A 45,909-nucleotide genomic window follows, 5' to 3' on the forward strand; every position below is an offset into this window, starting at 1 on the left:
TAGAGGAAGCGGTCGACCACCAGCGTGCCCGCCTCCTTGTCCATCTCGTACTTGATCGGTTCGCCACCGACCGGCACCTCGACGAGGACGTTGACTTCCTTGGGGGGATTGTTGCCGATCGAAATCGCGTCGATGCGCATGGGGCTTCCTTGCAGTTGAGCTTTATGGCAGCTTCATTGCCATGAGAATTCCTCTCTGGCTATTGATCTTCTGTCTGTTGCCGGCTGCGGCCATGGCTGGGGGGAATTCGAGCGTCTACACGAAGTTCGACCTCGGCAAGACCTGCAAGGTCATCGAGGCGGGTGACGAATATGTCTTTGCCGGCACCTGGAAATGCCCAGGATTGAAGAGCCTTGACGTGGTGGTCGCGAGTTCCGACGACCGGGACTACGTCGGGTTTGGGCCTGAAGCCGCCCGGACCTGTGCCTTCAGGAAGACCTTCAACCGCTTCAACACGGCCCTCAGCCCCATCGAATGGCGTCTCCGGGATGGCAAGCCCTACGCTGCCATCGAGCGCTGGCGCGTGGTGACCGATGATGAAGGCGGTGCGGTGACATGGCTTGTTGTCACTGCATTGAAGGGCAAGGAGGCCTGTCCCGTGCACTACGTTGCGGGATCCTATCCGAACGCCAACGCGCAAGCGCGCCTTGCAGCCGACGATCTGGCGGAAGACTTCGATTGCGAGCGCGATGCACCGATGGTCGATTCCAGGATCGGAGAGCCGGGTATCAGCATGGTGCCGTGCAAGGAACTGGCGAGCGATTGATTTTTTCTCGCCTTCGGAAATTTGCCGTTAACTTTCCGGGCAGACCATGATCTCGTCTTAATGTGGCCGTGGCGGATTGTTACTCGCCGCCGCTTCACAACCTCTCTTGGCAGGACACCGGCATGGGCTTCGAACTGCAGGGCAGCTACGTCTGGGACTTCTGGATTGCCCGCGATGATCACGAATATCATTTGTACTGCCTGACAGCGCCCAAGACCGGCGATCACCCGGACCTCCGCCACCCGCGTGCCCGGATCGGTCATGCCACGTCGAAAGACCTGAAAAGCTGGGCCTATCATGGCGTGGTCATCAGCCCATCGGAGCAACCCGGCTGGGATGACGGCGTGACCTGGACCGGCTCCATCACGCGGCGGCTGGATGGAAAGTGGATGATGTTCTACACCGGCTGCAGCAAGGCCGAGAACTGCAAGGTCCAGCGAATCGGCGCCGCAGTCTCGGATGATCTCTACAACTGGCAGAAGCTCGAGGGTCCGCTTCTGGAACTTGATGCCGCGCATTACGAAAGCTTCGATCCGGCGCGCTGGCACGACCAGGCATTTCGCGATCCGTGGGTCTATCCGGCGCCCGATGGCGATGGATGGCGGATGCTGTTCACGGCGCGCGATCCAAATGGGCTGGCCAAGGGTGCAGGCGTCATTGGCCAGGCAAGCTCGCCCGATCTCGTCAGCTGGACCGTGAAAGAGCGGCTGTTCGGAATTGGTTATTACGGCGAGATGGAGGTGCCGCAACTCTTCGAACTTGATGGATGGTGGTACTGCCTGTTCAGCAATTCATCGCGCCACCGGGAACCGTCCTACATGACAAACGGCAAGGCGGGCCTGGCGACGGGTACGCATTACATCCGTTCGCGCTCATCCTCTGGTCCCTTCGAACTCGTCGAAGAGGAGTTTTTTGCCGGAGACGACACCGGTCATTTCTACGGTGGGCGCGTGGTGGAGATGGAAGACGGTGCCTTGGGCTTCATGGCCTTCCTCAACCACGATGCAGCCGGCGATTTCGTTGGAACGATTACCGATCCCATGCCGATCTGGACCACGGCTGAAGGCTATCTTCGTATCGACGGCGGGAAATATGGCCTGTTGCCGCGCCTGGAGGCAGTTGCCCATCCGGTTTCGATCGACCTCAGTCCGCTCATCGTTTCGGCCAGGGAAACGTTAGCGCCGGATGCACTGCCTGCTGGTCAGCTCAATGTGCCGGGGGAGGCTGAAGCGGGTGTGGAAATCAGGCCATGATGGCGCAAGCCATCGAGTATTCCCGCTGCTGACGGCCACACCGAGAAGTAGGTTGTCGGCTCCTCGCGAAGTGCTTCCAGTTCATCGCTGTGGTTGCCGACGACGATGCCCTTGACCATGCCGCGCAGCATGTCGAGATCGTTGCCGGAATCGCCCGCCGCATAGATATCCCCGAGGTCAAACTTCCACTGCGTTGCCAGAAAGCGGAGCGCATGCCCCTTGGATGCGCGGACGGGAAGGATATCGACGCAGTATCTTTTCGAAACAACGACGCGTGCCTGAAGAAGATTCTTCCGTAACAGAGACTTGATGGCCGCAACCGTAGCCTGATCCGCGTTCTTGCAATAGTAGCTGATCTTGTTGACGGTCTGCGCCGCATCTTCCTGCGGAAGGAGAAAATCGAGGCTGTGCATCAGATTGCGGATGCGCTCTGGCTGCCAGCGAAACTGGATGTGCCGCCGCCAGCGCTCATGCTCATGCAGTTGCCCGAAGTTGGTGTGAATTTCGGTGCCGACGGACGTGATCAGGAACTGCGGATCGACCACCGACCATGATCTCAAAGTCTCCATCGCATCGGCCACATTGCGGCCCGTGGCGATGCCGAAGATCAGATCCTGCCGCTCGGTGATGAAATCATTGAACTCACGGATCGTGTTCAGATTGCCGGTGAGCGTGTCGTCGATATCGCACACCAGCAAATGGCTCGCCGTGCCAAGCGGCTTAGGCCTGGCACGCAACACCGCTGGCGAACTTGAGTGGCTGACGATGTTCCGGATGGCGGGAATGTAGCGATTGATATGGCTTTTCCAGCTGAGGTTGGCCTTGCTCGCCGCCTTGCCGCTTTCCGACATCTGCTGCCATTGTTCACGGTCGAGAAGAAGTTTTCGGACCTTCTTGGCAGTTGACTTCGAATCGTCCGGATCGACAATCACGCCGTGCTTGCATATCTCGAGAATGTCGGACATGCCGCCAGCCCCAGAACTCGCGACGGGCAGCCCCGCAGCGGCGGCTTCAACAAGCGTCAGCCCGAAGTTTTCGTGACGCGACAGGGCCAGCAGTGCGCCGCCCGTGTCGCGCGCGTAGTGGAAGAGCGCTGCGGCCATCTCGGGCGGATTGGTTTTCGGATAGGCCACGCTGCCATAGAGATCATGACGGTCGACCAGATGGAACACGTCCTGAAGCAGCTGCCTTTGCGCTGGTTCCAGTTCCTTGATGTCATCGCGTGCGCCAAGGAACAGCACCAGATTGCACATCTTGCGCAGCTCGGGCTCGGCAAAGGCCTTGATTGCCGCCAGGATGTTTTTCTGGGGATCAGGCCTGGCGAGCATGATCAGCGCCGGTTTCGCTGGGTCTTTGAGAAAGCGGCCAAGTGTGCTGGACAGGTCCTGTGCCACCCGTTTTCCCGGCGGCTTTCCATATCGTGCTAGGTCGCAACCCGGCGGGTTCACCATGATCCGCTTGGGATCGTAATGGTCGTAGAGCTTGTATTGCTCGGTTTCCTCATTGCTGCTGCTGGCAACAAGCAGCGAGGAGTTCTCGATCGTTTCTTCTTCAGCTTCGATGCGCTCCGCGAAGGAGTATGTCTCGTAGAGGCGGCTGCGCTTCATGCCGCGCGCGAGTAGATTCTGCAGCTTGAAGCGGCCGAGCGAGTGGCCGGTGAAGATGATGGGGATACCTAATACCTTCGACAGCCGCGCGGCCACGAACCCCGCATCTGCATAATGCGCGTGCAGTACATCGGGCAATTCGCGCTGCGTCCTGATCAATGCCAGAGCGCCATCGACGAATTCCGAAAGATATGGCCAGAGCAATTCCTTGCGGATGTAGCGGCGCGGCCCGCATGCTATGCGGCGGATCGAGGCCTTCTCACTCAGGCGCTCATGCTCGACCGCATAGTCGGACGAAACACGGGGATCAATGATCTTGCGAGTGAAAAGCTCGACCTTGCGGACACGCTGGTCCTGGTCGAGCGCGTTCATCAGGTCGAGCACATAGCGCACCTGCCCGCCGGTATCGAGGTCACATCCGATCTCGGGGCTAGATCCCCTGATCAGGCCGTGCAGGCTGAGATGTAGTATATAAAGCTGATCTGAACTCAATGCGGAACTGCCCTCCCACGCTTTAACGCGCGGAAGGGCAAATGGTTCCGGCAGACGAGCAGTTTTCAGTCCGTGTCATGCAGCGCTTTCGGCTTCCTTCTGGCGGCTGACGCGCTTTCTCTCGTTCGGGTCGAGAATCGTCTTTCTCAACCGGATCGACTTCGGCGTCACCTCGACGAGTTCGTCCTCACCGACGTAGGCCAGAGCCTTTTCGAGCGACATGCGGATCGGCGGGATGAGCACCACCGCTTCGTCCTTGCCGGAGGCGCGGACGTTGGTCAGCTTCTTGCCCTTGATGACGTTGAGCTCGAGGTCATTGCCGCGCGTGTGCTCGCCGATGATCATGCCGGCATAGACCTTGGTGCCATGCTCGATGAACATGGGGCCACGGTCCTGCAGGTTGAAGATGGCGTATGCCACAGCCTCGCCGTCGCTGTTCGAGAGAAGCGCTCCGGTATGACGGCCGGGAATCTCGCCGAAATAGGGTGCGTAGGAGTGAAACAGGCGGTTCATGATCGCCGTGCCGCGCGTGTCCGACAGGAGTTCCGACTGGTAGCCGATGAGACCGCGGGTCGGCGCATGGAAGACGATGCGCTGACGGCCGACGCCGGAGGGCCGCATGTCGCGCATTTCGGCGCGGCGTTCGGAGAGCTTCTGGACGACGACGCCAGTGTGTTCCTCGTCGACGTCGACGATGACTTCCTCGACCGGCTCCAGCTTCTCGCCGGTTTCCTCGTCGATGCGGAACACGACGCGCGGACGGCCAACGGTGAGCTCGAAGCCTTCGCGGCGCATGGTTTCGATCAGGATGCCGAGCTGCAATTCGCCACGGCCCGCCACTTCGAAGGCGTCGGTTTCATTGACAGACGCCGTGACCTTGAGGGCCACGTTGCCTTCAGCCTCGCGCAGCAGGCGGTCGCGGATGACGCGGGACTGGACCTTGTCGCCTTCCTTGCCGGCCAGCGGGCCGTCGTTGATGCGGAAGGTCATGGTCAGCGTCGGCGGGTCGATCGGCTGGGCGTAGATCGGCTCGGTCACGGTCGTGTCGCAGATCGTGTCGGCGACGGTTGCGGTCGTGAGGCCCGAAATGGCGATGATGTCACCGGCTTCCGCCTCGTCCACCGGAACGCGCTCGAGGCCACGGAAGGCCAGCACCTTGGAGACGCGGCCCTGCTCGGCGATCTTGCCATCTCGCGACAGGGCCTTCACCGACTGGTTGGCCTTGATCGAACCCGAGCGGACGCGGCCCGTGAGCACGCGGCCCAGGAACGGGTTCGCCTCGATCGTCGTCACCAGCATGCGGAAGGGGCCTTCCTCGACCACTGGCGGATTGAAGTGCTTCACGATCAGGTCGAACAGCGGCGCCATGTTTTCCTGGCTGCCGGTGGGTGAGTCGGACATCCAGCCCTGCTTGGCGGAGCCGTAGATGATTGGGAAGTCGAGCTGTTCCTCGTTGGCATCGAGGTTGGCAAACAAGTCGAACACCTCGTTCACCACTTCGTTGTGGCGCTCGTCCGGACGGTCGATCTTGTTGATGCAGACGATGGGCTTGAGGCCGATCTTGAGGGCCTTTTGCAGCACGAACTTGGTCTGCGGCATCGGGCCTTCGGCGGCATCCACCAGGAGGACGGCGCCGTCCACCATGTTCAGGATGCGCTCCACCTCGCCGCCGAAATCGGCGTGGCCGGGAGTGTCGACGATATTGATGCGGGTTTCCTTCCAGTTGAGGGAGGTCACCTTGGCCAAAATGGTGATGCCGCGTTCGCGTTCGAGATCGTTCGAATCCATGGCGCGCTCGGCGACCTTCTGGTTCTCGCGGAAGGACCCCGACTGCGACAGGAGGCGGTCGATCAGCGTGGTTTTACCGTGGTCGACGTGGGCAATGATAGCAATATTGCGCAAATTCATGAGGCGCACAGACTTTCTCAACTGTGGGAATTGGAGGGCGCTTAGCACGCGCAGCATGCAAAGGCAATTTAACGGTTGATTGGCGGTTTCCGTGTCACGAACGGGGCGTCAGCCGGGGTACCTGAAATGTTCGAAAATTCATCAAAGGCCGGATATGCGAACCGCGCGCTGGTCGCGCTCACCCTTGACGATGGCAGCGTGCTCAACGTGTCCATCAAGATGTCGCTGACCAACAAGATCGCGGATGCCCTGAACAGCGCCGAGCCGTTTCTCGATGTTGTCTGCCCGGATGGCGAACAGATGTTCATCGCCAAGTCCAGCATCCGCCAGGCCAGGCTTCTGGACGTGCCCAAGGCCAACCAGCTCAATCATCAGCGCCGGGTGTCGGACCGAGCCGTTTTCGATCCCTATGCCGTGCTGAAACTCGCCAAGGGGGCGGACATCGAGGAGGTACGGCAGGCCTATCTCCGCCTGACCCGCATCTATCACCCTGACCGGATGGGCGGATTCGAATTGCCGGACGAAATGCTCGACTATGCCCGCACCATGCAGGTTCGCATCAATCTCGCCTATGAGCAGATCGGGCGCTAGGGCAACCGGCGGTCAATTGACCACCGGCAAGTTGCTTGAAAGCTTTGAATCTGGAGCATTTTTGGCTTCGCAAGTGATTCCACTTGCTCGCCCGACGCGCTAGACCAGCCCGTCACCACCTATGAAGCTGTCGAAGGCGGCCAGGAACTGGCGGCGGATGTCATCCCGCTCGGTCAGGATTTCGTGCTGCGATCCCGGAACGAAGGTCAGCGCGACGCCCGGAACACTACGGGCCAGGGTGCGGACGGCCGTGTTGCTCACCACCCGGTCTGCACCTGCCGCGATGATGAGCACAGGCGAGGTAGGCTTGCCCATGCGCCGGACAGATGAAAGCGAGCGCCGTGCCGCCCTCAGCCATGAGAATGTGGCGCCCCCCAGCCCCAAATGGGGCGCCGCTTCGAGTGTCCCGCTGTCGCGGTTCCAGCGGCGCTGGTCCGAGGTCAGCGGGTTGCCGCGGAAGTGCTCCCGGCCCATCGGCCGCTTCATCACCCCAGGAAGGAATGCGCCTCCGAGACCGAGCAGGCTGGCGCCATTGACCAGCAATGCTGCCACGGGCCGGGGCCACGGTCCATAGATGACGTCCACCAGTGGCGAAACGAGGATCACCTTGCGGAACCAGGCCTGCCGCCTGATCACCCGCAGCAGGACATGGCCGCCCGTTGAATGGCCAAGTGCGTAATAGGGCGGCGGGCAATGCGGCAGAACGGCTGTTTCCATCAGGGCCCGGATATCCTCGTCGAAACCGGAGAAGCTCGGCAGGTAGCCGCGATAGGGATGTTTCGAGAGACGTTGCGAACCGCCCTGGCCGCGCAGATCGACCGAGGCCACGGCGAAGCCGCGTGCCATGAGGTCGCGCATGGTTTCGAAGTAGCGTTCGGCGAAATCGCCACGTCCCCCGATGACAACGACCGTGCCTCGCGCCGGGACCGGAATGGCGCGCATCGCGCGGAGCCTGATGCCGTCACGGGCGACAAGTTCGATGCATTCCGCACCCGGTGGCAGCGGGTTTTCCGCGGTGGGATGGAGTTTCATGGCGCTGCCCTCAAGATACAGGATAGCGCTGCGGACTCATATGCCGCAACCCGAAGATGGTTCCGGCAAATGCGCTCAGGGAAGCTTCTTGACTTCCGTCAGTTCGCCGCTTGCCGGGTCGAGCTTGATGGCGAAGGCCTTGCCGCCACGGCTGGCGTTGAAGGCATAGATCTTGCCCTTGCAGCTCTCCGCCTTGACGCTGGAAAAACCATAGCCGCTGACGATCGAGCCTGCCTTCTCGCAGCTGAGGCTACCGGTCGAGGCACTGGCGGCCGCCGTGTTCACATCCTTTCCGCTTGTGATCGATCCCGTCTCCTCGCCAGTGGATGGCACCTGCGTCTGCTTTGCCGTTGCGGTGGGCTTCTTCCTCGGCTTGGCCGGCTGGACGGGTTCCGGTTCGTAGTAGCTCTCGTCGAAGGAATCGGCATTGCCATTGTCGCCATAGAGCGTGTCGTATTCATCTTCCGTAAGGGCGTAGTCGCCGAAGAACAGGCGCAGGCCCGGAACGCTCCGGACAAAGCCCGGTGCCGCGTAGTAGCGCTCGTTGGCTTCGGCCCGGCGCTGCTTCTTGCGCTGGTCGGCCTCGGCCGATCCGGCCGCGAGGCCGATCGCGAGAAGAGCTGCGAGAGAGACTGTCAGGCCGCGCGCAAGCATTCGATGGTTCCTCATTGCGATGAGCGGGGCCCGGCGCAGTCTGCCGGTCCCTGCGTCCCTGTCGTGTCGTTCGTTCGGTTCAGATGCGGCCCCGGCTCACGATGTTGCCATTGCGGGCATTCACCTTGACGATATAGCGGGCACCCTTGCGGCTGGCCGTGAAGGAATAGATATCACCACGGCATTCGTTCGCCCGCACATTGTTGTAGCCGTTGCGGTCCACGACATTACGGGCCGTCGCGCAGCTCATCCGGCCGTTCCCGTAGCCATAGCCGTTGTAGTAGAGAGGACGGACGGGCGCATAGCCGTAGCCGTAGCGCGGCACGGCGCGGCAGCGCCAGTTGCCCTTCCAGCAATTGCCACCGCCGTAATAGTAGCCGCCGCCGACATAGGGCGTTCCAATTCCGATCACGACCTTGGTCTTGGCTTCGGCCTGCGTGGCCGGCATGAACATCAGGGTGAGTGCGGCAAGACCTGCCGCGAACGTGGTCTTCAATGCCATGATGGCCTCCTCTCGAGTACGGCCCTCCGGCCGGCTGACGTGAACCATAGCCGTGCGGTCCTGAACGGTACTCGACTTCACCGTTCATCTGTCGTTCAGCTTCGCGGCGATTCTGGGGCAGGCTGGATGACGATATCAAAATGGAAAAGGGCGCCTGAAGGGCGCCCTTTCCGGACAGTGCCGTCCTGATCAAAAGACCTTGTTGACCTTGTAGATGTTGCCGTAGCGGTTGACGCTAACGACAAACTTGTGACCCTTCTTCCAGGCCGTGTACTTGTAGGTGGGCAGGCTGCAGTCGATGGCCTTCACGTTGTGGAAACCGGAGTAGTCGACGATGTTGCGGCCCTTCTTGCAGCTGATGTTGCCGGGCGAATAGACCGGGTAGCCGCCGCCGTAGTAGCCGCCGCCGACACCGAAGCCGATGTTGATGTCGATGTTGGTCTTGGCTTCGGCCTGGGTTGCGGGGAGGGCAATGGCCATGGTGGTGGCGACTGCGGCGGCGGCGATGAGGGATTTGCCAATCATTTGAGTTCTCCTGGGTTTGCGTTCCGATGACTTCCTTCGTCATCCATGAGACGGAAACTAACAGCGCCTGCTTGAACCCAACCCGAACTCGCCGTTCATTTCCGGTTCACGTGGGGAGGACTGGCGGGGGTCTTGAAATACCCTTGCCCGCACCTATCTCATTGCTGCGGACGCCACATCGGGTCCGTGACGATCCATCAGCCCGGCCAAACCGGCGGGCGCCACATGACATTGCTCAAGGAGAATGTGACCATGTTCGACCTTACCCCCCTCTATCGCTCCACCGTCGGCTTCGACCGCATGGCCCGCATGCTGGACGAGGCCTCGTCCTTCGAGACGCCAACCTATCCGCCCTACAACATCGAGCGCCTCTCCGAGGATGAATACCGCATCACCATGGCGGTTGCAGGCTTTGGCCCGGCTGACATCAACATCGAGGTGAAAGGCAGCGCGCTGACCGTATCGGGCAAGAAGCCCGAAGCGAAAACGGAAGCGAAAACCGAATTCCTGCATCAGGGCATCGCCGCCCGCGCCTTCGAGCGCCGCTTCCAGGTTGCCGACCATGTGCATGTACAGGGCGCTGACATGGAGAACGGCCTGCTTCACATTTCGCTGAAGCGCGAAATTCCCGAAGCCATGAAGCCGCGCACCATTCCGGTGAACGCCGCTTCCAGCAGCAAGGTGATCGAGGCCCGCAAGGCCGCCTGATCTATCTGACATCGAAACTATTCGAGAGGCGCTCCCCACCGGAGCGCCTCTTTTTGTTTCATCGCTTCCCGATCCTGCCGAGATGCGTGTCGTGGAATGCAGTTGGATACTTGAGACCGTAGCCAAGAGCACGATCAAAGCCGATATGACTCAGCCAGATCGCGGCGACCGCCATCGCGACGGGCGATGACACGAGAAACCCGGCAATGCCGAGAGTCAGCGGCAGAACAGTCGAGTGAAGCAGATTGTAGCCCATCGCGCCAACTCTGGGGCCGAAGAGATAGGCCGCGAAACTCAGGTCCGGCACGAGAAAGAGGATGGCGGAGAGCCACCATGATTGTCCGGTGGTGGAGAATGCGATGATGCCCGCCGCCAGCAGGGCCAGCCCTTCCAAGCGGAGGATCAGGCGGGGTATGCCGTCAACCATGTCAGCCTTTTGCGATGAGGGTGAGAAACTCGTCCACCTCTGCTTCCGGAGTGGCAAAGGAGAGAACGAAGCGGGCGAAGATCTCGTCTTCCGCAATGCCGTCGCCCAGGCTGTCCGGCATCCAGTCATAGAATTTGGCACCTGAGGCCAGCAACCGGTCGTAGAGCTCGCGCGGCATCACGGCGAAGACCTCGTTGGCCTGCACGGGATTGGGAATGCGGATGTGGTTGAACTGCCGCAGCCCGGTGCTGAGCCTGGTAGCGAGCGCATTGGCGCGGCGGGCGTTGTCCAGCCAAAGGCCGTCCTCGAGGTAGGCCATCATCTGTGCGCCGAGGTAGCGGCTCTTTGAAACGAGCTGGCCTGAGCGCATGCGGCGATACGCGAACTCCTCCGCCAGGGCCAGATCGAAGAAGACGACGGCCTCCAGCATCATGGCGCCGTTCTTGGTGGCACCGAAGGAAAGAACGTCGACACCGGATTTCCAGGTGAGTTCCGCCGGCGTCACGCCGAGGCCCGCCACAGCATTGGCGAAGCGGGCGCCATCCATGTGAAGCTTCATGCCGCGAGGGCGGATCATGTCCGAGAAGGCCTTCACTTCGGCAGGCGAATAGATGGTGCCGAGTTCCGTTGCGTTGGTGAGCGATACGCCCTTCGGCTTGGGGTCGTGCTCGCCGCGGATGAAGCCCTTCAGCGTCTTCTCGACCATGGCCGGCGTGATCTTTCCAGCAGGGCCATGGAGCCCGATGATCTTGGCACCGCCGGTGAAATGTTCCGGCGAGTTGCACTCATCGACCGCGATATGGGCTTCCGCATGGCAGATGATGGCGCCATAGCCCGGCGTGATGGCGGACAGCGAAAGCCCGTTGGCGGCTGTCCCGGTGGTCACCAGGAAGGCGCGGAGGTCGCAGCCGAAGACTTCCTTCAGCTTTTCCTCTGCCGTCCTCGTCCGGTCGTCGCCGCCATAGGAGGGTGCCGTCCCGCCATTGGCATCGGCAAGCGCCGTCATGATCCTGGGGTGGACACCGTAGACATTGTCGGAAGCGAAATTCATGAAGAGGAACCCTGTTTGCAGAAGTCCTCTTTGCCCTAAACCTCGCGCGAACGGAAGTCCGTCAGGGAAGACGCTTGCCGTCCTCGCCGAAGCGGTGGGTCATCTGCGCGACAGGGCTCATGTGGATGGCGTCGCCGGGTACAAAACCAGTCCGGCCTTCCTCGCGCACCGTGATCAGGCCATGAGGCGTTGTCACATAGAGGAACGAGTCGCTGCCCAGCACTTCGGTGTATTCGACGGTGCCGGAGATCGCGCCCGCAGTCTTTGAGACCTCGAAATGCTCGGGCCTCACACCCAGCGTGTGTGCCTTGTGGGCGGCGGCGGGAGCGCCGGTGATGAGGTTCATCTTCGGAGATCCGATGAAGCCTGCGACGAAGGTGTTGGCCGGGCTTTCGTAAAGCTCCATCGGCGTTCCCACCTGCTCGACACGGCCCGCTTGCAGCACCACGATGCGGTCGGCGAGCGTCATCGCCTCCACCTGGTCATGGGTCACGTAGATCATGGTGGTATTGGGCATGCCGCGCTTCAGCTTGGCGATTTCCATGCGGGTCTGCACGCGGAGTGCGGCATCGAGGTTCGACAGCGGCTCGTCGAACAGGAACACCTTGGCACCACGCACGATGGCGCGGCCGATGGCGACCCGCTGGCGCTGGCCGCCGGACAAGGCCTTGGGCAGGCGCGTGAGATAGGGGGTCAGTTGCAGCATGTCCGCCACCTTCTCCACCTTCTGCCTGATTTCGGCGCGGGGCAGGCCCTGGTTCTCGAGCGCGAATCCGATGTTCTCGTAGACGCTCATGTGCGGGTAGAGCGCGTAGGACTGGAACACCATGGCGATGCCGCGCTTCGAGGGCGGAACATCGTTGACGACGGCATTGTCGATTTCGAGAACACCGGACGTGATGTTCTCGAGGCCGCAGATGGTTCGCAGCAGCGTGGACTTTCCGCAGCCTGACGGCCCGACAAAGACGATGAACTCGCCCGACGTGATGTCGAGGTTCACGTCCTTCAGGATATGGACGGCGCCATAGGCCTTGTTGAGGTTGGTGAGCTTGATGTCGGCCATGGATCAGCCTCCCTTTACGGAGCCTGCGAGCAGGCCTCGGACAAAGTAGCGTTGCAGCGAGAAGAACACGAGGAGAGGAACGATGATGGTGATGAAGGCGGAGGCCGTGAGGATTTCCCAGTTGCCGCCGCGCGAGCCCAGAAGTGAATTGAGCTGGAAGGTCAGCACCACCTTGTCGGACTCGCTGCCGAGGAAAACCATGGCGACGAGCAGGTCGTTCCACACCCAGAGGAACTGGAAGATGGCGAACGAGGCCAGCGCGGGGAAAGACAATGGCAGGATGATGCGCCGGAAGATCTTGAAGTCATTGGCGCCGTCGACCTGCGCCGACTCGATCAGGTCCTTCGGAAGCCCCGCGATATAACTTCTCAGGAGATAGATGGCGAAGGGAAGGCCGAAGCCCGTGTGGGCGAGCCAAATGCCGAGATAGGTCTTCGAGAGAAATCCAGACGCATTGTAGATCTTGAGCAGCGGGATGAGCGACATCTGCAGCGGCACGACGAGGAGGCCGACGATGACTGCGATGATGAAACCGCGTCCTGGTATCTTCATCCAGGCCAAGGCATAGGCCGCAAACGCCGCGATGAGAATCGGAATGATGGTGGCCGGGATGGTGACGGTGAGCGAATTGACGAAGGCGCGGCCGATACCTTGTGAGAACAGGACGTTCTCGTAGTTCTCGGTGGTGAAGCGCGGCGGCACGCTCGACACATAGAAGATGCGGCGGCCGCGGTCGTCCTCGAAGGCATTGGCGTTGGTCCAGACATAGGAGCCATCGGCATTGACGGTGAGGGTCTGGCCTTCGCCGATTTCGACGGTAGCACCCGGCGCGTTGGCGTCTGGCTTGTTGACGATGGTGCCCCAGGCGCTGAGGCTCGTATGGCCGCCCGCGCCCTCGAAGAAATTGCCGGCGATGACGAATTTGCCGTCCGTCTCCACCTGGTCGGCCTTGCCTTTGGTGCGGGCCTGCGAGCGCTGCTCGGAGGTGGAGAGTGCCGTCCACCAGCCGGAGACGGCAATCTGGTCCTTGTCGCGGAGCGAACTCACGAGAAGGCCGGCTGTGGGCAGCGTCCACAGCGCCACGATGATGAAGACGGCGAGGTGGAGGACGAAGCGGGAGGGTTCGAGCCTGATGCGGTCGAGCATGTCAGTGCCCTCCCTTCTGCTCGGCGCTCGCCTGGCGGATGTTCCAGATCATGATGGGCATGACCGCGAGCATGATGACGATGGCGATCGCGGCGCCGCGGCCGAAGTCACCGCCGCCGGTGAACATCCAACTGTACATGAGGTTCGCCAGCACCTGCGTATCCCACTGGCCGTTGGTCATGGTGAGCACGATGTCGAACACTTTCAGCACCAGCACGGTGATGGTGGTCCACACCACGATGATGGTCGACATGATCTGCGGCACCATGATGCGCCAGAAGATCTTGAAGGGACCGGCGCCATCGATGGTCGCGGCTTCCAGCGTGTCTTCGGGTACGCCACGCAGTGCCGCGCCGAGGATGACGGTGGCAAAGCCGGTCTGGATCCAGATGAGGATCACCATAAGGAAGAAGTTGTTCCAGAAGGGCGTGGAAATCCACACCTGCGGGCTGCCGCCGAAATACTCGACGACGGCATTGAGGATGCCGATCTGCTCCTGGCCTTCGCCGCGATAGTCGTAGACGAATTTCCAGATCACGCTGGCGCCGACAAATGAAATGGCAAGCGGCAGGAAGATGAGGCTCTTCGCCAGCGGCCCCCACCAGATGCGGTCGGTCAGGACGGCGATGATGAGGCCGAAGAAGGTGCAGGCGGCGGGCACCACGAGGAGCCACAAGAAATTGTTGAAGATCGACTGGCGGAACTGCGCGTCGTTCATCGCCCAGGCGTAGTTGGCGCCGCCGACGAAACTGGTGCCCGCCTTGTCATGGAATGAAAGCCAGATGGTCTGGAAGACCGGGTAGATCAGGTAGACTGTCAACAGGATGAGCGCGGGGCCTAGGAAGAGCCATGGCCTGACGGAGGACTGGATCTTGAGGTTGCGCACCGCCGCGGCGTCATTGCTGGCGCTGGCGGGGAAGATCCTGTCGAGCAGAAGGTTCGACACGTAGAAATAGCCGAGGCAGCCGCCGACACCGAGAACGACAGTGACGAGGGCGTAAAGCAACTGTCCGAGCATTGCCGCCGCTCCTGATGGAATGTCTGGAAAGACCCCGGATGGCATGACGCCATCCGGGTGCCGTAAGTCAACGCCGGGAGGAAGCGGCGTTTACTTGATTTCGTCCCAGGCCTTCTGGATGGCAGCGCCCGTGTCCTGTGCCGACTTTCCGCCCACGTAGTCGACCATGCCGGTCCAGAAGGCGCCGGCGCCGATCTTGCCGGGCATCAGGTCGGACCCGTCGAAGCGGAAGGTGGTGGCAGACGACAGGATCTCGCCCTGCTTGCGGGCGGCATCGTTGATGTAGGCGGCCTGATTGACCGTCTTGAGAGGGGTGAGGAAGCCGCCATCGGCCATGAACACCTCATGCGAGAGCGGCATCTTCAGGTACTCGATGAAGGCGCGTGCGGCCTTCGAGTCCTTGGTGATGGTAGCAAGCGTGCCGGCGCCGAGCACCGGCTTGCCGAGGTCGGGCTTTGCGGCGAAGGGCGGGAAGTAGAAGAAGTCGGCATCGGCCCCGACCTTGGTTCCTTCCGGGAAGAAGGAGGGAATGAAGGACGCCTGACGGTGCATGTAGCACTTGGGCGGCGTCGAGAAGAGGCCCTTGGGGCTGTCGCGGAAGTCCGTCGAGGCAACACCGGCAGCGCCGCCGTCAACCCATGCGTCGTTCTTGGCGAACTTGCCGAATTCCTCGATGGCACTGACGACTTCAGGCGAATCGAACTTGATCTCGTTGGTCACCCACTTGTCGTAGACTTCAGGCGACTGCGTGCGGAGCATCAGGTCCTCCACCCAGTCGGTCGCGGGCCAGCCGGTGGCACCGCCCGAACCCAGCCCGATGCACCAGGGCTTGCCGCCGTCGGCCACGATCTTGTCGGAGAGTGCGACGAGTTCTTCCATGGTCTTGGGGATTTCATAACCCGCGTCGCTGAAGTTCTCCGGCACGTACCAGACGAGGCTCTTCAGGTCGGCCTTGTAGGGGAAGGCGTAGAAGGCCGACGCGCCGTCCTTGCCCTTGTAGGTACCGAGTGCCACCCAGCTCGCGCCGGCGCCGTAATTGTCGGTGATGAAGGCTGCATCGGTGTCAGCCAGCGGCACCAGACGGCCCTTGGCGGCGAGGTCTGCCAGAAGGCCCGGCTGCGGCAGGATGGCGATGTTGGGCGGAGAGCCCGCTTCCGTGTCGATCACGATCTGCTGCTCGTAATTCTCGGAGGATGAATATTTCACCTCGGCTCCGGTGGCCTCGCGGAAGTATTCGAGGACAACCTGGATGTGGGCTTCATCGTCGCCGCGCCAGGGACCGAAGATGGTGAGGGTTTCACCCTTGAGGTCGACCTTCTTCAGTTCCTCGAAATTGGCCCAGTTGAACGGGCCTTCGCCCGGCTTGTACTTGAGTTCGGCAAGCGCCGGTGTGGAGATTGCGAGGGCCAGTGCCGCTACGCCGAGTGCCAGACGGAATTTCATCGGTGTTCCTCCCATGATGAATGTGCCGGATCAAACCGCTCCTGATGGTTGTTCCATCACGTTGTTTTTCCAAAGCGCTTTGAATAACATTTGCATAGGATGGATTTTACCGCTGGTCAAGCAGAAATCCTGACAAACCCCAAGAATAGGCCCTTGTTTTGTTGCGTTGCAGCAATCCATGACGGAAGTGGCAGAGGGTACAGCGTCACATCCGGTTACATATAATTTGAAAGCGCTTTGAGAATATGCCAGTCTCCTCATCATGAATCTTCGCGAACTCTCGGCCCAGCTTGGCCTGTCGCAGACGACGGTCAGCCGCGCCCTTAATGGCTTCCCGGAAGTCTCCGAGGAAACACGCGCGCGCGTGAGAGCGGCGGCAGAGTTGCACGGTTACCGGCCGAGTGCCGCCGCGCGCCGGCTTGCCACCGGCCAGTCCGGCACGCTGGGGTTGGTGTTTCCAGGCGAGCGCAACATGCTGGGCGACCTGCTGTTCACCGAATTCCTCCGGGGCTGTGTCGAGAAGGCGTCCGAACTCAGCTATGACATTACGCTCGCCATGGCCCATGGATCGCAGTCGGAAGAGGCGGTCTACCGGCGGGCGGTGCGCAATGCCCGCGTCGACGCGATGATCCTGTCGAGCCCCCTCAGCGAAGACCCGCGCCCGGCGTTGCTGCGGCAACTGGGCATGCCCTTCATCGTCCATGGCCGCACGTCGGGCGTGGAGCCCATCGGCTTTCTCGACATCGATAATGAGGGCGCATTCTTTTCCGCCGCCAAGCTGATGGCGGACCTTGGCCACCGCCGCGTGGCGCTGCTGAATGGCGAACGCCACCTGAATTTCGCCGCCGACCGCGAGCGTGGTTTCCGCCAGGGGCTTTCGTCGCGAGGCGTGAAGGCGGCAGACGATCTCTTCGTCGTTGGTCCCATGGTGGAACAGGAAGGCCTTCGTGCCGCCTCTGGCCTTCTGGACTTGCCGCCCGCACAGCGTCCCACAGGTTTCGTCTGTTCCAGCATCGGTCTGGCGCTTGGTGTGAAACGCGCCTGTTCAAAGCGGGGCCTGGTCATTGGCCGCGACGTTGCCCTCATTGCACATGACGACAGGCTGCACGACATGGGCGCGGAAAATTTCGATCCGCCGCTCACCGCCACGCAGTCATCCATCGGCGAGGCTGGACGGCGCGTGGTGGAACTCTGTATCGGCATGCTGCGCGCACCCGGTGATCCCATGCCGGCTGAAATCTGGCCGGTCGATCTCGTGGTCAGGTCGTCCACAATGCCGGCGCTCTGAGGGCTTCAGCCCTTCAGCAACGCCTTCAGTGCGACAGATGGATCGGCAAGGGTTTGGGGCGAAGGGCTCGCCTTCTTCGCAATCAACATCTCGGCCATTTTCACGTCGCGCGCGATCGAATTGCCCGTGCCGATGCCGGACGCGCCGACAACACGGCCCGCGTCATCGAGATGAAATATGACGAAGGCCTGTTCCGCGATCTGGCGGCGGACGGTTGCCGTGCCATCTGACGGCATGCCTGCGATCTGCAGCGAAAGATCATACTGGTCGGACCAGAACCACGGCACGGCGACATAGGGCTTCGATCCGCCCAGCATGTTGCCCGTTGCCACGTTGGCCTGGTCGGTGGCATTGCGCCAGGCTTCGAGGCGGATGCGCTTGCCGCCAAAGAGGCCATGTGGAAACGAGCAGCAATCACCCGAGGCATAAATGTCCGGGTCAGATGTGCGCAGTGTTTCGTCGCAGGCGATGCCGTTCTCGATCGCCAGCCCGGCCTGCTGCGCAAGGGCTGTTTCAGGCGACGCGCCGATCCCCGCGACCACGATACCGGCTTTCACCTTGCGCCCGTCCGCCAGCAGAATGCCATCGGTGTCGACGGACTTCAGCGCCGTTCCCACCTCCATGGTCACGCCCGCCTCGAGGTGGCGCTGATGAACCACGCGGGCAATCTCCTCCGGCACGCCGCGCATCAGGATGCGGGGCTGGGCCTCGACGAGCGTCACCTCGCAGCCGAGCTTCCGCGCGCTTGCCGCCACTTCAAGGCCGATGAAGCCGCCGCCGACGATTGCTGCCGTGGCGCTGGAGCGGAGCCGGTTCCTAAGGTGGTCGCCGTCAGCGAAGTCGCGCAGCGTATAGGCGAGTTCGCCGCCTTCAATGGCGAGGCGCCGCGGCTTGGCGCCGGTGGCGATCAGCAGCTTGTCGTAGGAAATGGCGCGGCCGTCCTCGAGCACGACGGCCCTGGCATCGCGGTCAATCCGGGTCGCCCGGCTGCCGCGGATGAATGTTGCGCCCAGCGAGGCGATCATGCCGTCGTCGAGAAGATAGACGGGCGATGGCTCCTGTTCGTCGGTCAGCATCGCCTTCGAAAGCGGCGGCCTGTCATAGGGCAGCAGCGTTTCCTCGCCAATGAGGGTGATGGGTCCTTGCCATCCATTGGCCCGCAGGCTGACGATGGCACGGGCTCCCGCCATGCCGCCGCCTACGATCACCATCCCTGCTTCCGACATTCGTTCTGCTCCGCGCATTCACTTTGGCTGGGCGGGGGTTCATCCCCGCGATCACGAGATTACATGTGGCGCTGTTCAATGCGACGGCCTCAAGCGACGTCGATGAAGACTTTTCCGTCCTCGGCCTTCACGGCATAGGTCTTCAGATTGACGCAGACCGGCGCACCCTTCGCGGCACCGGTGCGGTAGTCGAAGCGGCCATTGTGCTTGGGGCATTCGATGATGTTATCCATCACCAGTCCATCGGCCAGGTGAACCTTCTCATGCGTGCACAATCCATCGGTCGCGAAGAATTCGCCCTCGGGAGAATGATAGACCGCGAAGGTTCGGCCACCGTGATCGAAGCGCATCACGTCCTCCCTGTCGATGTCGCCGGTGCCGCAAGCCTCGATCCATTGTGCCATTCGTCTTTATCTCCGTATCGCGTTTGTCTATTCGGCCGCCGGCTTGAAGGCCGGAGCATTGTCCGGCAACTCACGCCGGACATGCCAGTCAGGCTCACGGATCTGGCGTATGACGGCGGGAATGATTTCGGCATAGGCCGCCCAGACGCTGGGGTAGGGCTTCGGGCAAAAGGGCTTCATCTCTTCGTGGAGCCTGGGCAGCTGGTGATAGGGCACCATCGGGAACATGTGATGCTCCACATGATAGTTCATGTTCCAGTAGATGAAGCGCAGCACCGGATTCATGTAGACCGTGCGGCAGTTGAGGCGATGATCGAGCACGTCTTCCGGCATTCCGGCATGCTGGGTCAGCCCGGTGAGGACGTGCAGCCATGCTCCATACATCGAAGGGAGCGGCCCCACGAGCAGCATCGGGACGATCGAGCCGATCCAGATCGAGAAGGCGATGACCGAAAGGTGGATCGCAAGCCAGATCCGCGCCGTGCGATAGACCTTGGCGCGCTCGCTCTCGGGGATGAAGGTCGCCTCGTCGGCGGCAACTGAGCCTGCCGCATGGCGCAACATGCTCTTGATGGCGCCCCACACTTGCGGGATGCCGAAGAACATCGAAATCACCCGTAGCACGACAGTCGGGCGCATCACCGCGATTTCCGGATCGCGGCCCACGATGAGCGTGTCGGTATGGTGGCGCGTGTGGCTCCAGCGCCAGACGGTCGGCTCGCGCAGGATCATGAAGCATGCGATGTTGTAGATGACGTCGTTCATCCACGGCGTGCGGAATGCGGTGCCGTGGCCGCATTCGTGCCAGCGCGAGTCGCTGGAGGAACCGTAAAGAACGCCATAGGCGAGGAAGAAGGGAATGCACCACAGACTGGGATAGAGCCATGCACCGAGGCCGCCTGTGACGGCGAAGGCGAGGAACCAGATCACGGTGTCGCGGATGGCGGGGCCGTCGCTCCGCTGCATCAGTTCCTTCAGCCGCTTCCGGGGAATGGGCGCCTGATACCACTGGGCGGACGCGAGGTGATGTTCCTCGGCATATTTCGAATCCCGGCCCGTGAGACTGTAGTCGCGCGGAAAGGTCAGTTCGGTCATGGAATGAATTCTCGCTCTTGTGCCAGCATAGAAAGAATGTTCCACGTTGCCAATATGTCCGTGGCGAAGGGCTCCCCTCGCATACCGCACTTCAAGAGAGGCTGACGTTTATTTGCAAGTGGTCTAGCCTTGCCGTGACTCAACCGCTGCCGGATATCACATGATCACGCTTGCCGCCGATGTCGGCGGAACCTTCACCGACCTCGTCCTCGTCGATACCGAGAAGAAGATGGTGCTTGTCGACAAGGTGCCGACCGGGCGGCGCGGGAGCGCCGCAGGGATCGCGCCGGGCATCATCCGCATTGCGGAGCGGGCCGGCTGCAAGGTTTCCGACATCGGGCTCTTCGTCCATGGCTTCACTGTGGCGACCAACGCCTTCCTCATGCGGGCGGGCGCACGCGCCGCCTTGGTGACGACGGACGGATTTGCCGATGTCCTCGATATCGGCAGCCAGATGCGGCCCAAGACCTACGCTTTGCTGCAGCAGAAGCCGAAGCCGGTAATCTCCCGTGATCTCGTGGTCGAGGTGCGCGAGCGGGTCGATGCCTTCGGCGCAATCGTGGAGCGGCTCACCGAACAGGAGGCGGAGCGGGTGGCTTCCGCCGTTGCAGCGCTCAAGCCTGAGGCCGTCGCCATCTCGCTGGTGTTCTCCTTTCTGAATTCCTCGCACGAGGAAGTTTTGAAACGTGCGATCACGGCCGCCGTGCCGGTTGTGCCTGTCTATTGCTCGCATGAGGTGAACCCGCAGCTCGAGGAATGGCCGCGCGCCAGCACGACCGCTATGGCAGCCTATGTCGGCCCCGTAGTGACGGGTTATCTCGATGAGTTGGAGAGGGTTCTGAAAGGCATAGGCTTTGCAGGCTCGCTGCAGCTCATGCGGTCCGATGGCGGCGTTGCCACGCCACGTGCCACGCGAGACAACCCGGCGCATATGCTCACCTCCGGGCTGGCGGGCGGAGTTACGGCGGCGGTGGACCTCTGCCGCAGGCTCAATGTTGAGAATGCCATCACGCTCGACGTGGGCGGCACTTCGGCCGACCTCGCCGCGATCACGTCCGGCACATCCGCCACGCGCATGTCGCGGATGATCGACGGCCAGCCGGTGCGGCTTCCGACGATCGACGTCGAGACGATTTCCAATGGCGGTGGCTCGATCGCCTGGGTCGATCGCGGTGGCGCGCTCAAGGTGGGGCCGCTGTCGGCGGGTGCCATTCCGGGTCCCGCCTGTTACGCGCTGGGCGGGATTGAGCCCACGGTGACGGATGCCGCGGTGGTGCTCGGCTGGCTGGCGCCGGAGGATTACCTGGGCGGCGACGTGAAGATCATTCCCGGCCTTGCGCGCGAGGCGGTGGCGCGAGTGGCCGCGCGATTGGGACTGTCAGTCGAGGCGGCAGCCTTTGGCATCATCCGCGTTGCCAATGCCATGCTGGTGCAGTCGATCCGTTCGCTGGCGGTCGAGCGCGGCATCGACGTCAGGCCCTTTGCACTCATTGCCTTCGGAGGTGCCGGGCCGCTCTACGGCGCCATGATCGCGCGCGAACTTGGAATGCGCGAGGTGATCGTGCCGCGCCATCCCGGCGTCTTCGCGGCGGAAGGGCTGCTCGCCGCCGACATCCGCCACATGGCGCAGTCGCCGTTCCGCACGGGCGTTGCCGATCTTGCCAGCGATGCGATTGCCCCGGTGCTTCAGCGCATGCGCGGCCAGATGGACCATGAGCTTGCCGCCGATGGTGTTCCGCCTGACCGGAGGACGTTCCGCGTGCTGGCCGATCTCCGCTACATCGGACAGTTCCACGAGATCGTCTGCGACATTCCCGACTACTTGTCGGTGCGCTTCAATGCAGAGGAATTGTCCGCGCTGTTTCATCGCCAGCATGAGGCGCATTATGGCCATGCGGATCCGAAGGCTCCGGTCGAAATCGTCAATCTCCGCATCGAGGCGACGGGGAAGCTGGATACTCCGGACCTCTCGGGAACAATCCGCAAAGCGGGACCGAACGCCGCGCCGCTCGCCTACCGCAAGGCAGTGATGGCGCAGGGCGAGGCTCCGCGCGATGTGCCCGTCTATGATCGTGCGGCGCTGGCCGCAGGACAGGGTGTGGCAGGCCCCGCCATTCTGGTGCAGCGCGATTCGACGACCGTTGTGTTCGAGGGGCAAGTGGCCCAGGCCGACGACTCCGGCGTTCTTCGTATCAGTGAGGTGGCACGATGATCGACAGCGTCAGCCGCGACGTGTTCCAGCATGAGGTCGTGTCGGTCGCCGAGGAAATGTCGGCGGCACTCAGGCGCTCGGCCTTTTCCGCCATCATCTGGGACATGATCGACTATGCCTGCGGACTACTCGACCCCGACGGCAACGCAATAGCGCAGGCGCCCACCATCCCGGCGCAACTCGGCATCATGCCCACGGCCTTTCGCCACATGATCGAGCACATTCCGCTTGATCAATGGCGCGAGGGCGACGTCATCATCTGCAACGATCCGTATCTTGGCTGCACCCACACGCCGGACCTCGTGCTGTTCTCGCCCGTCATCTTCGAGGGCCAACTGATCGCCATCGCCTCGACGGTTGCCCATCACATCGATGTCGGCGGCCGCGTGCCGGGTTCGGAATCGGCGACGGCGCTCGAAATCTTCGAGGAGGGCTTGCGGATTCCGCCCCTGAAACTCTTCGACCGCGGCCAGCCCAACGATACGTTCTTCAAGATCTTCGCGCGGAACGTCCGCGACCCCAAGGCATCGACCGGGGACATCAACGCCCAGGTCGCGGCCTGCCGCACAGGCGAGCGGCGGCTGAAGGAACTTGCAGCGAAATATGGCCGCAAAGGTTTCGCGGAACATGTCGCGGCGGTGTTCGATTATTCGGAAGCATTCCTCCGAAGTTCGCTGAACGAGGTTGCGGCCCAGCGATCTCGCGCCGAGATCCTGACCGAGGACGACGCGTCCTCCGACGAGCCCATGCGGCTCGTGGCCACCGCAAGCGTGGAGGATGGCAGCCTCACCATCGACTTCACCGGCACGAGCGCACAGCGGCCCAATGGCCTCAACAACCCCTATGCCTCCACCATATCCATGGTGCATTACGCGGTGAAGGTGGTCTTCACGCCAGACCTGCCGCAGAATGAGGGCTGCAACAGGCCCGTCAAGGTGATCGCGCCGGAAGGCACGATCCTCAATCCGAAGGAACCCGCCGCAGTCTCGGTGCGGCACCTCACCCAGCAGGCGGTGGCGGATGTGGTGCTGAAGGCGCTTTCAGCCATCGCGCCCAAGGCCTCGTCTGCCGGGTGCCAGATCTCGTTTCCGACATTCGTCATCGGCGGTTTCGACCATCGGCCCGCGCAGGTGGCGCGCAATCACGGTGAAGCGCCTTACTTCGTCGTGACCGATATCATCGGCGGCGGCATGGGTGCCTCGGAACATCAGGACGGGATCAGCGGGGTCGATACGCATGGCGGCAACTGCGCCATTCTTTCAGCGGAAGTGCTGGAAACGACGGGCCCCGTTCGCGTCATTTCGACGAGCCTCGTGCCAGGTTCGGGCGGCGCAGGAATACATTCCGGAGGCCTCGCCATCGAGCGCGAGTATGAGATGCTGTCGTCGGGCCTCGTCATCTCGGGCTATACGCAGCAGACGAACCCGGAGACCGCGCCCTGGGGCCTGGAAGGGGGCGGGAACGGCGGGCTGGCCGCGGTCCATCTGGTTCGCCGCAACGGGCTTGAAGAAAAACTCAAGAGCAAGTTCGTGGCGGTGCCATTGCAGCAAGGCGAGCGGCTCCGCATGCGGGCGTCCGGCGGGGCCGGATGGGGGAAACCGGAGTGAACCGTCAGGCCTGAGAAGCCGGCTTTTCCGTTGTGATCTGGCTCGCATTCACGACGAGGCGAGGATCGATCGTGCCTGCGAGGAAATCGAGAATGTTCTGCACGGAAGCCACAGCCATTCGTGCTGCGCATTCATCCGTGAGGCCGGCAGAATGCGGGCTGATGGTGACACGTTCGTTGGCGAGCAGGGGATGTCCCGGCTTTGGCGGTTCTTCCGCCAGAACGTCGAGGCCTGCGGCCAGAAGGCGGCTAGACTTGAGAGCCTCGTCGAGTGCCGTCTCATCGATGAGACCGCCCCGCGCGGCATTGATGATGATCGCCGAGGTTTTCATCAGGGCGAGTTCGCTTGCGCCGATCAGGGCACCTGCTGGAGATGGCGGCATGTGAAGCGATACGAAATCCGCAGCGCCCAATGCACGCTTCATGTCGGTTGCTGGGCGCACGCCCGCCGCTGCGATCACGTCGGCGGAAAGATAAGGGTCATAGGCAGTCACTACCATGCCGAAGGCGCGCGCCAGTTCGGCGACCCGGCGCCCGATGCGGCCAAAGCCGAGGAGCAACAGGGTCTTGCCGTCGAGCTCAACCGTCTCGAAAGCGTTGCGGACATTCCAGTGCCCGGAGCGTGCGGCGCGGTCATGTGCGACCGTGTGACGGGCGGTGCTCAGCATCAGCATCAAGGTGTGCTCGGCCACCGCGCGCGAATTGACGTCACCCACGATGGTGAGGGCGATGCCGCGTGCATCGAGGGCCTTCACGTCCACCGCGTCATAGCCGACGCCATGGCGCGACACGACTTTCAGCTGGGGAGCGCCCGCGATGATGTCCGCCGTCATCGGTTGCGTGCGCAAGACCACCGCATCGGCGTCACCGATGAAGGGTACATAGGATTCGACGGAAATCTCATCGACCAGCTTGAAGGTCACGCCGGGTGCCGATTGGAGCCGCGCGATCCCTGCGGGATGGAGCCTGCCGGCGACGAGAATGTGATGCATGTCAGTAGCTGCTGTTGGTCGATTGGGGAGTGGCGGCCCGCTGTTCGCCAAGAAGCGTCCGCGTGGCCTGGATATTGGCAAGAGACGCCGAGGCCAGAAGGCGCGCGTCACTCAATAATGTGACCAGGTCGAAGCCCCAGCCGATGGCCTTGGCCGCATAGGCGGGCGAACCGCAATGCAGGCAGGCCCGGATGCCAGCGCCGTGGGCCCTCGCCAGAATGGTCCTGATGGCCTCGATCATCTCGGGTTCTTCCCGGTCGAAGCCCGTCGGGTACTTGCGGCCGGTGAGCCCAAGCGTGAGATCGGCAGGACCGATGTAGACGCCGTCGAGGCCGGGCGTGGAAACAATCTCGTCGAGGTTCTTCATGCCGTCCGCCGTCTCGATCATCGCCAGGCACAGAACTTCCGCATCGGCCTTCTGGCCGTAGTCGGAACCATGCGCGACCACGGCGCGCGTCGGACCGAAGCTGCGCTGCCCATGAGGCGGATAGCGCATGAAGGAGACGAGTTGTTCGGCTTCCGCGCGCGAGTTGATCATCGGGCAGATGATGCCCATGGCGCCGGCGTCAAGCGCTTTCATGATGTCGCCCGCCGATAGCCACGGCACGCGCACCATGGGCGTGGCGCTGGAACCTTTCATGGCCTGCAGCATCGTGGCCATCTGTTCGAAACCGAGGAAGCCGTGCTGCTGGTCCACGGTGACGGCATCATAGCCTTGTGCCGCGACGATCTCGGCGACGAAGGGATTGCCGATCGACAGCCAGCCGTTCAGGACGGGCTTTCCTTCAGCCCAGAGGCGGCGGATTGCATTGGGTGTCATCGGGCATCTCCTTGAAACGTGGCCGTCCAGTAAACGTCAGCGGGTGAGGCAGGTCGCCCGGCGGGAACGCGAGGTTCCCAATGGTGCAATTTCAATTGTGCAACAAGATTTGCGGCAACAAAAATTTCGTGTCAAGTATCTGGGTCCACGCTGTCGGTGGTTATGGATTCTGGCTATCCATCTGCCGTAACGTCCCGAAGTGTGAAGTCCAGATCCGGTGTTCATGGCCAAGAACCAACATTCCTCTTCCGTCAGCGTGCCGCAGAACTACGAGGGCATCGTCAACCTCATCACGCGCGATTATGCCGGGCTGTCGCCGGGCTACCAGCAGATTGCCCGCTTCTTCACGCAGAACCCCAATGTCATCGCGCTCGAGTCGATCAATGCCATCGCCGAGAAATGCGGGGTCCATCCCTCCAGCCTCGTTCGCTTCGCACAAAATCTCGGGTATTCGGGCTTCAAGCAGTTGCAGGGCGTGTTCCAGACGAGGCTTGCAACTGCGGCTCCCGGTTTCCGCGAGCGTATCAGTGCGCTGGAGTCCGAGCTTTCGCGAAATGTTAGCCACGGCAACAAGGGGTTCCTCAAGGATCTCGTGGTGCGCGACATGGCGGCGCTGCAGGGATTGCTTGAATCGGTGCCGGAAGAAGCGCTCTCGGCGGCGGCAAAGTTTCTCACCACGGCGCAGACGGTGTTCATTGCGGGCCAGCTCCGCTCCGAGCCGCTGGCCCTGCTGCTCCGCTACCTGCTCACCATGCTGCACCGGCGGGTGATCCTGCTCGACCCCGCAGGAGGCCTGGCGCCCGAGATGGCGCAAACCATGGGCGAACGCGACGTGCTGGTTTCGATAGCCTTCCGGCACTATGCGAAAGAGGTGGTCTCGATCACCGAGATCGCCGCCGCCAGCGGCACGCCCGTCATCGCCATCACCGACAGCCAGCTTTCGCCGCTTGCCAAGGAAGCCCGCGTGCTGTTCACGGTGCCAGAGGACGAATATTCGTTCTCGCGCTCCCTTGCCGCACCCATGTGCCTTGTCCAATGCCTTGCGACCGCCACGGCGGCCGTGCTTCAACCGAACAGGGAGGCAGCACCTCGCATCCCAAGCGTGACGGAGATCGCCCGCGACCAGAAGGCGAGGCTGCCGAAACCGCCGCGGGTGCCAGGCAAGCGGTCTTCGCAATAAAACTTGCTTGATATGATGTTATGCAATAAAAGTTTCTAACCATAAACGGAACGTCTGGGAGGATCACGCATGTCGACCGTTCGCTTGACGATGGGGCAGGCGCTCGTGCGCTACCTGTGCAACCAGTTCACCATGATCGAAGGCAAGCGCGAGCCGCTGTTCGCCGGGCTTTTCGGTATTTTCGGGCATGGCAACGTGACCTGCATTTCCGAGGCGCTGGAAGCCGTTCAGGACACGCTGCCCACATGGCGCGGCCAGAACGAGCAGTCCATGGCGCTTGCCGCCGTCGGCTATGCCAAGGCCATGCGGCGCCGGCAGATCATGATCTCCCTGTCCTCGATCGGTCCGGGCGCCCTCAACATGGTGACGGCGGCAGGCTGTGCCCATGCAAACCGGCTTCCGATCCTGATCCTCGCCGGCGATGTCTTTGCAAACCGCAGGCCCGATCCCGTGCTGCAGCAGGTGGAGCATTTCGGCAATCCCACCGTGTCGGTGAATGACGCCTTCAAGGCGGTCACCCGCTATTGGGACCGCATCACGCATCCCGAGCAGATCATCTCCTCGCTGCCGCAGGCCATAGCCACCATGCTCGATCCCGGCGATTGCGGGCCGGCCTTCATCGGCCTGTGCCAGGACACGCAGGAGATCGCCTTCGACTATCCGGAGGCCTTCTTCACGCCGACGGTTCATGCGATCCCGCGTCCGCGCCCCGACAAGGACCGTGTTGCGGCGGCCATCGAGATGATCAAGTCCGCCAGGCGCCCGCTGATCATTTCGGGTGGCGGCGTGCGCTATTCGGGGGCGGAAAAGGAAGTCTCCGACTTTGCCTTGAAGCACGGTATCCCGATGGCCGAGACGATTGCGGGCAAGGGGGCGGTGACACATGACCATCCCGCCCATGTCGGTCCCATCGGCGTCATCGGTTCGTCGTCCGCCAACGAGATGGCGGGTGCCGCCGACGTGATCATCGCCATCGGCACCAGGCTTCAGGATTTCACGACGGGCTCGTGGACCGTGTTCAGCCACGATGCGAAGTTCGTCTCGATCAATGCGGCGCGCTACGATGCCGTGAAGCACCGCGCGCTGTCGGTCGTCGGCGATGCGCGCGAGACGGTCACCGAGATCGCCGCCGCGATGAGCGGGTGGAAGGCGGACGCAACATGGACGAGCAAGGGCAAGACGGTGTTCAAGGCCTGGAATGACCTCCTTGACAAGCACCAGGCGCCGACCAATGCGGCGGTTCCCACTTACGCGTATGTGGTGGGCACGGTGAACAAGTGGGCGGGACCAAACGACACGATGGTGACGGCAGCGGGCGGCCTTCCGGGCGAGACGGCCAAGGGCTGGAAGATCAAGAACCCCAATACCTATGACCTCGAGTTCGGCTTCTCCGCGATGGGCTACGAGATCGCCGGCGGCTGGGGCCATGCCATGGCCAAGAAGGGCGATGGCGAAACCATCGTGATGGTGGGTGACGGATCCTACCTGATGATGAACTCCGACATCTATTCGACCGTGCTGACGGGCCACAAGCTGATCGTCATCGTCTGTGACAATGGCGGATACGCGATCATCAACCGCCTGCAGAACTTCAAGGGCACGCCCTCCTTCAACAACCTCATCAAGGACAGCCGCGTGAAACAGCCCTTCGCGGTGGACTTCGCCAAGCATGCCGAATCCATGGGAGCAGCCGTGCGGCATTGCCAAAGCCTTGCCGACCTTGAGGCAGCACTCGCCTGGGCGAAGACCACCGACCGCACGACTGTCATCTCCATTGTGACCGACGCTTTCGCATGGGTGCCTGGCGACGCGGACTGGGACGTCGGCGTGCCCGAGGTTTCTGATCGCCCCGAGGTGAATGCCGCGCGCGCGCACCATGATACAATCCGCAAGAAGCAACGCATCGGAGTCTGAGACCATGAAAGCCAAGCTCGGCATGTCACCCATCGCGTGGTGGAACGACGATCTTCCGCAACTCTCGGACGATGTCTCGCTTGAGGAATGCCTGCGCCAGTCGCGCTCGGCAGGCTTCACCGGCATGGAAAAAGGCCGTCGCTTTCCGGAGTCGGCGGCCGAGATGCTGCCGATATTGAAAAAGGCCGACGTCACGCTCTGCGGCGGCTGGTTCTCCGGCACCATCGTCAATGAATCGATCGAGGCAAACCAGCATCGCATCCAGCCGATGATCGACCTGTTCAAGGAGGTGAGCGCGCCGTGCATCGTCTATGGCGAAGTCGGCCGCTCGATCCAGGGCGACCAGTCGAAGCCGCTGGCGACGAAGCCGAAACTCGACGGCGACGAGATGAAGTCCTACGGGCGGCGGATGACCGAATTCGCGGAATGGGTGGAAGCCCAGGGCATGCCGCTGGTCTATCATCACCACATGGCCGCTGTGGTGGAGACCGAACCCGAACTCGACTCATTCATGAACCACTCCGGCATTTCGCTGTTGTTTGACGCGGGCCACATGGCGTTTGCGGGCGGCGACGTGCTCCGCTGCATCGACAAGCATCACGCGCGCATCAAGCACGTCCACACGAAGGACGTCCGCATGGATGTCATCAACGGGCTTGACCGCACGAAGGAGAGTTTCCTCGATGCCGTCATCAAGGGCGCCTTCACGGTTCCGGGCGATGGCTCGCTCGATTTCGGGGCAATCGTGAAGAAGCTCGCAGGCTATGGCTATGAGGGCTGGTTCGTGGTGGAGGCCGAGCAGGACCCGAGGAAGGCGCCGCCGCTGAAGATGGCGCAGATCGGCCACAAGGAACTGATGCGCGTGATGACGGCGGCCGGTTATGAGGTGGTGGCCTGACATGAAGGAACTCGGCATCGGCATCATCGGCACGGGCTTCATGGGGAAGGCTCATGCCTTTGCCTACCGGGCAGCGCTGGCCGCCTTTCCGGACATTCCGGTTCCGCGCCTCGAAATGATTGCCGACGTCGACGCGGCATCGGCCGCGAAGGCCGCGCATCAATATGGCTTCGCGCGCTCTTCCGGCAACTGGAAGGACATGATCGCCGATCCGAAGATCGACGTTATCTCGATCACCACGCCCAACACGCTCCACAAGGACATGGCGCTGGCCGCCATTGCCGCGGGCAAGCATGTGCATTGTGAGAAGCCGTTGTCTCCCTCCCTTGGCGAGTCCCTCGAGATGGTCGAGGCGGCGGAGAAGAGGGGCGTCAACACGCAAGTCGGCTTCAACTACATCAAGAACCCGCTGCTGAAGCTGGCGCGTGAGATGGTGGAGGCGGGCGAACTCGGCGAGATCACGGGCTTCCGTGGCATTCATGCCGAAGACTACATGCATGATCCCGAAGGCCCATGGACATGGCGCATCGATCCCTCGGGCGGGCCGGGCGTCATCGCCGACCTGGGCTCGCACATCATCGGAATGGCGCGCTTCCTTCTGGGCGAGATCGCGGAAGTTTCGGCGGATGTCCGCACCGTCGTGAAGTCACGTCCCGTCGCGCGTGGCGCGGCTGAACGGAAGGACGTGCTGGTCGATGACGTGGCGCGCATCCTGGTGAATTTCGGGCGCGGTTGCGGCGGCACCATCGAGGCCAACTGGATCGCCACCGGCCGCAAGATGCAGCTCGGTTTCGAATTGACGGGCGCGAAGGGCTCGTTGGTGTTCACGCAGGAACGCCTCAACGAATTGCTGTTCTACAAGGCGGGGCAGGACCCGCGCACCAGCGGCTACACCAAGATCGAGGCTGGACCGCAGCACTATCCATACGGCCAGTTCTGCGTGGCGGGCGGGCATGAGCTCGGCTTCAACGATCTCAAGACCATCGAAATGGGCGAGTTCCTCAGTGCTATCGGCAAGGGCCAGACATCCGGTCCCGGCTTCCGCGAAGCCTATGAGATCCAGAAAGTGGTGGAGGCGGCAATCGACTCGTCGAAGGCGCGGAACTGGGTGAAGGTGGCCTGAGCCCGCTTACGTCAGCCAGATTCGCCCTTGCGGAGGAAATGGCAGGGCTCCATCGTGAAGATCGACTGTCACATTGGCCAGCCGGTCTCGCCATTCCGTGACGCCTGCCGCTTTGAGTGTGGTACGCGGGATCGATTGCCAGCGTTCCGAGAAATTGAACACGCACACAAGCGCGCCGACAGGACTCCGCCGCGCGAAGGCAAAGACGCCAGCAATTCCGAAATCGACAATGGACACGGGATTGGCAGCGTGAATGTGCGGTGTTGCGCAGCGCCGTTCGATGATGGTGTGGAGACCTCGATAGATGCGGCCTTCGATTGTGGTGATGTCGTTCCGGCGTTCGGCTTGCGTCCAGTCCATCTTAGGCCGATGCATCCAGCGGCCATCGTGTTTCAGATGTTCGTCCGCTTCAAAGGCATGATCGTTGAGGACGCCCAGTTCGTCACCCATGTAGAGAAGCGGAATGCCGCCGAAGCTGGCAATCAGAGCATGGCCCATCAGGATGCGATGGATGGCAGCAGCGATGGTCGCTTCATCATTCGCCGCGAGCGCGGATTCCAGTCCGCAAAGCGAGGCGCAGGAGCCGTTGGTGCGCTTGTCGCCGGTGCCGGGATTTGACTGGAAATCGCCGCCCCGCGCATAGCTTCCCGGAAAGCGGCCCGCGAAGAAATCCGCTAGAAAACTCCGGTGTGCAAAGCCGTTGATCCCGACGGCGGCAGCGTCTTCGTCAGTCACGGCCCAGCCGATGTCGTCGTGGCAGCGCAGGTAGGTGCCCCAGGTGGCATTGACGAGGCTCTCGGGGAAATGCGAGCGCAGCACATGAGTCATCAGCTTCGTCTCGCGCGTGGCGAGTGCTGACCAGAACTGCACCATGAGCGAATTGTGATAGGCGAGGTTGCCTTCTTTGCCGGTGTGCTTGCCGGCACCAAGATAGGGAATGAGATCCTTCGGCGCGACGATCGCCTCTTCCTTGTGGAGGAGTGCCGGCGCCACGATGCGGCTGGCGGCACGCAAGGCCTGCAGGAGCTGATGCACTTCGGGCTGGTTCTGGCAATTGGTTCCCATGCGCTTCCACATGAAGGCGACCGCATCGAGACGCACGGCCTCCACGCCCTGGTTGGCGAGGAAGAGCATGATCTTCACGATTTCGAGGAAAACCCGCGGGTTCGACCAGTTGAGATCCCATTGGTGCTCGTTGAAGGTGGTCCATACCCACTTCTGCATGTCTTCGTACCAGGTGAAATTGCCTGGCGCGTGGGCGGGGAAGATTTCGAGCAGCGTCTCGTCATAGGCATCGGGCCGCGTGCGGTCGTCGAACATCCAGTAGTAATCCTGGTATGCCGTCTCGCCGCGCCGGGCACGCATTGCCCATTCATGCTCCTTGGCGGTGTGATTGAGCACGAGGTCGATGCAGACGCTCATGCCGCGCTCGCGCAGCGCCGTGGTGACGGCGGCGAGATCGTCCATGCTGCCCAGGGCCGGATTGACAGCGCGGTAATCCATGACGGAGTAGCCGCCGTCGCTGTCGCCGGGGCGCGGCTTCAGGCAGGGCATGAAGTGGACGTAGGTGACGCCAAGCTCTTCAAGATATCCGGCCTTGTCGAGAACGCCTCTGAGGGTTCCCGCAAAGCGGTCGATGTAGAAGACATAGCCCACCATGCCGGGCCGCTGGAACCAGTCGGGTTCGAGGTCGCGCCGGAGATCGAGATGGCGGAGGGCCGGAGGCCGCTCGGCCTGCAGATCGATCAAGGCCGCAATCAGGTCTTCCCGAAATCCCGCATAACCGGGCGAACCGCCATAGAGCGCCTCAAGCGGTTCGAAAAGGTCGGCCTCGGAGCGTTGGAAGCGCAGGCGGAAGAGGTCTTTCGTGTGGGCGTCGAGACGTGTTTCGGCGCTCAGAAGCCTGTCCGCAATTTGCGCGGCCTGTCCCGTGGCTTCTGTCATCGCGATCTCCCGTGGCTTGTCAAAGCGCTTTGAATTTTTCTGCCTGGACGTTTCCAGATTGCTGACGGCTGCGAGTTATGCTGCGATAAAATGACGAAATCAACGGGTTTTTGAACCGCGCTTTCGCTGCAGTTGCGAAGATCAAATCTTCAAAGCGATTTGAAAACGTTGCCAAAGCATGCTAAGTGGCATGAGATCACGGATGGCTATGGGAGGCCCGGATGACGATTCGCGCGCTGGTCTGGAACGAGAACGAACACGAGAAGACGAACGCGCTGGTCAGGCGCCTTTATCCCGACGGGATCCATGGCGCCATCGCCAGGGCCTTCGATGGCGAATCCGACATCGAGGTCTCCACCGCCACCTTGGACATGCCCGAGCATGGCCTGACCGAGGAGCGTCTCGCCAAGACCGATGTGTTGCTGTGGTGGGGCCACAAGGCCCATGGCAAGGTCGATGATGCGATCGTCGAGCGGGTGCAGAAGCGCGTGTGGGAGGGCATGGGTCTCATCGTCCTGCACTCGGGCCATTTCTCGAAAATATTCAAGCGGTTGATGGGTACGCCGTGTGCCTTGAAATGGCGCGAGGCGGGCGAGATCGAGCGCGTCTGGGTCATCAACCGCAATCATCCGATCGCGGCGGGCCTGCCTGAATACATCGAGATCGAGCATGAGGAGATGTATGGCGAGCCCTTCACCATCCCCGAGCCGATGGAGACGGTCTTCATCTCGTGGTTCGAGGGCGGCGAGGTGTTCCGCTCCGGCGTGACATTCCAGCGCGGCGCGGGCCGCATCTTCTATTTCCGCCCCGGTCACGAGGCCTATCCGACCTACCAGAACGCCCAGGTGTTGCAGGTGATCCGCAATGCCACGCGCTGGGCCTATAATCCGGCAAAGCCATGGACGGCGGTGAACGATGCGCCGAACGTGCCGCACGACAAGGCGCCGGTTCCGCTCACTGTCAAGGGGCCGCGCCTTCATGAAGAGGGCGAGGAGGGCTACCGGTGACGGCTGCCTCTCGCCGCCGTGTCCGCGTGCTGGTGCTCGGCACCGGCTCTATGGCAGCAAACCATGCGCGTCTCTTCGCGTCCGATCCGCGCGTTCATGTGGTTGCCGCAGCGGATGTCGATGCCGCGCGCGCCAGTGCCTTCGCGAGCAAGCACGGAATTGAAAAGTCGTTCGGCACTCTTGAAGACGCATTGTCTTGGGGCCAGTTCGACGCCGCCACCAATGTCACGCCCGATGCCGTGCACTACCCCACCACGATGAAGATCATCGCGGCCGGCAAGCATGTGCTGTGCGAGAAGCCGCTGGCGGAGAATTTTGCGCTGGCCGACGAGATGGCGGCGGCGGCGGACAAGGCCGCGATCGTCAACATGGTCAACCTCAGCTATCGCAATGTGGCTGCGCTCCAGAAGGCGCAGAAGCTGATCGCGGCAGGTGAGATCGGCGAGGTCCGCCATGTTGAGGCCTCCTACCGGCAAAGCTGGCTTGTTGGAAAACACTGGGGCAACTGGCGCACCGAGCCCATGTGGCTGTGGCGCCTGTCGGAACAGCATGGCTCCAAGGGCGTGCTTGGCGACGTCGGCATTCACATCCTCGATTTCACCACATTCGCCATCGGCATGATGCCAACGTCTCTGCAGGCGCGAGTCAAGACATTCGCCAAGGCAGAGGGCAATCGCATCGGCGACTATCTACTCGATGCCAATGACAGTGCCTCCATGCAGGTCGAGTTCGAGAATGGCGCTCTGGGCGTCATTCATGCGAGCCGCTTCATGACCGGCTATGGCAATGTGCTGAAGCTCGACGTCTTCGGCACCGAGGGCGCGATCGAGATCAACCACGGCCTCGAATGGACTGAAATCCGGATGTGCTCCGGCGAGGATGTTCACACCCAGGCCTGGCGGCGCGTGCAGGCCGACCCGGTGCCGACGATCCATGCAGGCTTTATCGATGCCGTGCTGAACGGCGAGAATGGCCAGCCGTCGTTCCGCAGGGGCGCAGAGCTGCAAGCCATTCTCGATCAGTGCTTCAGTCCCGAGGCCACGCATGCAACCCCGGTGCGGGTGCAGGCTTAGGCCGCTACTCCGGTTCCTATGGGGCAGGAGACGCCGGTGCCCCCCAACCCGCAATAGCCGCCCGGGTTCTTGGCGAGATACTGCTGGTGGTGCGTCTCCGCGAAGTAGAACGGTTCAGCCTCAGCGATCTCGGTCGTGATCGGGCCGAAGCCCTTGGCTTTCAGTGCGTCTTCGTAGGTGGCCTTGCCTGAAAGTGCTGCGTCGCGCTGGGCTGGACTCGTCCAGTAAATGGCAGAACGGTATTGCGAGCCCACGTCATTGCCCTGGCGCAAGCCTTGAGTGGGGTCGTGCGACTCGAAGAACACCTTGAGAAGGGCCTCATAGCTGACCTTGGCGGGATCGTAGACGACGAGCACCGATTCGGTGTGGCCTGTGAGGCCGGAACAGACCTCCTCGTAACTCGGATTCGGCGTGAAGCCCCCGGCATTTCCAACGGCGGTAACCCACACGCCCGGCACAGCCCAGAACTTGCGTTCCGCGCCCCAATAGCAGCCCAGCGCGAAGATGGCGGTCTCGAAACCGGCCGGGTAGGGGCCTTTCAGCGCGTTTCCATTGACAAAATGGCGTTCCGCTGTGGGAATCGGGCTGGAACGGCCCGGAAGGGCCTCGGCAGGTCCGATCATGCGGGATTTCTGGCGGGTGAAGAACATGGTGTCTGATCCTTCCTCTGATGACTGTCACATATAGTGTGACAATCTTCTCATGGCCACTCAACAGTGCTTGATTTCAGGACTTCGATGGCTATAGTCCGCGCCACTTAAAGGAAGGGTGGCCGAGTGGTTTAAGGCACACGCCTGGAACGCGTGCATACGTGAAAGCGTATCGAGGGTTCGAATCCCTCCTCTTCCGCCAGAATTTTTCTCCAATATATTGAAATACAATGACTTTTTCGGATGCTTACGGAGTAAATCCTACCGTCTGTCCTACCAGCATCAATTCTTTCGATTTGGTGCTGTTGCCATTGGAGGGGACGATTTGAAACCCAAAACTTCACAGATGAGAAACCTGAAGGCTAGGCAAGCGCGAGCGAAGGAACTTCAATACCCAGTACAGTTGCACAAACCCACGGCACTCGATGCGGTGCTCCGTTCCCACACCGACAAATCAATTCAAGAGCAAGCAGTACTTCTCAAAGGAGAATTGCTATCCAAAGTGCAACTTCTAACAATGCACTATGGTTTTGAAGGGTCGCTTAGTCCGGAGGCACAGCAATTGATTCTGAGTATCGCCACCGACTGGGTACCAGGCTTCCTATTTGATGCATCCTCTCGGATGCCCGGCAAGGGGAGACCTCGCAAGGTACATCTAAGGGATACGGTCGAACTCGTACTGGCAATTGACGAAATCAAGAAGAAGAGACCTGGCACAACAACTTCAAAAGCTTGCAGTTCGTTGAGTAAGCAGAAAACTGAACCGAAGAAATGGTATGGCAAGTCTCCGCTCACGTTGCAGAACGAGTACAGCCGACATTCCCAACGGACTCACGACCTCGTAGGCAGGCTCGGCAGTGGCGAACTCCTGATGCGGTTGATCGATACCTTGGCCCCTCTCGATGAAGACCCTCAGGGCACAAAATAATCTCACAAGATTTGGTGCACTCCTTTATCTGTGAGAACTGATCGGCCACCTTCCTCACGCAATTGGCGAATGCCAGCGTTCACGTGAGGATACCATGGCTAACATCGAACCTATTCTGATTTCTGTTGAAGAGGCCTGCCAGCTTCTGAATGCAGGCCGTACCACATTCTATCAAGCTGTAGGTTCCGGGAGACTGAAAGTCCGGAAACTCGGGCGCCGCACGGTCGTCGAGATGACGGAATTGCGCCGGTACGTCGATACCTTGCCCACCATGAATAAATAGAGAAGACGGACGGTGTTCCAGCACCGCCCGTCTTTTTTTGTCAATTTCAAACCCTGAGAAAGGAACGAAACCATGCCGACTATAACTCAGAACCCGTCCCGAATCCATCAGACAAGCCCGTCTTCATGTGAAACGTCGGGCCCCGACTTCGTTACGAAGAGGATGAAGCGTTACACTATCTCCAAGGGCAGTTTGGTTTCGCCCATCTGGGGCGTCGAAAAGGTTCGCAATTCCTCCGACAGCAGTTCCTAGGGGCCGGACCAATGTCTGATGCAAAGCCCCCCTCTGCGAATGTCGACCGCTCGACCTTCATTGAAACGCTTCCCACGGGTGATAAAATGGAAAAAGTCCCCGGAAAAATTCCCGTCTCCGACTTGAAGGTGCTGGGGCATCCTGATCGCCCAATCGACGCAATCCGGGCAAATTGCCGGCAGTGTTCAGGTGGGAGCACCGCCGAAGTCCGGAAGTGCGTGGCCGTGGCATGTCCGTTGTGGCCGTTCCGTATGGGTTACAACCCATATCACGGCAGTTTCCGCGGACGCTGACAAATAGACCCCTCGGGGGGGTACGCATGGAGCGGCCCCCCCTTCTTGCCCCCCATATGGCGTGAGCCCATGACCTCCAGTTCCAACAAGACCGGCCGCAGCAAGACGAAAATGTCGTCTTTCATCGCGATCGAACGGTACATCCTGAAATGTGATGCCTGGCGCTCTTTGTCTCCCAATGCGCGCGCCACCATCCTTGAAATCCTTCAGATCTACAATGGGTCAAACAATGGCAAACTCGCCATGTCGGCCCGTACACTCTCAGAGCGCCTCCCCCTTTCTCGGTCGACCACGGCACGAGTTCTGAAGGAGCTTCTGGCACATGGGTTTATCGAGCAAGTGCGTCCAGGTGGATTCAACATCAAGTCGGGTGACCGGCGGTCTACTGAATGGCGGCTGACCTGGTTTCATTGTGATGTGACGAGGGCGCCCCCTTCGAGGCTGTTCATGCGCTGGAGCCAGGGAAAATTTCATTTCACGGTCTCATCTGAGAGCCATCCCGGTCTCACCAGAGAGCCACTCGGCTCGGCCACGAAATAATATTGCTCGCTTGTGGCTCTGTGGTGAGACCGGTTGAACGGTGGCGAACAAACTGTCGGTCTCACCACAGAGCCCCTTATAGATATCTACCATACACTCAGGCATGAGGGCGCGACCGACGGAGGCGCATCACGACGCAAGCCGGAGGGCGCGACCGCCTTCCTTGAACTCCCGGACCCGTGCGCCAGCACGGGCCATGAGGGCCACTGAGGAGGTGCAAAAGGCTATGCTTCAGGTGCCATCTCGAATATGCTCCTTGTCAAGTGCGCGTTGACTCGAGTTCCCGTGTGATTTGCCAATTTGCGCATTCCGCATCTATTTGAGATATTGGGCTTATTCTGCTTCTTCTTTGGCTTCAAACAGCTCACGGGTCAGCGACATGACGAGGGCGACACTCTGTCAACGCTTCTGCAAGTAGCTTTACCTAAAATTATGCGCGTGCAGTAACTGATCAAAAGATGTTCAGCGCGGCACTTCCCGATCCAGCATATTGCGAAATTCAGGTACTCCGTTGATCATACTGTTGAACCAAAAATCGTAGGCTCGTCAGATTAGATGTTGATTCCAGGAACTTTCGTAGGACTTCGCGGTCGTTCTTGGCTGGTCGAGGATGTGCAAGGGGAACCACCGGGCCTGCAAACAATCAATGTCTCGTGCATTTCGGACGACGCCCAGGGGGAACGGTTGGAAGTTGTCTGGGATGCCGAAATTGGAGCTATGGAGCTCGATACGGACGGTTGGCGGAATGTCGGCACAGGTCTTCCCGACCGCGCCGAAGTTCTGGCGGCGCATTTGCGCTCAGTTAGATGGGGTTCCGCCACTGCGGCCGACCGAGACCTATTACAGGCCCCATTTCGGGCAGGCATTCGGCTAGATGCCTATCAGCTGCTTCCTCTGCGCAAGGCGCTTCGGTTGCCTCGTGTCAATCTCCTGATCGCGGATGACGTCGGTCTTGGTAAGACAGTAGAGGCGGGTCTCGTTGCGCGGGTGCTGCTCTTGCGCCGCCGAATCGACTTTATCGTCATTGCCGCACCGCCGGCGATGACGATCCAATGGAAGGACGAACTCGAAGCGAAATTCGGCCTTTCGTTCGAAATCATTGATCGGGAGCGCATCGGCGAAATGCGTCGACTGCGTGGCTATTCACTATCTTGTTGATGGGGGACATAGAGGGGACGGATCGCCGGTGTTGCAAGAATTGAGCGACGTGGTAGGCGCCCATATGCCAGCGTGCCAGAGGCCCGTGCCTCTATTGGGCGCCACGTCGATTTCTATAATGGTCGACGCCCACATTCGTCGCTTGACGGAAATACACCCGATCAGGCCTACTTCAATGCGCAGTCACCAATCCCGGTGGCAGCATAACAGAAGCGGAAATCCACTTATGAGCACCCAGCCGACTGTTCAAACAAACCGAGCCACCTCTGACCACCTGTCCTTCAAGATCGCTATAGATTGCAGGCATTCATTTCTCCAGAATCAAGACGTGGTCAGACTAGCGCGACTGTGTCTCTGGGCAAACGCGATCTGAAAGCTCCTGGCAGCAATCAATTCAGGCGGCCGCAGACAGAGCGTCCATGTCCTGTCTTGCCGACCTGCTGCTTACCGCAAACGCCGAGCGTAAGCGGCAGGAGCATGAACTCGACCACCCTGGCGTGATCATGAGACTCCGCCGGGCCTCATCGATTGAACCATCACACCAGGCGAAACACGAAGACCGCCCAGATGAGAGACAGAACGAGTCCTCCCCAGAGAGGGGTTCCATAGAATCCCAGCCAGGCGAGGAAAATGAAACATGATCCGAGCAGCGTGATGAACAGCCTGTCCCCGCGGGTCGTTTCCAGGGCGAAGACGCCGCGCCGCGGATCGCCGCCGGGCGAATAGTATTCCCAGACGCCCATGGCCGCGATGGAGCCGAAGATGAAGATGAAGAACAGTCCCGTCTGCCAGGTCCAGGCCATCCAGGCCAGATCGAATATGCCTCCCGCTCCGGTCATGGCTTCCTCTCAGACGCGGCCCAGGGCAAAGCCCTTGGCGATGTAGTTGCGGACAAAGTAGATGACGATGGCGCCGGGAATAAGGGTCAGCACGCCTGCCGCCGCCAGCAGACCCAGCTCATAGCCCGATGCACTCGACGTTTTCGTCATGGCGGCGACGATGGGCTTGGCGGCCACCGATGTTAGGTTCTTGGCCAGCAGCATCTCGACCCAGGAGAACATGAAGCAGAAGAAGGCGGCGACGCCGATCCCGGCCGAGATCGTGGGCAGGAAGATGCGGACGAAGAAGGAGGGGAACGAGTAGCCATCGACATAGGCCGTCTCGTCGAGTTCCTTCGGTACGCCCGACATGAAGCCCTCGAGAATCCAGACCGCGAGCGGAATGTTGAAGAGCGTGTGCGCCAGCGCTACGGCGATGTGCGTATCGAAGAGGCCGACGGAGGAATAGAGCTGGACGAAGGGCAGTACGAAGACGGCGGGCGGCGCCATGCGGTTTGACAGCAGCCAGAAGAACAGGTGCTTGTCGCCGAGGAAATGATAGCGCGAGAAGGCATAGGCCGCGGGCAGCGCCACAGCCACCGAGAACAGCGTGTTGAGCCCGACATAGACCAGCGAATGGACATAGGCCATGTACCAGGTCGGGTCGTTGAGGATGGTCTGGTAGCTCGCCAGCGTGAACTCGCGCGGATAGAGCGTGAAGCCGCCCAGGATCTCGTTCGTGGTCTTGAACGACATGTTGAGCAGCCAGTAGATCGGCAGCATCAGGAAGATGATGTAGATCAGAGGAACGAGATAGCGCTTGCTCATCACTTGGCCTCGTTGCGCATCATGAGGGTGTAGAACAGCCAGCTCAGCAGCAGGATGATCAGGAAGTAGACGATCGAGAAGGCGGCGGCGGGACCGAGGTCGAAGCCCCCCAGCGCCTTCTGCACGAGGTCGATCGACAGGAACTTGGTGGTCGAGCCCGGACCGCCGCCGGTGAGCACGATCACCTCCGTGTAGATCATGAACGAGTCCATGAAGCGCAACAGGATGGCGATGGTGAGAACGTGCTTCAGCTTCGGCAGCTGGATGTGGCGGAACACCGCCCAGGGCCTGGCGCCATCGACTTTCGCCGCCTGATAATAGGCGTCGGGGATCGAGACGATGCCAGCGTAGCACAGCAGCACCACGAGCGAGGTCCAGTGCCAGACATCCATGAGGATGACGGTGAACCAGGCCGATATGGGCTGGCGCGTGTAGTTGAAGGGAATGCCCAGCGCGTTGAGGCCCTTGCCGAGAAGGCCGATGTCAGGCAGTGCCATGATGTTCCACATGGAGCCCACGACGTTCCACGGTACCAGCAGCGGCAGCGACATGAGCACGAGGCAGACCGAGACCCATGGCCCTTTGCGCGGCATGCACAGCGCGATGCTCAAGCCCAGCGGAATCTGGATCACCAGCACGGTGGCCGTGAAGATGACCTGGCGGCGGAGCGAGTCGAGGAACTGGTCATCGGCCAGGAGCTGCTGAAACCATGTCGTTCCCGACCAGAAGAACTCGTTGTTGCCGAAAGTTTCCTGCACCGAATAGTTGACGACTGTCATCAGCGGGATCAGCGCGTTGAAAGCCACCATCAGGAAGACGGGAAGGACCAGCCACCAGGCGCGATTGTTCTGTGTCTTGGTCATGAGCGGCTCCCCGCCATCCAGCCATCCTCGTAGATATGCGTATGCGATGGATCGAAGGCGAGGCGCGTGCGGCCCTCCGGCACCGCGTCCCCCTCCTTTACCAGAAGCTTGACCGTATGGCCCTTGACCTTCGTCTCCACGATGCGGAAGCGGCCAGCGTCCGACACGCGAACGACGTCGGCCTCCATGCCATCCCCGGCAATCGTGACGAATTCGGGCCTGACGCCGATCTCGGTGCGGCCCTTGCCGGTCGCCGCCTCGCCATTGCCGACGCTGAGCACCTCGCCGCCGAAATGGGCCTTGCCGCCTCTCACCTCGCAAGGCAGCACGTTCATGCCGGGCGAGCCGATGAAGTGCCCGACGAAGGTGTGCTGCGGCTTCTCGAACAGCTCGACCGGCGTTGCGGCCTGCACCACCTCGCCCAGATTCATCACCACCACTTGGTCGGCGAAGGTCAACGCCTCGGTCTGGTCATGCGTCACGTAGATCATGGTGCGCCTCGTGCGCAGATGCAGCTCCTTCAGCTTCGAGCGCAATTGCCATTTCAGGTGCGGGTCGATAACGGTGAGCGGCTCGTCGAACATGATGACATTGACATCCGAACGGACAAGGCCGCGGCCCAGCGAGATCTTCTGCTTGCCGTCTGCGGTGAGGCCCGAGGCGCGGTTGTTCAGCGTCTTCGTCAGTTCGAGCATCTCGGCGATCTCGGTGACGCGCGTCCTGATCTCGGCTTCGGCGACGCCGCGGTTGCGGAGCGGGAAAGCGAGATTATCATAGACGGTCATAGTGTCGTAGATGACCGGGAACTGGAACACCTGCGCGATGTTGCGCTCTTCGGGCGATGCGCGCGACACATCGCGGCCATTGAAGCTGATGGTGCCCTCGGTCGGCACGAGCAGGCCCGAGATGAGATTGAGCAGCGTGGTCTTGCCGCAGCCCGACGGGCCCAGAAGGGCATAGGCGCCGCCATCCTGCCAGGTGAGCGACAGCCGCTTCAACGCGAAGTCATCGTCCGTCTGCGGGTTCGCCATGTAGGAGTGGCGGAGCTTCTCGATGCGGATTTCAGCCATCAGGACACCCGTTCGCCCGAGGGCGCGAAGAACAAGCCGCGATCGATGTCGACATGGAGCGTTGCCGGCGCGCCGACCTCGAAGGGATGAATGCCATGCGATTGCGAGACCCAGGTGGCCCCGCCGACGTCGAGATGGATGACGCTTTCGGAGCCCGAGAGCTCGGTCACCAGCACGCGGCCCAGGATTTCTCCCGTGCCCGCCTCGGAGGCCATTGGAGTGACGTGATGCGGCCTGATCCCGAACGTATATTTGCCATCGGGCAGGCTGGCTCCTGCCGCTCCCGCGGGCCATGACGTTCCATCGGTCAGGATCAGCCTGTTGCCGCGCTTCTCGACGGCGGCCGTGTTGATCGGCGGATCGGAGAACACTTGCGCGGTGGTGAGGTCCTTGGGCGTGCGATAGGTGGCGGAGGTGGGGCCGAACTGCGTGATGCGGCCCTCGTGAAGCGTCGCCGTGTTGCCGCCGAAGAGCAGTGCCTCCGAAGGCTCGGTCGTCGCATAGACGACGATGGCGTTGCGCCCTGCAAAAAGCTTCGGCAGCTCGTCGCGCAATTCTTCGCGGAGCTTGTAGTCGAGGTTGGCGAGCGGCTCGTCGAGAAGGATCAGGTCCGAGTCCTTGACGATGGCGCGGGCAATTGCCGTGCGCTGCTGCTGCCCGCCGGACAATTCCGAAGGCCTGCGCTTCAGCATGGGTTTCAGCCGCAGCAGCTCGGCGGCGGCCATCACACGGCGTTCGATCTCGATGGCGGTCATGCCTGCGACCCGCAAGGGGGAGGCGATGTTGTCGTAGACGCTGAAGTTCGGATAATTGATGAACTGCTGATAGACCATCGAGACGTTGCGCTTCTGGACGGCCACTCCGGTGACGTCCTTGCCGTGGAATCGGATGGTGCCCGATGTCGGCCTCTGGATGCCCGCCATGATCTGCATCAGCGTGGTCTTGCCGGCGAGCGTCGTACCCAGCAGCACGTTGAACGATGCTTCAGGCAGAACGAGCGACGTGGGATGGATATGGGTCTCGGCGCCCACGCGCTTGGTGATGTCGATGAGTTCGAGGGACATGAGCCTGTACTGTCAGGGCAGTATGTGAGCATCACTCCGGCCGCGCCGGAATGGAAGAGGGACGGGAGCGCGGGAGGTTCTTGGTCCCGCGCTCCGCTCGTGCCGGCTTACTGCTGCCAGCGCTTCACGATGTCTTCATAGGCGACGGTCTGGCCGGGCTCTTTCTCGTTTTCGAGCTTGGCCTTGGGGCCGTCAGCCTTGCCGAGCCACTCGGACGGGTCCTTCGGCTCAGCCAGACGGGGGCCGCAACCGCCGTAGGTCTTGTTGGCTTCGTCGGCGGCCTGCATGCGGGCCATGACCTGCTCCATCTCACCGGCAAGACGGTCCATGGCTTCCTGCGGCGTGAAGGCGCCGGAGTTCACGTCACCGATCTGCTGCCACCAGAGTTGGGCCAGCTTCGGATAATCCGGAACGTTGATGCCCGTGGGAGACCAGCGCACGCGGTCCGGCGAGCGGTAGAACTCGACGAGGCCGCCGAGTTTCGGGGCACGTTCAGAGAAGGATTCGTGACGTACCGTGGAGTCGCGGATGAAGGTCAAGCCAACCTGGCTCTTCTTCACGTCGACGGTCTTCGACACGGCGAACTGGGCGTAGAGCCAGGCAGCCTTGGCGCGGTCCGTCGGCGTCGACTTCAGGATTGTCCATGAGCCCACGTCCTGGTAGCCGATCTTCTGGCCTTCCTTCCAGTAGGGGCCATGGGGCGACGGGGCCATGCGCCAGAGCGGCGTGCCCTGATCGTCGACCGTATTGTTGCCGTCGGCCTTGGGAGCCACCATCGAGGCGGTGAAGGCCGTATACCAGAAGATCTGCTGGGCGACATTGCCCTGGGCCAAGGCCGGCAGCGACTGGTAGAAGTCGTAGTCTGCGGCTCCGGGAGGCGCATACTTCCTGAGCCATTCGTCCCACTTGGCGATGGCATAGACCGAGGCGGGACCGTTGGTTTCGCCGCCGCGCGAGACGGACGCGCCGGACGGGTTGCACGAACCCTTTTCCATGCGGATGCCCCACTCGTCGATCGGGATGCCGTTGGGCTCGCCAGCGGTGCCGGCACCAGCCATCGACAGCCAGGCATCGGTCATGCGCCAGCCCAGGTCGGGCGCGCGCTTGCCGTAGTCCATGTGGCCGTAGATCTTGACGCCGTCGATTTCCTTGACGTCCTCGGAGAAGAACTGCGCGATGTCCTCATAGGCGGACCAGTTCACCGGCACGCCGAGATCGTAGCCATACTTGGCCTTGAACTTTTCCTTCAGGTCGGCGCGGTCGAACCAGTCCTTGCGGAACCAGTAGAGGTTGGCGAACTGCTGGTCGGGCAGCTGGTAGAGCTTGCCATCCGGGCCCGTGGTGAAGCTCGCGCCCATGAAGTCGGCGAGGTCGAGCATCGGGTTGGTCACGTCCTTGCCGTCGCCCGCCATGAAGTCGGTGAGGTTCACGGCCTGCTGCAGGCGAGAGTGCGTGCCGATCAGGTCGGAGTCGTTGACGTAAATGTCATACAGATTGCGATTGGTCTGCATCTGCGTCTGCACGGCCTGGACGACTTCGCCTTCGCCGAGGATCTGGTGGTTCACCTTGATGCCGGTGATTTCCTCGAAGGCCTTGGTCAGCACCTTGGACTCGTAGTCATGCGTCGGAATGCCTTCGGAGAGCGCATTGATCTCCATGCCCTTGAAGGGCTCCGCCGCCTTGATGAACCATTCTAGTTCCTTGAGCTGGTCGTCCTTCGACAGGGTTGAGGGTTGGAATTCGGAATCGATCCATTTCTTGGCGGCTTCGATGTCGGCAAGGCTGGAACTCGTGGACGCCACGAGCGCCAGGATTGCTGCCGAAGCCAGATATTTCAGTTTCATTGTGGTCCTCCCTAGAACACCGGCGTTGGTTTGTATTCACGCCTGCGACAAACTATCACTTGAAACAAAACGAAGGTCAATAAGCAAAATTTCGAACTTATTGTGCACTGCAAGATTGCGAAAACCGAAAAAAAATGAAATACGAGCTTTGATAAGACAGGCAGTCGGGCCTTGTTTTCGATTGAAGGTTTTTCGCAGGCAAAGTGATGATGGAAGGCGTAAGCCCACGGCAACAGCAGATTCTCGTCCTCGCGCGGCAAGCCGGCAGCGTGACGGTGGATGACTTGGCGTTGCGTTTCGACGTGACGCCGCAGACCATCCGCAAGGACCTGAACGAACTCTGCGATGCG

Annotated in this window: 44 protein-coding genes, 1 tRNA gene and 1 pseudogene; 20 read left to right on the plus strand and 26 right to left on the minus strand. The window is 61.4% G+C overall.

Annotated elements, in window-relative coordinates; all coding sequences use genetic code 11:
• Positions 1–140: pseudogene (locus ACEW8Q_RS20675) on the minus strand (inorganic pyrophosphatase); the annotation flags it as partial.
• A gap of 92 nt (positions 141–232) precedes the next feature.
• Between ACEW8Q_RS20675 and ACEW8Q_RS20680 the strand changes: the two are divergent.
• Positions 233–766 carry a hypothetical protein gene (locus ACEW8Q_RS20680; protein WP_373505960.1) on the plus strand — a complete coding sequence of 178 codons (534 nt, stop codon included), beginning with the start codon at positions 233–235 and terminating at the stop codon, positions 764–766.
• 122 nt (positions 767–888) lie between these two features.
• On the plus strand, positions 889–2,019 hold the full coding sequence (locus tag ACEW8Q_RS20685) for a family 43 glycosylhydrolase (protein WP_373505961.1): 1,131 nt from the start codon (positions 889–891) through the stop codon (positions 2,017–2,019).
• On the opposite strand, the gene ACEW8Q_RS20690 is transcribed toward ACEW8Q_RS20685, so the two are convergent.
• Complete coding sequence (locus tag ACEW8Q_RS20690) at positions 1,968–4,118, minus strand: HAD-IIB family hydrolase (protein ID WP_373505962.1); 2,151 nt, start codon at positions 4,116–4,118, stop codon at positions 1,968–1,970. The two genes, ACEW8Q_RS20685 and ACEW8Q_RS20690, sit on opposite strands and share 52 nt — an antisense overlap.
• A 75-nt stretch (positions 4,119–4,193) precedes the next feature.
• Entirely contained in the window at positions 4,194–6,026 is a 1,833-nt protein-coding gene (typA, locus tag ACEW8Q_RS20695; protein WP_373505963.1) for a translational GTPase TypA, read from the minus strand.
• 126 nt (positions 6,027–6,152) lie between these two features.
• On the opposite strand from typA, the gene ACEW8Q_RS20700 reads away from it, so the two are divergent.
• Positions 6,153–6,617, plus strand: coding sequence for a DnaJ family molecular chaperone (locus ACEW8Q_RS20700; protein ID WP_373505964.1), 465 nt, complete (start codon positions 6,153–6,155; stop codon positions 6,615–6,617).
• 99 nt (positions 6,618–6,716) lie between these two features.
• On the opposite strand, the gene ACEW8Q_RS20705 is transcribed toward ACEW8Q_RS20700, so the two are convergent.
• From ACEW8Q_RS20705 to ACEW8Q_RS20720, 4 genes are all read right to left on the minus strand, one after another.
• Positions 6,717–7,649 carry an alpha/beta fold hydrolase gene (locus ACEW8Q_RS20705; protein WP_373505965.1) on the minus strand — a complete coding sequence of 311 codons (933 nt, stop codon included), beginning with the start codon at positions 7,647–7,649 and terminating at the stop codon, positions 6,717–6,719.
• Between the two features lie 75 nt (positions 7,650–7,724).
• Complete coding sequence (locus ACEW8Q_RS20710; protein ID WP_373505966.1) at positions 7,725–8,303, minus strand: hypothetical protein; 579 nt, start codon at positions 8,301–8,303, stop codon at positions 7,725–7,727.
• 79 nt (positions 8,304–8,382) lie between these two features.
• On the minus strand, positions 8,383–8,805 hold the full coding sequence (locus tag ACEW8Q_RS20715) for a hypothetical protein (RefSeq protein ID WP_373505967.1): 423 nt from the start codon (positions 8,803–8,805) through the stop codon (positions 8,383–8,385).
• 189 nt (positions 8,806–8,994) lie between these two features.
• On the minus strand, positions 8,995–9,330 hold the full coding sequence (locus ACEW8Q_RS20720; protein ID WP_373505968.1) for a hypothetical protein: 336 nt from the start codon (positions 9,328–9,330) through the stop codon (positions 8,995–8,997).
• A gap of 246 nt (positions 9,331–9,576) precedes the next feature.
• On the opposite strand from ACEW8Q_RS20720, the gene ACEW8Q_RS20725 reads away from it, so the two are divergent.
• Positions 9,577–10,038, plus strand: a complete 462-nt coding sequence (locus ACEW8Q_RS20725; RefSeq protein WP_373506001.1) for an Hsp20 family protein — start codon at positions 9,577–9,579, stop codon at positions 10,036–10,038.
• 58 nt (positions 10,039–10,096) lie between these two features.
• On the opposite strand, the gene ACEW8Q_RS20730 is transcribed toward ACEW8Q_RS20725, so the two are convergent.
• The 6 genes from ACEW8Q_RS20730 to ACEW8Q_RS20755 form a co-directional block, all read right to left on the minus strand.
• Positions 10,097–10,465 carry a DUF4260 domain-containing protein gene (locus ACEW8Q_RS20730; RefSeq protein WP_373505969.1) on the minus strand — a complete coding sequence of 123 codons (369 nt, stop codon included), beginning with the start codon at positions 10,463–10,465 and terminating at the stop codon, positions 10,097–10,099.
• A gap of 1 nt (position 10,466) precedes the next feature.
• Complete coding sequence (locus tag ACEW8Q_RS20735; RefSeq protein ID WP_373505970.1) at positions 10,467–11,516, minus strand: low specificity L-threonine aldolase; 1,050 nt, start codon at positions 11,514–11,516, stop codon at positions 10,467–10,469.
• 61 nt (positions 11,517–11,577) lie between these two features.
• Complete coding sequence (locus tag ACEW8Q_RS20740) at positions 11,578–12,579, minus strand: ABC transporter ATP-binding protein (RefSeq protein ID WP_373505971.1); 1,002 nt, start codon at positions 12,577–12,579, stop codon at positions 11,578–11,580.
• Positions 12,580–12,582: 3 nt separating this feature from the next.
• Complete coding sequence (locus ACEW8Q_RS20745; protein ID WP_373505972.1) at positions 12,583–13,725, minus strand: carbohydrate ABC transporter permease; 1,143 nt, start codon at positions 13,723–13,725, stop codon at positions 12,583–12,585.
• A 1-nt stretch (position 13,726) separates the two neighbouring features.
• Positions 13,727–14,743 (minus strand): carbohydrate ABC transporter permease, encoded by a 1,017-nt coding sequence (locus tag ACEW8Q_RS20750; protein WP_373505973.1) that lies wholly within the window; start codon positions 14,741–14,743, stop codon positions 13,727–13,729.
• Between the two features lie 90 nt (positions 14,744–14,833).
• Positions 14,834–16,186 carry an ABC transporter substrate-binding protein gene (locus tag ACEW8Q_RS20755; RefSeq protein ID WP_373505974.1) on the minus strand — a complete coding sequence of 451 codons (1,353 nt, stop codon included), beginning with the start codon at positions 16,184–16,186 and terminating at the stop codon, positions 14,834–14,836.
• A gap of 262 nt (positions 16,187–16,448) precedes the next feature.
• Here ACEW8Q_RS20755 and ACEW8Q_RS20760 point away from each other — a divergent pair, with 262 nt between their 5' ends.
• Entirely contained in the window at positions 16,449–17,474 is a 1,026-nt protein-coding gene (locus ACEW8Q_RS20760) for a LacI family DNA-binding transcriptional regulator (protein WP_373505975.1), read from the plus strand.
• Between the two features lie 5 nt (positions 17,475–17,479).
• Here ACEW8Q_RS20760 and ACEW8Q_RS20765 read toward each other — a convergent pair whose 3' ends face one another.
• The 3 genes from ACEW8Q_RS20765 to ACEW8Q_RS20775 all read right to left on the minus strand — a co-directional run bounded on the left by ACEW8Q_RS20765 (position 17,480) and on the right by ACEW8Q_RS20775 (position 20,199).
• Complete coding sequence (locus ACEW8Q_RS20765; protein ID WP_373505976.1) at positions 17,480–18,700, minus strand: NAD(P)/FAD-dependent oxidoreductase; 1,221 nt, start codon at positions 18,698–18,700, stop codon at positions 17,480–17,482.
• 89 nt (positions 18,701–18,789) lie between these two features.
• Positions 18,790–19,104, minus strand: coding sequence for a MocE family 2Fe-2S type ferredoxin (locus ACEW8Q_RS20770; RefSeq protein WP_373505977.1), 315 nt, complete (start codon positions 19,102–19,104; stop codon positions 18,790–18,792).
• Positions 19,105–19,131: 27 nt separating this feature from the next.
• On the minus strand, positions 19,132–20,199 hold the full coding sequence (locus ACEW8Q_RS20775) for a fatty acid desaturase family protein (RefSeq protein WP_373505978.1): 1,068 nt from the start codon (positions 20,197–20,199) through the stop codon (positions 19,132–19,134).
• Positions 20,200–20,359: 160 nt separating this feature from the next.
• On the opposite strand from ACEW8Q_RS20775, the gene ACEW8Q_RS20780 reads away from it, so the two are divergent.
• Both ACEW8Q_RS20780 and ACEW8Q_RS20785 read left to right on the plus strand, forming a co-directional pair.
• Complete coding sequence (locus ACEW8Q_RS20780; RefSeq protein ID WP_373505979.1) at positions 20,360–22,411, plus strand: hydantoinase/oxoprolinase family protein; 2,052 nt, start codon at positions 20,360–20,362, stop codon at positions 22,409–22,411.
• Positions 22,408–24,018 (plus strand): hydantoinase B/oxoprolinase family protein, encoded by a 1,611-nt coding sequence (locus ACEW8Q_RS20785; RefSeq protein ID WP_373505980.1) that lies wholly within the window; start codon positions 22,408–22,410, stop codon positions 24,016–24,018. The genes ACEW8Q_RS20780 and ACEW8Q_RS20785 overlap by 4 nt, the downstream gene beginning before the upstream one ends.
• A gap of 4 nt (positions 24,019–24,022) precedes the next feature.
• On the opposite strand, the gene ACEW8Q_RS20790 is transcribed toward ACEW8Q_RS20785, so the two are convergent.
• Together ACEW8Q_RS20790 and ACEW8Q_RS20795 are read right to left on the minus strand one after the other, a co-directional pair.
• Positions 24,023–25,009: a hydroxyacid dehydrogenase gene (locus ACEW8Q_RS20790; RefSeq protein WP_373505981.1), complete on the minus strand. Its 987-nt coding sequence runs from the start codon at positions 25,007–25,009 to the stop codon at positions 24,023–24,025.
• Position 25,010: 1 nt separating this feature from the next.
• A complete protein-coding gene (locus ACEW8Q_RS20795) occupies positions 25,011–25,829 on the minus strand; it encodes an HpcH/HpaI aldolase/citrate lyase family protein (protein WP_373505982.1) in 819 nt (272 codons plus the stop codon).
• Between the two features lie 223 nt (positions 25,830–26,052).
• Here ACEW8Q_RS20795 and ACEW8Q_RS20800 point away from each other — a divergent pair, with 223 nt between their 5' ends.
• From ACEW8Q_RS20800 to ACEW8Q_RS20815, 4 genes are all read left to right on the plus strand, one after another.
• Positions 26,053–27,009, plus strand: coding sequence for a MurR/RpiR family transcriptional regulator (locus ACEW8Q_RS20800; protein WP_373505983.1), 957 nt, complete (start codon positions 26,053–26,055; stop codon positions 27,007–27,009).
• A 69-nt stretch (positions 27,010–27,078) separates the two neighbouring features.
• The gene (gene iolD / locus ACEW8Q_RS20805; RefSeq protein ID WP_373505984.1) at positions 27,079–28,923 is read left to right on the plus strand and encodes a 3D-(3,5/4)-trihydroxycyclohexane-1,2-dione acylhydrolase (decyclizing); all 1,845 of its coding nucleotides are present in this window, start codon (positions 27,079–27,081) and stop codon (positions 28,921–28,923) included.
• A gap of 4 nt (positions 28,924–28,927) precedes the next feature.
• On the plus strand, positions 28,928–29,821 hold the full coding sequence (gene iolE / locus ACEW8Q_RS20810; RefSeq protein ID WP_373505985.1) for a myo-inosose-2 dehydratase: 894 nt from the start codon (positions 28,928–28,930) through the stop codon (positions 29,819–29,821).
• Position 29,822: 1 nt separating this feature from the next.
• Positions 29,823–30,944: a Gfo/Idh/MocA family protein gene (locus tag ACEW8Q_RS20815; RefSeq protein ID WP_373505986.1), complete on the plus strand. Its 1,122-nt coding sequence runs from the start codon at positions 29,823–29,825 to the stop codon at positions 30,942–30,944.
• Positions 30,945–30,950: 6 nt separating this feature from the next.
• Here the strand turns inward: ACEW8Q_RS20815 and ACEW8Q_RS20820 are convergent, their stop codons facing one another.
• Positions 30,951–32,888, minus strand: coding sequence for an alpha-amylase family glycosyl hydrolase (locus tag ACEW8Q_RS20820; RefSeq protein WP_373505987.1), 1,938 nt, complete (start codon positions 32,886–32,888; stop codon positions 30,951–30,953).
• A gap of 221 nt (positions 32,889–33,109) precedes the next feature.
• Between ACEW8Q_RS20820 and ACEW8Q_RS20825 the strand changes: the two genes are divergently transcribed.
• Together ACEW8Q_RS20825 and ACEW8Q_RS20830 are read left to right on the plus strand one after the other, a co-directional pair.
• On the plus strand, positions 33,110–33,895 hold the full coding sequence (locus tag ACEW8Q_RS20825; RefSeq protein WP_373505988.1) for a ThuA domain-containing protein: 786 nt from the start codon (positions 33,110–33,112) through the stop codon (positions 33,893–33,895).
• A complete protein-coding gene (locus ACEW8Q_RS20830; protein WP_373505989.1) occupies positions 33,892–34,968 on the plus strand; it encodes a Gfo/Idh/MocA family protein in 1,077 nt (358 codons plus the stop codon). Before ACEW8Q_RS20825 ends, ACEW8Q_RS20830 begins: the two co-directional genes overlap by 4 nt.
• On the opposite strand, the gene msrA is transcribed toward ACEW8Q_RS20830, so the two are convergent.
• The gene (gene msrA / locus ACEW8Q_RS20835; RefSeq protein ID WP_373505990.1) at positions 34,965–35,618 is read right to left on the minus strand and encodes a peptide-methionine (S)-S-oxide reductase MsrA; all 654 of its coding nucleotides are present in this window, start codon (positions 35,616–35,618) and stop codon (positions 34,965–34,967) included. The two genes, ACEW8Q_RS20830 and msrA, sit on opposite strands and share 4 nt — an antisense overlap.
• A gap of 112 nt (positions 35,619–35,730) precedes the next feature.
• On the opposite strand from msrA, the gene ACEW8Q_RS20840 reads away from it, so the two are divergent.
• The 6 genes from ACEW8Q_RS20840 (at position 35,731) to ACEW8Q_RS20865 (ending at position 39,279) form a co-directional block, all read left to right on the plus strand.
• Positions 35,731–35,820, plus strand: a tRNA-Ser gene (locus ACEW8Q_RS20840).
• Between the two features lie 123 nt (positions 35,821–35,943).
• A complete protein-coding gene (locus ACEW8Q_RS20845; RefSeq protein ID WP_373505991.1) occupies positions 35,944–36,546 on the plus strand; it encodes a hypothetical protein in 603 nt (200 codons plus the stop codon).
• 94 nt (positions 36,547–36,640) lie between these two features.
• Entirely contained in the window at positions 36,641–36,829 is a 189-nt protein-coding gene (locus ACEW8Q_RS20850) for a helix-turn-helix domain-containing protein (RefSeq protein WP_373505992.1), read from the plus strand.
• 614 nt (positions 36,830–37,443) lie between these two features.
• Positions 37,444–37,914 carry a helix-turn-helix domain-containing protein gene (locus tag ACEW8Q_RS20855; protein WP_373505993.1) on the plus strand — a complete coding sequence of 157 codons (471 nt, stop codon included), beginning with the start codon at positions 37,444–37,446 and terminating at the stop codon, positions 37,912–37,914.
• A gap of 555 nt (positions 37,915–38,469) precedes the next feature.
• Positions 38,470–39,072, plus strand: a complete 603-nt coding sequence (locus ACEW8Q_RS20860; RefSeq protein WP_373505994.1) for a hypothetical protein — start codon at positions 38,470–38,472, stop codon at positions 39,070–39,072.
• 21 nt (positions 39,073–39,093) lie between these two features.
• On the plus strand, positions 39,094–39,279 hold the full coding sequence (locus ACEW8Q_RS20865) for an integrase core domain-containing protein (RefSeq protein ID WP_373506002.1): 186 nt from the start codon (positions 39,094–39,096) through the stop codon (positions 39,277–39,279).
• Between the two features lie 329 nt (positions 39,280–39,608).
• Here the strand turns inward: ACEW8Q_RS20865 and ACEW8Q_RS20870 are convergent, their stop codons facing one another.
• The 6 genes from ACEW8Q_RS20870 to ACEW8Q_RS20895 form a co-directional block, all read right to left on the minus strand.
• A complete protein-coding gene (locus tag ACEW8Q_RS20870; protein ID WP_373505995.1) occupies positions 39,609–39,911 on the minus strand; it encodes a DUF2160 domain-containing protein in 303 nt (100 codons plus the stop codon).
• Between the two features lie 9 nt (positions 39,912–39,920).
• Positions 39,921–40,718: a carbohydrate ABC transporter permease gene (locus tag ACEW8Q_RS20875; protein ID WP_373505996.1), complete on the minus strand. Its 798-nt coding sequence runs from the start codon at positions 40,716–40,718 to the stop codon at positions 39,921–39,923.
• Positions 40,718–41,581 (minus strand): carbohydrate ABC transporter permease, encoded by an 864-nt coding sequence (locus ACEW8Q_RS20880; RefSeq protein WP_373505997.1) that lies wholly within the window; start codon positions 41,579–41,581, stop codon positions 40,718–40,720. Before ACEW8Q_RS20880 ends, ACEW8Q_RS20875 begins: the two co-directional genes overlap by 1 nt.
• Entirely contained in the window at positions 41,578–42,651 is a 1,074-nt protein-coding gene (locus ACEW8Q_RS20885; protein WP_373505998.1) for an ABC transporter ATP-binding protein, read from the minus strand. Before ACEW8Q_RS20885 ends, ACEW8Q_RS20880 begins: the two co-directional genes overlap by 4 nt.
• Entirely contained in the window at positions 42,651–43,715 is a 1,065-nt protein-coding gene (locus ACEW8Q_RS20890; RefSeq protein WP_373505999.1) for an ABC transporter ATP-binding protein, read from the minus strand. The genes ACEW8Q_RS20885 and ACEW8Q_RS20890 overlap by 1 nt, the downstream gene beginning before the upstream one ends.
• Before the next feature lie 107 nt (positions 43,716–43,822).
• Complete coding sequence (locus ACEW8Q_RS20895) at positions 43,823–45,559, minus strand: ABC transporter substrate-binding protein (RefSeq protein WP_373506000.1); 1,737 nt, start codon at positions 45,557–45,559, stop codon at positions 43,823–43,825.
• Positions 45,560–45,765: 206 nt separating this feature from the next.
• On the opposite strand from ACEW8Q_RS20895, the gene ACEW8Q_RS20900 reads away from it, so the two are divergent.
• Positions 45,766–45,909, plus strand: a 144-nt coding sequence (locus ACEW8Q_RS20900; protein WP_373506003.1) for a DeoR family transcriptional regulator, incomplete at its 3' end; no start/stop codon positions are given.

The organism is Aestuariivirga sp. (assembly GCF_041738905.1).
Taxonomy (GTDB): domain Bacteria; phylum Pseudomonadota; class Alphaproteobacteria; order Rhizobiales; family Aestuariivirgaceae; genus Aestuariivirga.

Bases quoted from the DNA above. Each gene is read 5' to 3' on its own strand.
- ACEW8Q_RS20680 (WP_373505960.1), top strand. From the start codon at position 233: ATGGCTGGGGGGAATTCGAGCGTCTACACGAAGTTCGACCTCGGCAAG.
- ACEW8Q_RS20685 (WP_373505961.1), top strand. From the start codon at position 889: ATGGGCTTCGAACTGCAGGGCAGCTACGTCTGGGACTTCTGGATTGCC.
- typA (WP_373505963.1), bottom strand. From the start codon at position 6,026: ATGAATTTGCGCAATATTGCTATCATTGCCCACGTCGACCACGGTAAA.
- ACEW8Q_RS20700 (WP_373505964.1), top strand. From the start codon at position 6,153: ATGTTCGAAAATTCATCAAAGGCCGGATATGCGAACCGCGCGCTGGTC.
- ACEW8Q_RS20705 (WP_373505965.1), bottom strand. From the start codon at position 7,649: ATGAAACTCCATCCCACCGCGGAAAACCCGCTGCCACCGGGTGCGGAA.
- ACEW8Q_RS20710 (WP_373505966.1), bottom strand. From the start codon at position 8,303: ATGCTTGCGCGCGGCCTGACAGTCTCTCTCGCAGCTCTTCTCGCGATC.
- ACEW8Q_RS20715 (WP_373505967.1), bottom strand. From the start codon at position 8,805: ATGGCATTGAAGACCACGTTCGCGGCAGGTCTTGCCGCACTCACCCTG.
- ACEW8Q_RS20720 (WP_373505968.1), bottom strand. From the start codon at position 9,330: ATGATTGGCAAATCCCTCATCGCCGCCGCCGCAGTCGCCACCACCATG.
- ACEW8Q_RS20730 (WP_373505969.1), bottom strand. From the start codon at position 10,465: ATGGTTGACGGCATACCCCGCCTGATCCTCCGCTTGGAAGGGCTGGCC.
- ACEW8Q_RS20735 (WP_373505970.1), bottom strand. From the start codon at position 11,516: ATGAATTTCGCTTCCGACAATGTCTACGGTGTCCACCCCAGGATCATG.
- ACEW8Q_RS20740 (WP_373505971.1), bottom strand. From the start codon at position 12,579: ATGGCCGACATCAAGCTCACCAACCTCAACAAGGCCTATGGCGCCGTC.
- ACEW8Q_RS20745 (WP_373505972.1), bottom strand. From the start codon at position 13,725: ATGCTCGACCGCATCAGGCTCGAACCCTCCCGCTTCGTCCTCCACCTC.
- ACEW8Q_RS20750 (WP_373505973.1), bottom strand. From the start codon at position 14,743: ATGCTCGGACAGTTGCTTTACGCCCTCGTCACTGTCGTTCTCGGTGTC.
- ACEW8Q_RS20755 (WP_373505974.1), bottom strand. From the start codon at position 16,186: ATGAAATTCCGTCTGGCACTCGGCGTAGCGGCACTGGCCCTCGCAATC.
- ACEW8Q_RS20760 (WP_373505975.1), top strand. From the start codon at position 16,449: ATGAATCTTCGCGAACTCTCGGCCCAGCTTGGCCTGTCGCAGACGACG.
- ACEW8Q_RS20765 (WP_373505976.1), bottom strand. From the start codon at position 18,700: ATGTCGGAAGCAGGGATGGTGATCGTAGGCGGCGGCATGGCGGGAGCC.
- ACEW8Q_RS20770 (WP_373505977.1), bottom strand. From the start codon at position 19,104: ATGGCACAATGGATCGAGGCTTGCGGCACCGGCGACATCGACAGGGAG.
- ACEW8Q_RS20775 (WP_373505978.1), bottom strand. From the start codon at position 20,199: ATGACCGAACTGACCTTTCCGCGCGACTACAGTCTCACGGGCCGGGAT.
- ACEW8Q_RS20780 (WP_373505979.1), top strand. From the start codon at position 20,360: ATGATCACGCTTGCCGCCGATGTCGGCGGAACCTTCACCGACCTCGTC.
- ACEW8Q_RS20785 (WP_373505980.1), top strand. From the start codon at position 22,408: ATGATCGACAGCGTCAGCCGCGACGTGTTCCAGCATGAGGTCGTGTCG.
- ACEW8Q_RS20790 (WP_373505981.1), bottom strand. From the start codon at position 25,009: ATGCATCACATTCTCGTCGCCGGCAGGCTCCATCCCGCAGGGATCGCG.
- ACEW8Q_RS20795 (WP_373505982.1), bottom strand. From the start codon at position 25,829: ATGACACCCAATGCAATCCGCCGCCTCTGGGCTGAAGGAAAGCCCGTC.
- ACEW8Q_RS20800 (WP_373505983.1), top strand. From the start codon at position 26,053: ATGGCCAAGAACCAACATTCCTCTTCCGTCAGCGTGCCGCAGAACTAC.
- iolD (WP_373505984.1), top strand. From the start codon at position 27,079: ATGTCGACCGTTCGCTTGACGATGGGGCAGGCGCTCGTGCGCTACCTG.
- iolE (WP_373505985.1), top strand. From the start codon at position 28,928: ATGAAAGCCAAGCTCGGCATGTCACCCATCGCGTGGTGGAACGACGAT.
- ACEW8Q_RS20815 (WP_373505986.1), top strand. From the start codon at position 29,823: ATGAAGGAACTCGGCATCGGCATCATCGGCACGGGCTTCATGGGGAAG.
- ACEW8Q_RS20820 (WP_373505987.1), bottom strand. From the start codon at position 32,888: ATGACAGAAGCCACGGGACAGGCCGCGCAAATTGCGGACAGGCTTCTG.
- ACEW8Q_RS20825 (WP_373505988.1), top strand. From the start codon at position 33,110: ATGACGATTCGCGCGCTGGTCTGGAACGAGAACGAACACGAGAAGACG.
- msrA (WP_373505990.1), bottom strand. From the start codon at position 35,618: ATGTTCTTCACCCGCCAGAAATCCCGCATGATCGGACCTGCCGAGGCC.
- ACEW8Q_RS20850 (WP_373505992.1), top strand. From the start codon at position 36,641: ATGGCTAACATCGAACCTATTCTGATTTCTGTTGAAGAGGCCTGCCAG.
- ACEW8Q_RS20855 (WP_373505993.1), top strand. From the start codon at position 37,444: ATGACCTCCAGTTCCAACAAGACCGGCCGCAGCAAGACGAAAATGTCG.
- ACEW8Q_RS20860 (WP_373505994.1), top strand. From the start codon at position 38,470: ATGTTGATTCCAGGAACTTTCGTAGGACTTCGCGGTCGTTCTTGGCTG.
- ACEW8Q_RS20870 (WP_373505995.1), bottom strand. From the start codon at position 39,911: ATGACCGGAGCGGGAGGCATATTCGATCTGGCCTGGATGGCCTGGACC.
- ACEW8Q_RS20875 (WP_373505996.1), bottom strand. From the start codon at position 40,718: ATGAGCAAGCGCTATCTCGTTCCTCTGATCTACATCATCTTCCTGATG.
- ACEW8Q_RS20880 (WP_373505997.1), bottom strand. From the start codon at position 41,581: ATGACCAAGACACAGAACAATCGCGCCTGGTGGCTGGTCCTTCCCGTC.
- ACEW8Q_RS20885 (WP_373505998.1), bottom strand. From the start codon at position 42,651: ATGGCTGAAATCCGCATCGAGAAGCTCCGCCACTCCTACATGGCGAAC.
- ACEW8Q_RS20890 (WP_373505999.1), bottom strand. From the start codon at position 43,715: ATGTCCCTCGAACTCATCGACATCACCAAGCGCGTGGGCGCCGAGACC.
- ACEW8Q_RS20895 (WP_373506000.1), bottom strand. From the start codon at position 45,559: ATGAAACTGAAATATCTGGCTTCGGCAGCAATCCTGGCGCTCGTGGCG.